Source organism: Streptomyces sp. NPDC050610 (genome assembly GCF_040654875.1).
GTDB lineage: Bacteria > Actinomycetota > Actinomycetes > Streptomycetales > Streptomycetaceae > Streptomyces.
Genome location: NZ_JBFAIV010000012.1, coordinates 1 through 55872 on the forward strand (window position 1 = coordinate 1; position 55872 = coordinate 55872).

Annotated in this window: 50 protein-coding genes and 1 pseudogene (1 of these 51 only partly in view); 21 read left to right on the plus strand and 30 right to left on the minus strand. The window is 73.2% G+C overall.

What is annotated here, in order from left to right; genetic code table 11:
* Positions 1 to 186 precede the first annotated feature (186 nt).
* Both AB0I22_RS16765 and AB0I22_RS16770 read left to right on the plus strand, forming a co-directional pair.
* Positions 187 to 1050 (plus strand): helix-turn-helix transcriptional regulator, encoded by an 864-nt coding sequence (locus AB0I22_RS16765; protein ID WP_363131527.1) that lies wholly within the window; start codon positions 187 to 189, stop codon positions 1048 to 1050.
* A 17-nt stretch (positions 1051 to 1067) separates the two neighbouring features.
* A complete protein-coding gene (locus AB0I22_RS16770) occupies positions 1068 to 1280 on the plus strand; it encodes a DUF397 domain-containing protein (protein ID WP_363131528.1) in 213 nt (70 codons plus the stop codon).
* A gap of 61 nt (positions 1281 to 1341) precedes the next feature.
* Here the strand turns inward: AB0I22_RS16770 and AB0I22_RS16775 are convergent, their stop codons facing one another.
* The 4 genes and pseudogenes from AB0I22_RS16775 to AB0I22_RS16790 form a co-directional block, all read right to left on the minus strand.
* On the minus strand, positions 1342 to 2100 hold the full coding sequence (locus tag AB0I22_RS16775; RefSeq protein ID WP_363131529.1) for a sulfite exporter TauE/SafE family protein: 759 nt from the start codon (positions 2098 to 2100) through the stop codon (positions 1342 to 1344).
* A gap of 73 nt (positions 2101 to 2173) precedes the next feature.
* Positions 2174 to 2416, minus strand: a pseudogene (locus AB0I22_RS16780) (MBL fold metallo-hydrolase); the annotation flags it as partial.
* A 66-nt stretch (positions 2417 to 2482) separates the two neighbouring features.
* The gene (locus AB0I22_RS16785) at positions 2483 to 3109 is read right to left on the minus strand and encodes a rhodanese-like domain-containing protein (protein ID WP_363131530.1); all 627 of its coding nucleotides are present in this window, start codon (positions 3107 to 3109) and stop codon (positions 2483 to 2485) included.
* Between the two features lie 111 nt (positions 3110 to 3220).
* Entirely contained in the window at positions 3221 to 5725 is a 2505-nt protein-coding gene (locus tag AB0I22_RS16790) for a helicase-associated domain-containing protein (RefSeq protein WP_363131531.1), read from the minus strand.
* Between the two features lie 434 nt (positions 5726 to 6159).
* Here AB0I22_RS16790 and AB0I22_RS16795 point away from each other — a divergent pair, with 434 nt between their 5' ends.
* From AB0I22_RS16795 to AB0I22_RS16805, 3 genes are all read left to right on the plus strand, one after another.
* Positions 6160 to 7047: a methyltransferase domain-containing protein gene (locus tag AB0I22_RS16795; RefSeq protein ID WP_363131532.1), complete on the plus strand. Its 888-nt coding sequence runs from the start codon at positions 6160 to 6162 to the stop codon at positions 7045 to 7047.
* Between the two features lie 132 nt (positions 7048 to 7179).
* Positions 7180 to 7617: a hypothetical protein gene (locus AB0I22_RS16800; RefSeq protein ID WP_363131533.1), complete on the plus strand. Its 438-nt coding sequence runs from the start codon at positions 7180 to 7182 to the stop codon at positions 7615 to 7617.
* Positions 7618 to 7842: 225 nt separating this feature from the next.
* A complete protein-coding gene (locus AB0I22_RS16805) occupies positions 7843 to 8946 on the plus strand; it encodes a hypothetical protein (protein ID WP_363131534.1) in 1104 nt (367 codons plus the stop codon).
* Positions 8947 to 9159: 213 nt separating this feature from the next.
* On the opposite strand, the gene AB0I22_RS16810 is transcribed toward AB0I22_RS16805, so the two are convergent.
* Entirely contained in the window at positions 9160 to 9855 is a 696-nt protein-coding gene (locus AB0I22_RS16810; protein ID WP_363131535.1) for a type 1 glutamine amidotransferase domain-containing protein, read from the minus strand.
* 199 nt (positions 9856 to 10054) lie between these two features.
* Between AB0I22_RS16810 and AB0I22_RS16815 the strand changes: the two genes are divergently transcribed.
* Entirely contained in the window at positions 10055 to 10957 is a 903-nt protein-coding gene (locus AB0I22_RS16815; RefSeq protein WP_363131536.1) for a helix-turn-helix transcriptional regulator, read from the plus strand.
* A 92-nt stretch (positions 10958 to 11049) separates the two neighbouring features.
* Here AB0I22_RS16815 and AB0I22_RS16820 read toward each other — a convergent pair whose 3' ends face one another.
* The 4 genes from AB0I22_RS16820 to AB0I22_RS16835 all read right to left on the minus strand — a co-directional run bounded on the left by AB0I22_RS16820 (position 11050) and on the right by AB0I22_RS16835 (position 15703).
* Entirely contained in the window at positions 11050 to 12042 is a 993-nt protein-coding gene (locus AB0I22_RS16820; RefSeq protein ID WP_363131537.1) for an iron-siderophore ABC transporter substrate-binding protein, read from the minus strand.
* Positions 12043 to 12252: 210 nt separating this feature from the next.
* On the minus strand, positions 12253 to 13071 hold the full coding sequence (locus tag AB0I22_RS16825) for an ABC transporter ATP-binding protein (protein WP_363131695.1): 819 nt from the start codon (positions 13069 to 13071) through the stop codon (positions 12253 to 12255).
* A 545-nt stretch (positions 13072 to 13616) separates the two neighbouring features.
* Positions 13617 to 14678 (minus strand): iron chelate uptake ABC transporter family permease subunit, encoded by a 1062-nt coding sequence (locus tag AB0I22_RS16830; RefSeq protein ID WP_363131538.1) that lies wholly within the window; start codon positions 14676 to 14678, stop codon positions 13617 to 13619.
* Positions 14675 to 15703 carry an iron ABC transporter permease gene (locus AB0I22_RS16835; protein WP_363131539.1) on the minus strand — a complete coding sequence of 343 codons (1029 nt, stop codon included), beginning with the start codon at positions 15701 to 15703 and terminating at the stop codon, positions 14675 to 14677. Before AB0I22_RS16835 ends, AB0I22_RS16830 begins: the two co-directional genes overlap by 4 nt.
* A gap of 166 nt (positions 15704 to 15869) precedes the next feature.
* On the opposite strand from AB0I22_RS16835, the gene AB0I22_RS16840 reads away from it, so the two are divergent.
* Entirely contained in the window at positions 15870 to 16559 is a 690-nt protein-coding gene (locus AB0I22_RS16840) for a haloacid dehalogenase-like hydrolase (RefSeq protein ID WP_363131540.1), read from the plus strand.
* Here the strand turns inward: AB0I22_RS16840 and AB0I22_RS16845 are convergent.
* Positions 16538 to 16810 (minus strand): hypothetical protein, encoded by a 273-nt coding sequence (locus AB0I22_RS16845; protein ID WP_363131541.1) that lies wholly within the window; start codon positions 16808 to 16810, stop codon positions 16538 to 16540. The genes AB0I22_RS16840 and AB0I22_RS16845 overlap by 22 nt on opposite strands.
* Before the next feature lie 192 nt (positions 16811 to 17002).
* Here AB0I22_RS16845 and AB0I22_RS16850 point away from each other — a divergent pair, with 192 nt between their 5' ends.
* Positions 17003 to 17386 (plus strand): cold-shock protein, encoded by a 384-nt coding sequence (locus tag AB0I22_RS16850; protein WP_363131542.1) that lies wholly within the window; start codon positions 17003 to 17005, stop codon positions 17384 to 17386.
* Positions 17387 to 17406: 20 nt separating this feature from the next.
* Here the strand turns inward: AB0I22_RS16850 and AB0I22_RS16855 are convergent, their stop codons facing one another.
* Genes AB0I22_RS16855 through AB0I22_RS16870 form a run of 4 tightly spaced genes read right to left on the minus strand, consistent with a single transcriptional unit; the run spans position 17407 to position 21114 of the window.
* A complete protein-coding gene (locus tag AB0I22_RS16855; protein ID WP_363131543.1) occupies positions 17407 to 18291 on the minus strand; it encodes a 1,4-dihydroxy-6-naphthoate synthase in 885 nt (294 codons plus the stop codon).
* Complete coding sequence (locus AB0I22_RS16860; protein WP_363131544.1) at positions 18288 to 19148, minus strand: futalosine hydrolase; 861 nt, start codon at positions 19146 to 19148, stop codon at positions 18288 to 18290. Before AB0I22_RS16860 ends, AB0I22_RS16855 begins: the two co-directional genes overlap by 4 nt.
* Before the next feature lie 29 nt (positions 19149 to 19177).
* Positions 19178 to 19675 carry a hypothetical protein gene (locus AB0I22_RS16865; RefSeq protein ID WP_363131545.1) on the minus strand — a complete coding sequence of 166 codons (498 nt, stop codon included), beginning with the start codon at positions 19673 to 19675 and terminating at the stop codon, positions 19178 to 19180.
* 26 nt (positions 19676 to 19701) lie between these two features.
* A complete protein-coding gene (locus AB0I22_RS16870) occupies positions 19702 to 21114 on the minus strand; it encodes an MFS transporter (protein WP_363131546.1) in 1413 nt (470 codons plus the stop codon).
* Positions 21115 to 21649: 535 nt separating this feature from the next.
* Here AB0I22_RS16870 and AB0I22_RS16875 point away from each other — a divergent pair.
* From AB0I22_RS16875 to AB0I22_RS16885, 3 genes are all read left to right on the plus strand, one after another.
* A complete protein-coding gene (locus tag AB0I22_RS16875; protein ID WP_363131547.1) occupies positions 21650 to 22690 on the plus strand; it encodes a DUF3027 domain-containing protein in 1041 nt (346 codons plus the stop codon).
* Between the two features lie 549 nt (positions 22691 to 23239).
* The gene (locus AB0I22_RS16880) at positions 23240 to 26455 is read left to right on the plus strand and encodes a molecular chaperone Hsp90 (protein WP_363131696.1); all 3216 of its coding nucleotides are present in this window, start codon (positions 23240 to 23242) and stop codon (positions 26453 to 26455) included.
* 639 nt (positions 26456 to 27094) lie between these two features.
* Positions 27095 to 28588 carry a helix-turn-helix domain-containing protein gene (locus AB0I22_RS16885; protein WP_363131697.1) on the plus strand — a complete coding sequence of 498 codons (1494 nt, stop codon included), beginning with the start codon at positions 27095 to 27097 and terminating at the stop codon, positions 28586 to 28588.
* 12 nt (positions 28589 to 28600) lie between these two features.
* Here AB0I22_RS16885 and AB0I22_RS16890 read toward each other — a convergent pair whose 3' ends face one another.
* The 4 genes from AB0I22_RS16890 to AB0I22_RS16905 all read right to left on the minus strand — a co-directional run bounded on the left by AB0I22_RS16890 (position 28601) and on the right by AB0I22_RS16905 (position 33324).
* A complete protein-coding gene (locus tag AB0I22_RS16890) occupies positions 28601 to 29887 on the minus strand; it encodes a hypothetical protein (RefSeq protein WP_363131548.1) in 1287 nt (428 codons plus the stop codon).
* Entirely contained in the window at positions 29884 to 30171 is a 288-nt protein-coding gene (locus AB0I22_RS16895; protein ID WP_363131698.1) for a chaplin family protein, read from the minus strand. The genes AB0I22_RS16890 and AB0I22_RS16895 overlap by 4 nt, the downstream gene beginning before the upstream one ends.
* A 161-nt stretch (positions 30172 to 30332) precedes the next feature.
* Positions 30333 to 32720 (minus strand): cation-translocating P-type ATPase, encoded by a 2388-nt coding sequence (locus AB0I22_RS16900; protein WP_363131549.1) that lies wholly within the window; start codon positions 32718 to 32720, stop codon positions 30333 to 30335.
* Between the two features lie 331 nt (positions 32721 to 33051).
* Positions 33052 to 33324, minus strand: a complete 273-nt coding sequence (locus AB0I22_RS16905; protein WP_363131550.1) for a DUF2530 domain-containing protein — start codon at positions 33322 to 33324, stop codon at positions 33052 to 33054.
* Between the two features lie 287 nt (positions 33325 to 33611).
* Between AB0I22_RS16905 and AB0I22_RS16910 the strand changes: the two genes are divergently transcribed.
* Complete coding sequence (locus AB0I22_RS16910) at positions 33612 to 35078, plus strand: NCS2 family permease (RefSeq protein WP_363131551.1); 1467 nt, start codon at positions 33612 to 33614, stop codon at positions 35076 to 35078.
* A 15-nt stretch (positions 35079 to 35093) separates the two neighbouring features.
* Here the strand turns inward: AB0I22_RS16910 and AB0I22_RS16915 are convergent, their stop codons facing one another.
* Positions 35094 to 35282 carry a ribbon-helix-helix protein, CopG family gene (locus AB0I22_RS16915; RefSeq protein ID WP_078644053.1) on the minus strand — a complete coding sequence of 63 codons (189 nt, stop codon included), beginning with the start codon at positions 35280 to 35282 and terminating at the stop codon, positions 35094 to 35096.
* Between the two features lie 151 nt (positions 35283 to 35433).
* Here AB0I22_RS16915 and AB0I22_RS16920 point away from each other — a divergent pair, with 151 nt between their 5' ends.
* A complete protein-coding gene (locus AB0I22_RS16920) occupies positions 35434 to 35904 on the plus strand; it encodes a MarR family transcriptional regulator (RefSeq protein WP_363131552.1) in 471 nt (156 codons plus the stop codon).
* A gap of 31 nt (positions 35905 to 35935) precedes the next feature.
* Positions 35936 to 37303 (plus strand): MFS transporter, encoded by a 1368-nt coding sequence (locus AB0I22_RS16925; protein WP_363131553.1) that lies wholly within the window; start codon positions 35936 to 35938, stop codon positions 37301 to 37303.
* A gap of 88 nt (positions 37304 to 37391) precedes the next feature.
* Here AB0I22_RS16925 and AB0I22_RS16930 read toward each other — a convergent pair whose 3' ends face one another.
* Positions 37392 to 37892, minus strand: a complete 501-nt coding sequence (locus AB0I22_RS16930; RefSeq protein ID WP_363131554.1) for a GNAT family N-acetyltransferase — start codon at positions 37890 to 37892, stop codon at positions 37392 to 37394.
* Between the two features lie 19 nt (positions 37893 to 37911).
* On the opposite strand from AB0I22_RS16930, the gene thpR reads away from it, so the two are divergent.
* Positions 37912 to 38475 (plus strand): RNA 2',3'-cyclic phosphodiesterase, encoded by a 564-nt coding sequence (thpR, locus tag AB0I22_RS16935; RefSeq protein WP_363131555.1) that lies wholly within the window; start codon positions 37912 to 37914, stop codon positions 38473 to 38475.
* Positions 38476 to 38760: 285 nt separating this feature from the next.
* On the opposite strand, the gene AB0I22_RS16940 is transcribed toward thpR, so the two are convergent.
* The gene (locus AB0I22_RS16940) at positions 38761 to 39759 is read right to left on the minus strand and encodes an aldo/keto reductase (RefSeq protein ID WP_363131556.1); all 999 of its coding nucleotides are present in this window, start codon (positions 39757 to 39759) and stop codon (positions 38761 to 38763) included.
* A gap of 324 nt (positions 39760 to 40083) precedes the next feature.
* Here AB0I22_RS16940 and AB0I22_RS16945 point away from each other — a divergent pair, with 324 nt between their 5' ends.
* Positions 40084 to 40353: a hypothetical protein gene (locus AB0I22_RS16945; RefSeq protein ID WP_363131557.1), complete on the plus strand. Its 270-nt coding sequence runs from the start codon at positions 40084 to 40086 to the stop codon at positions 40351 to 40353.
* A gap of 178 nt (positions 40354 to 40531) precedes the next feature.
* On the opposite strand, the gene AB0I22_RS16950 is transcribed toward AB0I22_RS16945, so the two are convergent.
* Positions 40532 to 41470 (minus strand): hypothetical protein, encoded by a 939-nt coding sequence (locus tag AB0I22_RS16950; RefSeq protein ID WP_363131558.1) that lies wholly within the window; start codon positions 41468 to 41470, stop codon positions 40532 to 40534.
* Between the two features lie 384 nt (positions 41471 to 41854).
* Here AB0I22_RS16950 and AB0I22_RS16955 point away from each other — a divergent pair, with 384 nt between their 5' ends.
* Positions 41855 to 42625, plus strand: coding sequence for a DUF4157 domain-containing protein (locus AB0I22_RS16955; protein WP_363131559.1), 771 nt, complete (start codon positions 41855 to 41857; stop codon positions 42623 to 42625).
* A gap of 120 nt (positions 42626 to 42745) precedes the next feature.
* On the opposite strand, the gene AB0I22_RS16960 is transcribed toward AB0I22_RS16955, so the two are convergent.
* From AB0I22_RS16960 to serC, 6 genes are all read right to left on the minus strand, one after another.
* Positions 42746 to 43342 carry a hypothetical protein gene (locus AB0I22_RS16960; protein ID WP_363131560.1) on the minus strand — a complete coding sequence of 199 codons (597 nt, stop codon included), beginning with the start codon at positions 43340 to 43342 and terminating at the stop codon, positions 42746 to 42748.
* On the minus strand, positions 43339 to 44061 hold the full coding sequence (locus AB0I22_RS16965) for a sigma-70 family RNA polymerase sigma factor (protein WP_363131561.1): 723 nt from the start codon (positions 44059 to 44061) through the stop codon (positions 43339 to 43341). Before AB0I22_RS16965 ends, AB0I22_RS16960 begins: the two co-directional genes overlap by 4 nt.
* A 64-nt stretch (positions 44062 to 44125) precedes the next feature.
* Positions 44126 to 45718, minus strand: a complete 1593-nt coding sequence (locus AB0I22_RS16970) for an alpha/beta hydrolase (protein ID WP_363131562.1) — start codon at positions 45716 to 45718, stop codon at positions 44126 to 44128.
* A gap of 111 nt (positions 45719 to 45829) precedes the next feature.
* A complete protein-coding gene (locus tag AB0I22_RS16975) occupies positions 45830 to 46510 on the minus strand; it encodes a GDSL-type esterase/lipase family protein (RefSeq protein WP_363131563.1) in 681 nt (226 codons plus the stop codon).
* A 185-nt stretch (positions 46511 to 46695) separates the two neighbouring features.
* Positions 46696 to 47097 (minus strand): PPOX class F420-dependent oxidoreductase, encoded by a 402-nt coding sequence (locus AB0I22_RS16980; protein WP_363131564.1) that lies wholly within the window; start codon positions 47095 to 47097, stop codon positions 46696 to 46698.
* Positions 47098 to 47303: 206 nt separating this feature from the next.
* On the minus strand, positions 47304 to 48422 hold the full coding sequence (gene serC / locus AB0I22_RS16985) for a phosphoserine transaminase (RefSeq protein ID WP_363131565.1): 1119 nt from the start codon (positions 48420 to 48422) through the stop codon (positions 47304 to 47306).
* 132 nt (positions 48423 to 48554) lie between these two features.
* Here serC and AB0I22_RS16990 point away from each other — a divergent pair, with 132 nt between their 5' ends.
* Positions 48555 to 51416 carry an FAD-binding and (Fe-S)-binding domain-containing protein gene (locus AB0I22_RS16990; RefSeq protein WP_363131566.1) on the plus strand — a complete coding sequence of 954 codons (2862 nt, stop codon included), beginning with the start codon at positions 48555 to 48557 and terminating at the stop codon, positions 51414 to 51416.
* 11 nt (positions 51417 to 51427) lie between these two features.
* Entirely contained in the window at positions 51428 to 52066 is a 639-nt protein-coding gene (locus tag AB0I22_RS16995) for an HAD family hydrolase (protein WP_363131567.1), read from the plus strand.
* Positions 52067 to 52334: 268 nt separating this feature from the next.
* Here the strand turns inward: AB0I22_RS16995 and AB0I22_RS17000 are convergent, their stop codons facing one another.
* Positions 52335 to 52811: a hypothetical protein gene (locus AB0I22_RS17000; protein ID WP_363131568.1), complete on the minus strand. Its 477-nt coding sequence runs from the start codon at positions 52809 to 52811 to the stop codon at positions 52335 to 52337.
* A 214-nt stretch (positions 52812 to 53025) separates the two neighbouring features.
* On the opposite strand from AB0I22_RS17000, the gene AB0I22_RS17005 reads away from it, so the two are divergent.
* A complete protein-coding gene (locus AB0I22_RS17005) occupies positions 53026 to 54144 on the plus strand; it encodes a helix-turn-helix transcriptional regulator (RefSeq protein ID WP_363131569.1) in 1119 nt (372 codons plus the stop codon).
* A gap of 487 nt (positions 54145 to 54631) precedes the next feature.
* Here AB0I22_RS17005 and AB0I22_RS17010 read toward each other — a convergent pair whose 3' ends face one another.
* Positions 54632 to 55492 (minus strand): LysR family transcriptional regulator, encoded by an 861-nt coding sequence (locus tag AB0I22_RS17010; RefSeq protein ID WP_363131570.1) that lies wholly within the window; start codon positions 55490 to 55492, stop codon positions 54632 to 54634.
* A gap of 69 nt (positions 55493 to 55561) precedes the next feature.
* On the opposite strand from AB0I22_RS17010, the gene AB0I22_RS17015 reads away from it, so the two are divergent.
* Positions 55562 to 55872, plus strand: the 5' end (the start) of a protein-coding gene (locus AB0I22_RS17015; RefSeq protein ID WP_363131571.1) for an EamA family transporter. It continues 733 nt past the right edge of the window; the window shows 311 of its 1044 coding nt (coding positions 1–311); it begins with the start codon at positions 55562 to 55564; the stop codon falls past the right edge of the window.

Below are 55872 nucleotides of genomic sequence, written 5' to 3' on the forward strand. Positions count from 1 at the left end.
CTGGGAGACACGGGACGACATCCACGACGCCTTCCTCCAACTCGCCCACTGCATGATCCTCACCCGCAGACTCCCAGCATTCTGAAAGGACTCCTTAGGGGTGATTCGCCATCGGCGATCCGGGAGGATGCTGGGTGGTGCCGTACTGTGCGGCGGGCATTCACTGACCAGCAAGGGGGGATCACCGTGGGTCAGCAGACGCTCCGGACGGCACGACGCCGCAGGTTGGGAGCGGAACTGAGGACACTCAGGGAGGCCGCTCAGGTGTCCGTGGAGGCCGCGGCGCGGAGGCTTCACGGCGATGGTTCCAAGATCAGCAGAATCGAGACGGGCAGCTACCGCGGCTCGCGGCTTGAGCTGGAGACCCTGCTGGACCTCTACGGCGTCCCGGAGAAGGACAAGCTGCGGGATCGGCTGATCGCCCTGTCGACTCAGGGTCGGCAGCGCAGCTGGTGGCGACAGCACGGTGATGTTCTGGGGCCAGGGTTCAAGGAACTGCTGATGCTGGAATCCGACACCGTGAGGATCGCGGCTTTCCAGCCGCTGGTCATCCCCGGACTACTTCAGACCAGGGAGTACGCTGCCGCGGTCATTACGGGATCAGGTGAACCACTGTCGCCGGAGCAGATCGATTTCTACGTCTCCTTGCGCTTCGAACGGCAGCAGGTCTTCCAGCGGAAAGAACCGCCCCAATACGTGTGCTACGTGACCGAAAGCGTAGTGCGCCAGGTTGTCGACACCCCCAGGGTGATGGCCGACCAGCTCCGCCATCTTCTGCACATGCACGATATCTTCGGGATCACCATTCAGGTCATCCCCTTCCGAGGCCCGTACGTCAGCGTTGGGGGAGCCTTCACGCTCTTCTCATATCCCGACCCCATGGACCTCGACATCGTCTATGTCGAGCACCTGGATGGCACGTTCTACTTGCAAGAGGACGCCACGATCTCGAAGTACCGCAGGGCAACCGAGGTGCTGAGGTCGGCGGCACTGCCGTCGGCACAGTCAATGAAGTTGATTTCCTCGATCGCACAAGAACTTGACCCGTAGACAGAGAGGGTTCCTTCGTGTTGCGGCACAATCTCCCCGAGCAGAACTGGACGAAGTCGGCCTACTGCGGCGCGCAGCAGGCCGATTGTGTCGAGACGCAGTGCACCGCCGATGGGCTGATAGCCGTGGGAGACAGCAAGGAACGCGCCCTCGGCGCGTTCGTTTTCCCTCGGGCGGTCTGGACGGAGTTCATCGGTGCCGTGAAGCGTGGCGAGTTCGGCGACGTATAGCGGGCTCTCCAACGCGGCGCCGCAGCCAGGTGCGTTGGGTTGGGCTCGCTCCTGGCTGCCGTCACCTCACGGCGTCGACCAGCATGAAAGCCGCCACGGCCAGCAGTACCACCGCGAAAACGCGTTGGAGGCGGGGGCCGGAGATCTTGGTGGACAGGTGTTTGCCGTCCCAGGCGCCCAGGATCGCGGCGCCGATGAAGGGGCCGATCACGGCCCAGTCGAGCGTGGCGGCGGCGCCGGCGCGGGTGGTGAGGGAGGCCAGGGAGTTGGCCGAGATGACCAGCAGGCTGGTGCCTACGGCGGCTTCCATCTCGAAGCCGAGGACGGTGACCAGGGCGGGGACGGCGAGGAAGCCGCCGCCGACGCCGAGGAGTCCGGTCAGCGTGCCTAGCCCGGCGCCGGCGCCGGCTGCCTTGGCCGGGTGTACGTCGCCGCTTCCGGAGCGGGCGGCATCGGCGTCGGCGGCGGGCCGGAGCATTTTGACGGCGGCCAGGGCGGCGATGGCGGCGAAGGCCACGGTGAGGACGGCTTGCGGCAGGTGGGCGGCGGCGGCTCCGACGGCGGCCGCCGGAACGATTCCGGCGGCCGCGAACGCCGCTCCCGCCTTCCACCGCACGTGCCCGGCGCGGGCGTGCGCGTACAGGGCGGTCAGGGATGTGGCGGTGACGATGATCAGGCTGCCGGTGGTGGCCGCGGCGGGGGTGAAGCCGAGCAGGTAGATCAGCGCGGGTACCGCCAGGACGCTGCCGCCGCCGCCCAGTGCGCCGAGCGCCAGGCCGACGACGGCTCCCGCTACCAGGGCCAGGGCCAGGGCCGTCACGTTATTCGCCCCCTGTCACTGTTCCCGCTGGTCCCGACGGCGCGCGGGTGCCCTTGCCGATCGTGGTCGCGTCGGCGCCGGCCGGGACCAGGTAGCGGGCTCCGGTGATGCGGGCCGGCTCCCGGCCGCCGGAGACGAAGTCGTTGTGCACGTGCGTCTCCGCCACGTAGGCGATGCGCACCCCGCGCCGTGCGGCGCTGGCGATCACCTGGGCGATGTCCCGCGGCGGATCGATCACGACCGCCGTCCTCGAACCTCCGGCCAGGTAACTGCGGTTGCCCAGACCCTCGAATTCCAGGGTGTCGACGAAATACACGGTGCGGCTCCTTTCAAAGTTGGTGTACCCGGAAATTGCCGGGCTAGGGGGAGGGGAGGGCGACCGCTATGCGAGGGCGACCGGCAGTCCGGCCGCTTCCCATGCCTCAAGGCCGCCCGCGACGCTGTAGACGGCGGACCGGCCCCCGCGGATCGCCTGCGCGCCGCCCCGCACGCTGCGGGCGCCCGTACGGCAGATGAAGGCAAGCGGGCCGTCGGGCAGTTCCGGCAGCGAGTCCGGCAAGGTGCCGAGCGCGGCGTGGACGGCGCCGGCCGGGCGGCCCGCCGCCCATTCGTCGTCCTCCCGGACGTCGACCAGCGTGAGTTCCCCGTCCAAGGCGCGGCGGTGCGCCTCGGCGGGGGATAGATCGCCGGAGGTCAGGTGGGCGGGCAGGACGGTCCGGATCGCCTCGTAGTTCGAGGCGTGGGCGACGGCTATCCGCTGCCCCATCATCGGGCAGACGTTCATCGCCTCTTCCCAGTGCGAAGCGGACTCCCATTCCGCCACGTTGACGAGACGGAACGCGCTCCCCGGAATGACCGTGCGGAACATGTACGTCCGAATGAAACCGGGTTGAGCGGCCATGATTTCAGCGGCGGGCTGCCAGATGTCGAGATACGAGTTCTCCTGCTCCTCGTCGATCTCGATCGGAATGATCACGACATGGCGGTTTTCCCTATGGCGGTTTGCCATTTGCTGCCTCCTCCGAAGCGCGGCTCTGTGAGAGCCGGGGCTTTTCGGAGGCAGACTGCGCGCACGTGACTATGGGCCGCAAAGAGCGTTGCGAAAACGGCAATTCACGGTTCAGGCCGGGTCGTCCGCCAGTTCCGCCACGCCCGTGATGCGGTGCAGCGGGTACGTACGGACCTCGTCGGCCGTGTGGTCGTACGCCGTCACGAAGCCGCCCTCCACCCGCACCGGCGCGATGACGCGCTGGCTGGCGGCGCCGTCCGCGTTGACGTAGCCGATCCAGACGGCGGAGCCGGTGAGGGCTGCCGCCTGCATGGTGGCGAGGGTCTCGGCGGACGTCGTGCGGGGGAGCCGGCCGTTCGACGGGGGCGGGGAGGCCGCGGGGGTCTCGGCCGGCTTGCGTTCGGCGGTGGCGGCCAGGTCGCCGGCCCTGATGGCTCGTACCGCCGCGCCCAGCAGCGTCTCGTCCGGGACCGGCGGGCCGTCCGGTACGGGCGCGGGGGCGGTACGGGCCGGGGTGCGGTGGGCGTCGGCGCGGGCCACCACGACATCGCCCTCCGCGGACTCGGCGGCCGGTGCGTACCCCATCGCGCGCAGCCCCTCCAGGAGCGCGTCGGGGGCGGTCTGCGCGGCCAGGACCGTGGGGGCCAGGCGGCGCAGCCGCAGGTTGGCCGAGCGTCGGTCGGCGAGGATCTCGGCCAGCAGCGCGTCGTCGTCGCAGCGCAGGTAGGCCGAGGCCGCGCCCACCCGCAGCCGGCCGTGTTTACGGGCCACGTCGTCGATCAGATACGCCAGGGGCTGCGGCACGGGCGTCCGCGAGTGCTCCGTCAGGAACGCCTGGAGGTCCGACGCCGACCGGCCCGCGTCCAGCGCCCGCCGCACCGAACCGGGCGTGAAGCGGTAGACCGTCGCGCCGCCCTTCGACTCCACGTCGGCCAGCACGCCGAGCATGGCCGCCAACGGGCGCTCCAGCGGGCCCGGCGCCACCGCCGTCAGGTCCGCCTGGAGGAGGACGTGGTCGAGGGGGGTGGGGAGGAGCGGGGCCAGCAGCCCGGCGGCTTCCTCGGGGTCCGGCCCCAGCAGCGCCCGGCCGTGCGCCGTCGCCGCGCCCCGGCCCGTGACGCCCAGCAGCTCCGCCTCCGCCAGCGTCCAGCGCGCGATGCGCGAGCGGAGGTCCGTCGTCTCGGAGGCGGCCCCGGCGCGCGGCGGGCGCTCCCAGCGGAGCCGCGCCAGGAGCGAGTCCGGGGTCACCGCCGTGCCCTCCGGCGCCTCCGCCAGCAGCCGCAGCGCGCGGGCCCGTACCTCCGGCGCGGGCGAGCGGTCCAGGTCCGGGCCGAGCGCCGCGAGCGTACGGGCCTTCGCGTCGCGCGTCCCCACCAGCCCCGCGGTACGGGTCCCCGCCAGCCACGCCGTCGCCAGCCGGAGCCAGCGGTCCGCGGCGGGCAGCGCCAGCCAGTCGTCGTACGCGGGCGTCGGCGCGTACCGCTCGTCGGCCTCGCCGTCCGAGGCCAGCAGCCCGGCCCCGTACGCCAGCTCGGCCCAGAACGCCGCCACCGGCTCCGTCACGTCCAGCGCCGCCGCCGTCCGCTTCAGGTCGCGCACGCTCAGCCCGCCGGCCCGCAGCACGAGCGGGCCCGCGCCCGTCTCCCACTCCTTGAGCAGCTCCTCGACCGTGGCCAGCGCCGTGAACGCCTGGCCCGCCGCCGACGCGTCCACCGCCCGCGCCCCGTACTCGGCCGCCGGTACGAGTTCGGGCGGCGTCGGCTCCGGCGTACGGTGCGCCAGCCCGGCGCGCAGGTGCAGCGCCGCCTCCCGCGGCAGCACCACGTTGCCCGGCGCGGCGGGCAGCAGGAGGCCGCGGTCGAGCAGCCACTGGAGGTGCGGGGCCGGGTGCGCGGTCACGGAACCGTACGGCGGGCCCCACACCAGCCGCTCCAGCACCTCCGCGGCCCGCGGCGGCGCCTGCCCGAGCAGCGCCGCCATGCGCGTACGGTCGGTGAACAGCTCCGCCAGCGCCGTCACGGCCGAGACCGGATCGTGCGTCGGGGGCAGCCCCGCCGCGGCGATGATCTCCTGGAGCCGGCCCGGCGACATCCCGGACGTCGCCTCGGCCACGGTGGGGCCCAGCCCCGTCGGCGACGGGTTCGAGGGGGACGGCGACAGCAGTTCGCGGGCCGTACGGACGAGGCGGAGGCGGTCGTCCGGGCCCCAGACGAGGGCCTGCGCGCGGAGGGCCGCCACGGCGTGCGGCAGCCGCTGGGCGGTGGCCTTCGCGTCCGCCTTCGTGCCCGCCTTCGCGTCCGCCTGCGCGGGCTCGCCCGTCATGAGCGCGCCGAGGCGTTCGTACGAGCAGGGGTCCGGGGCCACCGCGAGCGCCTCGGCCGTCTGGAGGGCGAACCGGTCCAGGCGCTCAAGCGCCCGTACGACGGAGGCGCGGGTACCGGCGCGGGTGGCCAGTTGTGTGAGGTCGCCGGGCACGGGACTGAGCAGGTCCGGGCGGGCGCGCAGCAGGTCGGCGAGGCCGTCGTCGGGGCGGGTGCGCAGCTCTTCGGCGAGCGTGCGGGGCGCTCCTGGAGATGTGTCGCTGTGGGCGGGGTCCCGATGCCGCGCGGTGGTCATTCTGCCTACGGTACCGGAGCGCCCCGCTGGGCTTGTGGGGGTTTGGGCGCGGTCCGGTGGGGGAGTCCCGCACACGGACCGGGCGTACCGGGCGGGTCGGGCGGACTGAACGGAGCTGGCTGGACGGGGCGGCCGGGGGGATCGGGCGGGGCCGGTGGCGGATCGGTCGGGGCCGGGCGGTTCGGGCGGGGCCGGTGGCGGATTGGGCGGGGCCGGGCGGTTCGGGCGACGGGCGCGGGTGCGGCCTGGCGGCGGGCCCTCCGTTTCCGCCCCGCCTCGGTTTCCGCCGCGCCTCGGTGGCGGCGAGCCTCCTCGTACGGCCCGCGCGGGGTGTTCGCGGGGATGGGGCTCGGCTAGCGTCGCCAGTGGTACGCGCGCACCTTCGCACTCCCTGGTTCAGACCGCGTCTCGACGTCGAGTTGAGGAGAACCGCCATGGCAGCGACAGCATCCGGCGCATCCGGGGCAGGCACCGGTTCCGGCCCCACCCCCGACCAGGTCGGGGAGATGTACGACGAGTTCGGCGACATGCTCGGCATGCTGCTCGGCGGCACCGCCGTCCACATCGGCATGTACGTACCGCACGACGAACAGCCCCCCGTCACCTCCCTGGTCGGCCTCGCCGACGCCGGGCAGGACAAGCAGACCGAGTTCCTCATCGACACCATCGGCCTGAAGCCGGACGCCCATCTGCTCGACATCGGATGCGGCACCGGAGGACCCGCCATCCGGCTGGCGGAGCGCAGCGGGGGACGGGTCACCGGGATCACCGTCAGCCGGGGGCAGCTCGCCCACTGCGAGGAGCGGCTGCGGGCGTCGCCGGCGGCCGGGCGGGTGGAGTTCGCCCGGGAGAACGCCATGAACCTCGGCTACGCGGACGCCTCCTTCGACGCCGCCTGGTCCATCGACTGCATCCCGCACCTCTCCGACCGCCTCGCCGGACTGCGCGAGGCGCACCGTGTGCTGCGGCCCGGCGGGCGGCTCCTGATGACGGAGTTCACGCTGCGCGGCGTCCCGGACGCGACGGGGCTCGCCGCCTACACCCAGCTGTGGACCTGTCCGCCGCCCCGGCCGCTCCCCGAACTGCTCACCGAGGTGGCGGCGGCCGGGTTCCGCGTCGCGAAGATCCAGAGCATGACGTCCAACGTGGTGCTGTCCGCCGAGTTGATGAACGCGCTCTACCAGCAGCGGCGGGACGAGATCGAGGAGCGGTACGGCAAGGAGACGACGGCCCACACCGACCCGCTGATCGGGCCCTTCCGCGACTTCTGCCGCGACAACGTCGACTACTACCTGCTGTTGCTGTGCAAGGAGGGGGAGTGAAGGACGGCGGCTCCCGCCCCGGCGGCTTCGCCGGGGGCGCCGAGATCTTTCCTTGATCCGCTCCTGTGAGGGTGGCGGTGACGGCCGGGCGAAAACCCGAAGCCCGGCCCTGTCACTGAGGAGTTGACGATCATGCGGAGAATCACGTCGTCAGTCGCCGCCCCGGCTGCCGCCCTCGCGCTGGCGGGCGCCGCCGTGCTGAGCGCTTCCCCCGCCTTCGCGGCATACCCCGCCGCCGCCCACGCCCACGCTGCCGCCTCGACGGCGAAGGCGGTGAAGGCTGCGAAGGCGGCGACCGTGTGCGAAGCCGTCGCGGAGGGCAACGAGGTCAAGACCGCCGACGGCTGGCGCGCGGTCACCGCGTGGAACGTGAGCTGTACCGAGGACCGCACGGTGCGGGTCGAGATCGAGTACATGGACGGCAGGACGGTGAGCAAGGAGCAGGCGGTGGCCGCCGGGGCCGCCTGGAACGACGCCGATGTGCTGCCGACCGCGCGCGGCGTGAACTGCGTCGTCAGCTTCTTCGAGAACGGTGAGCCGCTCACCCACTACTCCATCGTCTGGGACTGACACCCTGACGACCCGTCAAGGCGTCAGGGTCAGAGGGGCGGGCTGAGGGCTTGACGTGCTGATGGCCTGCCGGTCTGACGGCCGACCGTGCCCCGGTGCCGCCACGCGCCGCTCACCGGGGCCCGGTTCGGCCGGTGCGTTCCAGTGGGCGTGGTGGGGACTGCGCGGGCGAGGCGGGCGCGATACCGTCGTGGGCGGCAACCGGACGGGCCCATAGGGGTTTTGGTGGGGATCGAGAGCGATCAGCTCGTTTATGACTATTTGAGCCGGGTCGGCGACCTGGCCCAGCAGCGCGGGCTGCCGTCCGGCGACCGGATGCGCCTGGTCGCGAAGGTGCGTACCGACATCGACCAGCAGCGCGCCGCGCTCGGCATGGCCGAGAACCCCAGCGCCGTGAAGCGCATCCTGACCAAGATGGGCACGCCCGAGAAGATCGTGGAGGGCGCCGGCCCGGCCACCGGCGGTACGGACGGGGCCGCTGCCGCGCCCGTCCACTCGCCCGTCACGGGACGGCCGCGCACCTCCGCGCGCGAGAAGCTCTCGGGGCTCACCGGCCTCGCGGGGCGCGGCGGCCGGGGCGGGCCCGCCGCCAAGGTGCCCGCGCCGCGCGTCGAGGGCGAGCCCGAGCGTTCTCCCACGGCCGCGCTGCCGCCCCACCTCGCGGGCGAGGACGAACTGGGGCCGGGCATCGACGCCCCGGACTGGTGGCGGATCGAGCCGGGGCCGTTCACCGAGGGCGAGACCGTGCACGGCTTCGTCGGCGGCATCGAGATACCCGAGATACTCAAACCCCCGCCGAAGCCGAAACCGGAGTCCGAGCCGGAATCGGAATCCGAGCCGAAGCCCAAGTCGGCCGGCCGCGGGCCCGTCGAGCAGGCGGCGGCCGGGGACGACGAGGACGAAGAGGCGGAGGAGGACGGGGCCGTCGAGGGCGCGGCCGCCCGGCGGCGGCTGCGCATCCTGCCGCGCCGCGGTCCGCGCGAGGGCTCCGGCGTCCGGATGAGCCCGCTGATCCTCCTCGCCGCCGTCCTCCTCGTGGTGGGCGCCGTGCTCGGCAACTGGATCGTCCTCGGCCTGGGCTGGGCGCTCGCCTACACCACGCGCCGGCTCTCCCGTACGGAGTCGCAGTGGGCCGTGATGGTCGTGCCGGGGCTCACGGCGGCGGGCGGGATCGTATGGCTGTGGGGCCGTTCCGCCGAGCACTGGGGCGACCCGATACCCCAGGGGCAGATGGGGCCGGCGCTCTCCGAGACCTGGCCCGTGGTCGTCCGCGTCGCCGCCGTCGCCTCGGCGGCCTTCCTCATCTGGCGGGCCCGGCGGCAGGTCTGACACCCGTGCCGGCCGGTGCGGCCGTTGGCGGGGCTGCCAGGGTCGCCCCTGGGCACGCGCCTTGGGCGCCTTGGGCGCCGCTTCGACGGTCAGGGTGCGGCCGGCCCGATCCGGCGGGCCGGATGGCGAGCGGCGCGCCCCACGCGTGATCAACAGTCCGGGCCGGCCGCCCGGCCGCCCGGTGACCAGCGCGCGGGCAGCCGCCCACCGAGGTCACCCGCGCAAGGCCGCGGTGATGGCGGCGGCCATCGGGGCGCTCGACGCCGGGTTCTGGCCGGTGAACAGGTTCCGGTCGCGAACGGTGAACGGCTGGTAGGCGGGGCCGCCGGTGTGCTTCGCGCCCAGCTCACGGAGGCGGCCGGCGAGCAGCCACGGGGCTCCCTCGGCCGTGCCGAACAGTTCCTCCTCCTCATCGGTGAACGCCGTCATCTCACGCCCGGCGAACAGCCACTCGCCGTCCTCGCCCACCGCGGACAGCAGGGCCGCCGGGCCGTGGCAGACCGCGCCGATGACCTTCCCGGCGGCGTCCGCCTCGGTGAGCAGGCGGCCGAGGTCGGCGTCCTGGTAGAGGTCGACCACCGGGCCGTGCCCGCCGGGCAGCACCACCGCGACGTAGTCGGCCATGTCCACCTCGCCGAGCTTCAGCAACGGACCGAACTCCCGCAGTGCCCGCTCGGCGTGCGCCACGTAACGGGCACAGTCCGGGCCGGCGAGCGCCGGGTCGGCGCTGTGCCGGTCGAGCGGCTGGAGCACCCCGCCGGGGGACGCGAAGTCGACCGCGTACCCGGCCTCGACGAACTTCTCGTGCGGCGCCGCGAGCTCCTCGGCCCAGTAGCCGGTCGGGTAGGAGGAGCCGTCGGCGCGCTCCCACGTGTCGGCGGCGGACATGACGATCAGGATCTTGCTCATGGAGGGCCTCCTGCGGTGACGAGCCACGGGCCGCGCCTTTCGGCCGCGCCCGTTTCGGACATGACTCAAGCGTGCCGGGGCGGAACCCGCCGCAGGCCCTCATCCCGAGCCCTGCCGGACCTCGGACCCGGCTGCCTAGGACGCACAGGTCCAGGCGGGCACGAGCCGCGTCGGGGACACGTCGGGGACAATGGGACGCGTGGCCGATACGCATCGCGAACTCGCCGATTTCCTGCGGCGCGCCCGCGCCCAGGTCGACCCGTCACGGGCGGGCCTGCCGCCGGACGGGCGCGTGCGCCGCGTGCCCGGACTGCGTCGCGAGGAGGTCGCGCGGCTGGCCGGGGTGTCGACCGACTACTACGCCCGCCTCGAACAGGGGCGTCGCATCGTGCCCTCGGCGGCCGTCGTGGCGGCGATCGGCCGCGCGCTCGAACTCGACGCCGCCGGCCGCGCCCACCTCGAAGACCTCATCGGGCTGACCGCGGGGCCGGCTCGCCGGCCGGCCCGCGACGCGCAGCGCGTACGTCCCGGCCTCCACCAGCTGCTCGACGCCCTCGACGGCGAGCCCGCGCTCGTACTCGGCCGCCGCACCGACATCCTGGCCGCCAACCGGATGGCCAAGGCGCTGTTCGCCGACTTCGACCGGATGCCGGCGGCCCGGCGCAACTACGCCCGCTGGATGTTCCTCGACGAGGACGCCCGGTCGCTGTTCGCGGACTGGCAGGACCAGGCCAGGGCCGCCGTCGAGAGCCTGCGGTTCGAGGTCGGGCGCGACCCCGACGACCGGGCCACCGCCGACCTGGTCGCCGAGCTCTGCGAGCGCAGCCGCGAATTCGCCCACTGGTGGGAGCAGCACCGGGTCCACCAGCGCACGCACGGCTCGAAACGGCTGCGCCACCCCCTCGTCGGGGAGCTGACCGTCGAATACGAGACCCTCGCCCTGCCGGGCGATCCGGACACCACGCTGTTCGTCTACACCACGCAGGCCGGGTCGCCGTCCCGGAGCGCCATGGACCTGCTCGCCAGTTGGGCGGCCTCGGCCCCGGGCACCGCGGCACATCGCCCGGGCCATGGACCCGGCCGCGGCGCCATCGACCCATGACTGACGGCCCGGCAGCACTGTCCCGCCGGGCCGTCCCTTCCTCAGGGCCGTCCCTTCCGCCGGGCCGTCCCGTCCTCAGGACCGTCCCGTCCTCAGGGCCGGCCCTTCGACAGGTCCGCCCGTAGCTCGTCGAGGATCTTGTGCGCCGCCGTATAGCCGATGCCCTGGATCCACAGCTGGTCGTCGACCTTGAACACCCGGCCGTTCTTGGCGGCCTTCATGTTCTTCCAGAGCGCGCTCCCCGTGGCCTGCGTCTCCTTCGACTTCCGCGGGTCGCCGTAGGTGGACGTGAAGACGGCGTCGGCGTCGGCCCGGCCGATCTGCTCGGGGCTGACGTCGTACGAGAACCCGTCCTTCGCCTTGTCCACGACGGCGGGCCGGCCGAGGCCGACGTCGGCGAGGAGGGTGCCGATGTAGTTCTGCCTGCCGTAGATGCGGATGTCCGCGCCCTCCACGAACCGCACGACGTTGACGTCCGTGGCCCCCGCCTTCTCCGGGCCGCCCAGCGCGGCGGTGACCCGCTTCGCGTGCGCGAGGTAGTCGGAGACGACCTTCTTCGCCTCGTCCGTCCTGCCGAGCGCCGCCGCGTGCGTGGTGAAGTTGGCCTTCCATGGGAAGCCCGTGGTGCCGGTCATCACGGTCGGGGCGATCTTCGACAACTCCTTGTAGCGCGCCGCGTCCCGGTCCTTGTTGGTGAGGATCAGATCCGGCTTGAGCCCGGCGATGGCCTCCAGGCTGGGCGCGGCGATCCCGCCCACGTCCTTGATGCCGGAGACCTTGTCCTTGGGCAGGTAGTCGAGGAACCCGGTCGCGACGTCGGCGTGCGTCGCGCCGACCGGCCGTACGCCGAGGGTGACGGCGGAGTCGAGTTCGGCGGTGTCGAGGACGACGACGCGCTGGGGGTGGTCCTTGACCGTGACGTTCCCCATGGCCGTCCGCACGGTGTGGGTGCCGGAGCCCGAGGCGGATCCGTTGTCCGATCCCGACCCTGCCCCCGAGCCCGAACCGCAGGCCGACAGGGTGAGGGCGGCGGCCAGGGCCGGCAGGCCCGCGACCGCGCCGCGGCGGCGGAGAGTGCGATGCATGTCAGGACCTCTCGTCGGTGGGGGCGGGCCCGTCGGCGGCTGTGTCTCGGGTTTCCCGTCCTTCCCGTCGGTCCCGGCGGGCTGTGCGCCGCGAGCTGAGGATGCCCCGGTCGGCGCCGGGCCATTCGGCTCCGCCGCGGCGCACTGCGCGCCCCGCGCGCCGTCCCGTACGTCCCTCCGTACGTCCCGCCGTACGTCCCCCCGTACGTTCTACGCGCCGTCCTGACCGCTCGACGCGTCTCGTACGGCCGTACCGGCGCCCGCCCCCGCCTGCCACGGCGCGCCCGGCACCACCAGCGGGCTGCCCGTCACCGGGTCGGGGACCACGACCGACTCCAGGCCGAAGACCTCGCGCACCAGCCGGGCCGTGACGACCTCCGAGGGGCGGCCCCGCGCCACGATCCGGCCGTTCTTCATGGCGACGAGATGGTCGGCGTAGCGGGCCGCCTGGTTGAGGTCGTGCAGGACCGCGACGACCGTACGGCCGCGCTCGTGGTTGAGCTGGCGCACCAGGTCCAGGACCTCCACCTGGTGCGAGATGTCGAGGTAGGTCGTCGGCTCGTCGAGGAGCAGCAGGTCCGTCTCCTGGGCCAGGGCCATCGCGATCCACACGCGCTGCCGCTGGCCGCCCGACAGTTCGTCCACGGACCGGGCGGCGAGCGCCGTGGTGTCCGTACGCTCCATGGCGTCCGTCACCGCGCGCTCGTCCTCGTCCGACCACTGCCGCCACCAGTGCTGGTGCGGCTGGCGGCCACGGGCCACCAGGTCGGCGACGGTGATCGCGTCGGGCGCCACCGGCGTCTGCGGCAGCAGGCCGACGGCCTGCGCGATCTTGCGGGTGGGGATGCGGCTCAGCTCGGCGCCGTCCAGCAGCACCGCGCCGCGGCGCGGCTTGAGCAGCCGGCCGAGCGCCCGCAGCAGCGTCGACTTGCCGCAGGCGTTGGGGCCGACGATGACGGTGACCTCGCCGTGCGGCACATCCAGGTCGAGGCCGTCGACGACCGTACGGTCCTCGTAGGCGAGGGTCAGGTCCCGGGCGGTGAGCCTGCTGGCGGGCCCGGCGCCGCTGTACGGGGGCTCGTCCGGGGTCTTGCCGACGGCGGCGGTGGCGGTGGCGGCGGTGTCCACGGCTCCGGCCTCGCTGCTCCCGGTCCCGGCGCCGTCGTACGGGGGCTTGTCCGTCGGCCCGTTCAGGCTCGGGTTTGCGCCTGTGGTCTCGTCCTCTGGCCCGTTCAGGCTCGGGTTTGCGCCCGCGGCCTTGTCTTCTGGCCCGTTCAGGCTCGGGCTTGCGCCCGCGGCCTTGTCTTCCGGCCCGTTCAGGCTCGGGTTTGCGCCCGCGGCCTCGTCTTCCGGCCCGTCCACGCGCGCGCCTCCGTCCGCGCTCCGGTCCGTCGGCCCGTTCACACGCGCCGCCCCGCCCGCGTCGGCCGCCCCGCCCGGGGTCTCCGCCGTCCCGCCTGGAGCCTCCGCCGCCTTGCCCGTAGCCTCCGCAGCCGCGCCCGGAGCCGCCGCAGCCCCGCCCGGGGCCTCCGCCGCCCCATCCGGAGTCTCCGCCGCCCCGTTCGCCCTCTCGGTCACGCTTTTCCTCCGGTACGGCTGCGGATGATGAGCCAGATCAGATACGGGGCCCCGATGACGGCCGTCAGCACGCCCACCGGCAGTTCCGTCGGCGCGAACAGCTTGCGGGCCAGCAGATCGGCGACGACCACGATGAAGGCGCCCAGCAGGGCCGAGCACAGCAGCGGGATCTGCGCCGTACGCGTCACCCGGCGCGCGATCTGCGGGGCGAGCAGCGCCACGAAGTCCACCGGGCCCGCCGCGCCCGTGGCCATCGACGCGAGCACGACGCCGAGCGCCACCAGCCCGAGCCGCACCCGGCCCAGCCGGACGCCCAGCGCCGTGGCGGTGTCGTCGTCCATCGAGACCGTGCGCTGCGCCCTGGCCGCCCACAGCACGAACGGGCTGAGCAGCAGCAGCGCCCAGGCGAGCGGCGCCGCCTCGTCCCAGCCGCGCCCGTTGAGCGAGCCGGTCATCCACACCTGGGCCTGCTGGGCGACGAGGTAGTCGCCTTTGGTCAGGAACAGCTGGGTGACGGAGCGCAGCGCGACCGCGAAGCCGATGCCGATGAGGACGAACCGCGCGGCGTGCAGCCCGCCGCGCCACGCGAAGACGTAGACGAGCGCGGCGGCCACCAGCCCGCCCGCCACGGAGAGGTAGGGGAGCGCCGCGTACGAGGTGACGCCGAGCGTCATCGCGCCCACCGTCAGCGCGCTCGCGCCCTGGGTGACGCCGATGATGTCGGGGCTGGCGAGCGGGTTGCGCGCCACGGTCTGGATGAGCGCCCCGGCGATCCCGAAGGCGGCGCCGACGAGCAGGCCGACCGTCATGCGCGGCAGCCGCAGCGTTCCGACGACCAGTTCGTCGGGCGAGGGCCGGTCGAAGAGGACCTTGACGACTTCGCCGGGGGCCACGAAGGACTCGCCGACGCACAGGTACGCCACGCACGCCGCGGCCAGCAGCGCGGCCAGCGCCACGGCGACGAGCGCGGCCCGCCGGTGCAGGAGGAAGGAGCCGCGCCCGGCCCGTACGAGCGTGTACCCGGCGGGGCGGACAGGGGCAGGGGACAGGGCGGTCACGAGGCCACCGCCTTCCTGCGGACCAGGGTCACCAGGAACGGCACCCCGATCAGCGCGGTCATCACCCCGGCCGGCACCTCGCTCGGCGGGAAGAGGACGCGGCCGATGACGTCGGAGACGAGCAGCATGACCGGGCCGACGAGGGCCGCCATCGGCAGCACCCACCGGTGGTCGGTGCCGACGATCGCGCGGGCGATGTGCGGCACCGCCAGGCCGACGAAGGCGATCGGGCCGGCCGCCGCGACGCCCACGCCGGTGAGGACCGTGGCGCCGAGGCCGCCCACGATCCGTACGACGGCGACGTTCTGGCCGAGCCCCTTGGCGACGTCCTCGCCCAGCGCCAGCGCGTCCAGGCCGCGTGCCACGGAGAACACCAGCACCAGGCCCACCAGCAGGAACGGCCAGACCTGCCCGACCAGCCCGGCGTCGCGCCCGGCCAGCGAGCCGACCTGCCAGAAGCGGAACTCGTCCAGGGCCGCCGCCCGTGTGGTGAGGACGGCGTGCGACACCGAGGCCAGCAGCGCGTTGATCGCGGCGCCCGCGAGCGCCAGCTTCACCGGCGTCGCCCCGCCGCGCCCGCTGGTGGCCACCGCGTAGACCGCTACGGACGCGAGGCCCGCGCCCGCGAAGGCGAACCAGACGTAGCCGGTGAGCGTGTGCACCCCGGCGAAGGCGATGGCCAGCACCACGCCCACCGAGGCGCCCTGGCTGATGCCGAGGACGCCGGGGTCGGCGATGGGGTTGCGGGTGATGCCCTGGAGGACCGTGCCGGCCATGGCGAGGGCCGCGCCGACCATCAGGCCGACGACGGTGCGGGGCAGCCGCATGGACCGTACGATCTCGGCGCTGTTGCTCGTACCGCCGTGCAGCAGCGCGTCGACGACCTTGGACGGCGCGATCTGGCTGCTGCCGATGGAGAGGCTGAGCAGGACCGCGACCAGCAGGGCGGCGACAGCGGCCGCCGTCCAGCCGACGCGGCGCCGCACCAGATGCGATCTGGGGGTGCTGATCGGGACGGCTGGCATCGCTTCCACTTCGCGGGTTCGGTACTGCTGCCTGGCGTCGGCCGGCGCTTTACGGGCCGGCCCGGGCCATTCCGCGCCGGTCGGCTGATTCGCGCCGGTCGGCACGGTGCGGAGTTGTGGTTAGGCGACGCTAAGTGTACGGGCAGGGGCGCGGCACAATATCGGCATGTCCCCGCATACCCCGAACCACGAGACCACCGCCCGCCCCACGGCTCCCTACAGCGAGCTTGTAGCCGGTGAGCCCGCCTTCACCGTCGGCTTCGACCTCGACATGACCCTGATCGACTCCCGGCCCGGCATCCGGGCCGCGTTCTCGGCGCTGTCCGCCGAGACCGGCGTGTACATCGACGTCGACCTCACCACCACCCGGCTCGGCCCGCCGCTGGAACTGGAGCTCGCGCACTGGTTCCCCGCCGACCGGATCGAGCCGATCGCCGACCGCTACCGCGCGATGTACCCCGAGCACGCCATCGAGCCGACGCTCGCCATGCCGGGGGCCCGCGAGGCGGTGGCCGCCGTGCGTGAACTGGGCGGGCGCACCATCGTCGTCACCGCCAAGCACGAGCCCAACGCCAAGCTGCACCTGGAGTGGCTCGGCATCGACGCCGACGCCGTGGTCGGCTCGCTGTGGGCGGAGGCCAAGGCCGAGGCGCTGCGCGAGTACGGGGCGGCCGTCTACGTCGGCGACCACACCGGGGACGTACGCGGGGCGCGTACGGCCGATGCGCTGTCCGTGGCGGTGGCGACCGGGCCGTGCGGCGCGGACGAACTGCGCTCGGCCGGCGCGGACGTGGTGCTCGCCGACCTGACGGGGTTCCCCGAGTGGGTGCGCGGCTACGTCAGGGAACGGGCCTGACGCCGCTCCTGTGCGATCGACCGCAGCACGCCCGCCGCGGCGATCACGAAGCCGACGCCCATGAGCATGCAGACGACATAGGCGCCCGACGGCAGCGGGTGCAGGCCGAGGAAGAGCGGGGCGACGGTGGCCAGCGTGGCCACCGCGCCGACGAGGAAGACGATGGCACCGATCCGTACCAGCAGGTCACCGGCGCGCGTGGGGCTGGAGGGGGCGGGGGCCCGGCCCCCGGCGGAAGGAGTATCACTCACCCCAACAGGGTAGGTCCCCTAGCCCCGGGGCGTTTGTCCTCATGGGCCAAAGCACAGCGGAACCACCCGAGGACGTCTTGTCACCGGGCCCGGGACCATTAGCCTTGGCACTGGCGGGTCCTGCGGCCCGCTGTAGTGCTATCCAGAGCCGTTTTCAGCTGCTTCCCGACGAGTACGAGGACGAGGACAGACGTGCCTACCGGCAAGGTCAAGTGGTTCAACAGCGAGAAGGGCTTCGGCTTTCTCTCCCGCGACGACGGCGGCGACGTCTTCGTGCACTCCTCAGTACTCCCCGACGGAGTCGAGGCGCTCAAGCCCGGCCAGCGCGTCGAATTCGGTGTCGTGGCGGGCCAGCGCGGCGACCAGGCGCTCACGGTGACGCTCCTCGACCCCGCGCCGTCGGTCGCGGCGGCGCAGCGCCGCAAGCCCGACGAACTCGCCTCGATCGTGCAGGACCTCACCACGCTCCTGGAGAACGTCACCCAGCAGCTGGAGCGCGGCCGCTACCCCGACAAGACGCACGGCGCGAAGATCGCGGGCATGCTGCGGGCGGTCGCGGACCAGCTGGACGTCTAGAATCCCCGGCTCCCCCTCGCCTATGCGAAGGCGAGCGCGTCCGGGCCGAGGGGCGGTACGAGCCCCTCGGCCGCGGCGCGCGTGAGCAGCCCGCGCACCGCCGCGTAGCCGTCCTCGCCGAGGTCGGCGGTGAACTCGTTGACGTACAGCCCGATGTGCCGGTCCGCGACGGCCGGGTCCATCTCCTGCGCGTGCTCCAGCACGTACGGGCGGGAGACCTCCGGGTCGTCCCACGCCATCCGTACGGACGTCCGGGCGGCCTCGGCCAGCTCGCGCAGCCGCTCCGCGCCGAGCGAGCGCTTCGCGATGATCGCGCCGAGCGGGATGGGCAGGCCGGTGGTGGCCTCCCAGTGCTCGCCCATGTCGGCGAGGCGGTGCAGCCCGTAATCCTGATAGGTGAACCGCGCCTCGTGGATGACCAGGCCCGCGTCGACCTTGCCGTCCCGGACGGCGGGCATGATCTCGTGGAACGGCAGCACGACCACGTCGCCGACCCCGCCCGGCACCTGGTCCGCCGCCCAGAGCCGGAAGAGCAGATACGCCGTCGAGCGTTCGCTGGGCACCGCGACGGTCTTCCCGCGCAGGCTCGCCGGGTCCCCGGCGTCGGCGGACTCCCGGGTCAGGACGAGCGGGCCGCAGCCGCGCCCCAGCGCGCCGCCGCAGGGCAGCAGGGCGTAGTCGTCGAGCACCCAGGGCAGCACCGCGTACGACACCTTGAGCACGTCGAACTCGCCGCGCTCCGCCATGCCGTTGGTGATGTCGATGTCGGCGAAGGTGACGTCGAGGGCGGGCGCGCCGGGGACGCGGCCGTGCGCCCACGCGTCGAAGACGAAGGTGTCGTTGGGGCACGGCGAGTACGCGATCTTCAGCGGCTCGTCCCGCGAAGGCTTCAGAGGCTCGTTCATGGGGTTCTCTCCTCTTCGGTTCCGAGTCGGTCCGCCGGGATCTGTACATCGGCCGGGTCCCGCACGTCTGCCAGGTTCCGCACGTCTGCCGGGTTCCGCACGTCTGCCAAGTCCCGCGAGTCCGCCAGGTCCCCCACGTCCGCCGGGTCCTGTACGTGCGCCAGGTCCGCCCACCGGTCGAAGGCGTGTCCCAGCGCGGCCAGGGCCTCGCCGATCCGCCAGGCCGCCCGGTCGCGGGGGCCCACCGGGTTGGAGACGGCGCGGATCTCCAGCGCGGGCACGCCGTGCGCGGCGGCGGCCTCGGCGACGCCGAACCCCTCCATCGCCTCGGCGAGCGCCCCCGGATGACGGTCCGCCAGTTCGGCGGCGCGCTCGGCGGAACCGGTCGCGGTGGACACGGTGAGCACGGTGCCGGCCGCGGCGCCCGTCGCCTCGGCCACGGCCCGTACAAGATGTTCCGGCGCCCGGTGCGCCACGGTCCCGAAGCCCAGTTCGGCCGTGGAGCGGAATCCTTCGGGCGTCTCGGCGCCCAGGTCGGCGGCGACGATCGCGTCCGAGACCACCAGCGAGCCGACGGGCGCGGCGGGCTGGAAGCCGCCGCCGATCCCGGCGGACAGCACGAGCCCGTACGGCTGGGAGCGGAGCGCGGCGGCGGCGAGCGCGGCGGACGCGCCGGCTCCGGCGGCGCCCGGGCCCACGCCTGCCGCGAGCACGTCGAGAACGGGCCCGGCGGGGTGGCGCACCCGGTGCAGTACCCCGCCCGGCACAGCGGTCTCCTCAGGCTCCCCGGCGGGCGACGCGCCGCGCACGACCGCGTCGCGCTCGGCGGGAACGGCGGTGACGACGAGTACGCGCATCAGTCGGGAAACCCTCGGCTCGGCTCGGATCAGGAGCCCTTGCGCTCCAGGTTGAAGTGCCACATGCCCTTGGCCTCGCCCTTGCCCAGCTCGATGACCGTGACGGTGACCTTGTCCATCAGGGTGGCCTGGCCCATCTGGTTCTTCTGCGTGAAGAGGGTGTCCGCGTCGAAGGTGCGGTACGTGTTCTTCGTCGGCTCCGGCATGACCGGCCCGCCCGCGACGACGACCCAGCCGGTGTCGGCGATCTTCGGCTCGACGCCGATGCGCACCTTCGCGCCCGCGTCGACCTTGACGGTCTTGCCGTCCTTCTTCGACAGGCACTTCTCCATCACGGACTTGGCGAGCGCCTTGCCGTCGCCGAAGCAGCCGGCGGTGGCCTCGGAGGTGACGGTGTTCGAGCCGACGGTCACCGTGGCCAGCGGAGTCGGCTTGTCGCAGGCGGTAAGGGCGACAAGCCCCAAGGTCACGGCACCGACGGCGGCAGCGGCGCGGCGGCCCTTACCCCGGGAAAACAGAGCGGTCATGCGGGCAGGTTATCGGTCGCCCCCGCTCACGCCACGCGGGGGTGCGGCGTGCCGCGCCGGGCGGCGGTCAGCAGGCCCCGTACGGAAGCGCCCACGCCCAGCGCCACGACCGCCGCGGCGACCGACATGCCGAGCACCCCGTTGAGCGGCAGCAGGATGCCGATTCCCCCGCCCACCACCCACGACATCTGCAACAGCGTCTCCGAACGCGCGAACGCGGACGTACGGACCTCCTCCGGCACATCGCGCTGGATCATCGAGTCCAGCGACTGCTTCGCGAGCGCCTGCGAGATGCCCGCCGTCGCCGCGACGACGGCGAGCGCCACCGGGCTGAAGAGGACGGCCGCGACGACGGTCGCGGTCAGCGCCGCCGTCAGCACCAGCGCGATCATCGACTCCGGCGCGCGCGAGCGCAGCAGCGCGCCGATGGCCGTGCCGAGCGCGTTCCCGCCGCCCGCCGCGACGGCGACGACGCCCAGCGAGACCGCCGGGCTCAGTCCGCTCATCGGATGCTCGCGCAGCATGAACGCCAGAAAGAAGGTCAGAAAGCCGGAGAGCATCCGCAGCGCGCTGTTGGCCTGCAAGCCGTGCAGTACGGACGAGCCGACCGTACGCAGCCCGAGCGGCCGCGGCCGCCGCTGCTGCCGCGCCTGCCCCCGCCGCCCCCGCTTGGTCAGCGAGGGGGCGCGTACGGGCCGGTGCTCGCGGGTGGTGAGGCGGGCCCGCGCCTCGCCCTTCGCCGAGTCGACCTTGTGGGGCAGCGAGAACGACAGGACCATGCCGACGACGAAGAGCACACAGGCCCCGTACAGCGGCCAGGCCGCCCCGATCTGATGCAGCCCCGCGCCGATCGGCGCGGCGGCCCCCGTGGCCAGCAGCCCGCCGAGCGTCACCCGCGAGTTCGCCTTGACCAGCGAGATCCCCGGCGGCATGAGGCGCGGCACGACGGCGGACCGGACGACGCCGTACGCCTTGGAGGCCACCAGCACGCCCAGCGCCGCCGGATACAGCTCCAGGCTGCCGCTCACCACCGCGCCCGTCATGGTCAGCGCGAGCAGCGCGCGGGTCAGCATCGCGCTCGCCATCGCGGCCCGGCGGCCGTGCGGGAGACGGTCCAGGAGCGGCCCGATCACGGGGGCCAGCAGGACGAAGGGCGCCATCGTGACGGCCAGGTACAGGGCCACCCGGCCGCGGGCCTGGTCGGTGGGGACGGAGAAGAAGACGGTGGAGGCCAGCGCGACGGTGATCAGCATGTCGCCGGCCGAGTGCACCGCGTGCAGCTCGATCAGCTTGCCGAGACCGGACTCGCCCGCGCCGTGCGCGTGCGTCGCCCGCCTGATGAGACGGGCAGCGCCGGTGAACGGGGCGCGCAGGGCGTGACCGGCTGCCCGTCCCGCCCGGCGGAGCGGGCTGCCATGAGCGGACCGGATGGCTCCCACCACGCCATACTGCCCCAAGTCGTGCGGAAGATGGCGCGTTCCCGCTATCTGTCGGTCGGAGCGCGATCATTCGCCGCGCCGACACCGGGCGGCCGCCGGGGATCTGCCGGAGATCTGCCGACGGTCGCCCGGCGGTCTCCCGGAGACGCGCGCGGACTCCGCCGGGCGTCCCCTTCGCGGGTGTCCTTTCCATATCGGGTCGGGCACAGGGAGATCTCCACCCGGCCCGCCGCCCGCGCCGCGCGGACCCGGCGCGGCCCGGCGGTACGGGCACGGGCCCGGCCGCATACGGATGTGAGGCTCGCCGCGGCCCGGGTATCCCCGGCATGGTCGAGCGGGGTAGCGTGCGTAGCGCGCCACCGGCGGTCGTTCTTGGCCGCGCGCCGAGTCTCGATCCCGCAGAATGGGTCATACAAGGTGCGCCCCTGACCGTTCGGGCGCGGACGTCGACGCGGTCCCCAGGTCCGCTCCGTCCGCCGACCCGGCCGTACGGCCGGCGCACTCGTGAGACGGCGTGGAAGAGAGAATCGATCCTGTGAGTGCTGCGATGCGAAGCCGGACCCCTGACCGCCTGTGCGCCGAGGCGGTCGAATTGGCCCGTGCGGCGGCCGAGGAGACGGCGCTCCCCGGAATGGTCGGCGAGCACGTCGAGGTCGCCGCCGAGGGCGACCGCGTCGTCACCCACTTCTTCGCCTGCCAGGAACCCGGCTACCGGGGCTGGCGCTGGGCGGTGACCGTCGCCCGCGCGTCGCGCGCCAAGCTCGTCACCCTGGACGAAGCCGTCCTGCTGCCCGGCCCCGACGCGCTGCTCGCCCCCGAATGGGTGCCGTGGAGCGAGCGGCTGCGCCCCGGCGACATGGGCCCGGGCGACCTGCTGCCGACCGAGGCGGACGACCTGCGGCTGGAGCCGGGGTTCTCCGGCGAGGACGCGCCGCCGCCGAGCTCCGTCCTGGCGGACGAGGCCACGGCGGGGCGGAGCCTGACGGACCTGGCGGACGTCGAGGACGCCGAGCTCACGTCGGAGCGCGATTCGGAGCGCGATTCGGAGCGTGCTTCGGCGCGTGCTGTGGAGCGCACGCCAGAGCCTGCGGCGGGCTCGTCCGCCGAGCCGCCGGCAGGCGGCGGGCCGGTGGCCGGCATGTCGGCGGGCACGACGGACCGCGGCAGCATCGCCGCCGTCGCCGAGGAACTCGGCATGCGCCGGGCGCGCGTCCTGTCCCGGTACGGGCTGCACGCCGCGGCCGACCGCTGGGACGAGCAGTTCGGAGCCAAGACGCCGATGGCGCAGGCCGCCCCGGCATCCTGCGAGAGCTGCGGGTTCCTGGTGCCGCTGGCGGGATCGCTGCGGCAGGCCTTCGGCGTGTGCGCCAACGAATTCGGGCCGGCGGATGGGCACGTCGTCTCGCTCGGCTTCGGATGCGGGGGGCACTCGGAGGCGGCCGTCATGCCGAAGCCTTCGCGGCCGGCGGCTCCGGTCATCGACGAGACGCTGGTCGACCCGCTGCCGCTGCGGCCGGACCGCACGGGCGGGTCGGTCGAGCCGGACGCTCCGGCGGAGGAGCTGGGCCACTCCTGACGGCGTTTCGGGCGTTGGCTTTCCTGTAGGGGCGGATTTCGGCTGCGGGCTGGTTGTGGCTGGTCGCGCGGTTCCTCGCGCCCCTTGGGGTTGCTGGTGTGGTTTTTGGCTGCGGGTGCGCTGTGGTTGATCGCGCGGTTCCTCGCGCCCCTTGGGGTTGCTGGTGTGGTTTTTGGCTGCGGGCTCGCTGTGGCTGGTCGCGCCGTTCCTCGCGCCCCTTGGGGGTGCTGGTGTGGGTTTTTGGCTGCGGGTGCGCTGTGGCTGGTCGCGCAGTTCCCCGCGCCCCTGGGGGCCGCTGGTGTGGGTCGTCGGCCGCAGGCTCGCTGAGGCTCGTCGCGCCGTTCCTCGCGCCCCTTCCGGAGCGGGGCGGTTCTGGGCCCTTATGACGGCTTCGTCGGGTCGTACGGGCGCCGTGCGGACCTCCGTCGTTTGCGGAGCGGGGAGGTGGAGAGCAGCTAGGGGCGGAAGCGCTGTACGTTTCGCGGCAGGCAGTGCGGCGGGAAATTGGTGCGGGGCTAGCAGGGGAGACGACACGTGAGCGGCGCGGCGATGGTGCGAGGAGTTGGCGAGGACGCGGATCCGTTCGGGACCGGGCGGCTGCGGCGCGGGGTGCTGGACGCGTGGGCCGCGTCGCCCGCGCGGTTCCGGGAGGACGCCAACGCCGAGGAGGACCTGTCGCTCGGCGGGTACCGCGACCGGCTCGTCGTCGAACTGGCGCAGAACGCCGCCGACGCCGCCGCCCGGGCCGGCGTGCCCGGCCGGCTGCGGCTGACGCTGCACCCCGGCCGGGACGGCGAGCCCGCCGTGCTGGCCGCCGCCAACACCGGCGCTCCGCTCGACGCAGCCGGCGTGGAGTCGCTGTCCACCCTTCGGGCCTCCGCCAAGCGGGACGCCGAAGAGGGGGAGAGCAGCGCCGTCGGGCGCTTCGGCGTCGGGTTCTCCGCCGTCCTCGCCGTCAGCGACGAGCCCGCCGTGGTGGGCCGCTCCGGCGGTGTCCGGTTCTCGCTCGCGGAGGCGCGGCTGATCGCGGCGGACGCCGCCGCGGCGGCCCCCGGGCTCGGTGCGGAGATCCGCCGCCGCGACGGCCATGTGCCGCTGCTGCGGCTGCCCCTGCCGGCCGAGGGCAGTGCGCCCGAGGGGTACGACACCGTCGTCGTCCTGCCGCTGCGCGACGGCGCGGCCGAGGATCTGACGGGGCGTCTCCTGGCGGGCCTCGACGACGCGCTGCTGCTGACCCTGCCGGGGCTGTCCGAGGTCGTCGTGGAGACGGCGGACGGCGTACGGACGGTGACGCGCCGCACCGACGGCCCGTACACGGTCATCGACGACAGCGCCCGTACCGCCCCCGCCCGCTGGCGCGTCGCGCGCACCGGCGGCCCGCTGGACGCGTCGGTGCTCGCCGACCGGCCGGTGGAGGAGCGGCTGCGCCCGGTCTGGTCGGTGACGTGGGCGGTGCCGGTGGACGCCGACGGCGCGCCCGTACGGCCGAAGACCGCGCCGGTGCTGCACGCGCCGACCCCGACGGACGAGCCGCTGGGCCTGCCCGCCCTGCTCATCGCCTCGTTCCCGCTGGAGCCCACCCGCCGCCACACCGCGCCCGGCGCGCTGACGGACTTCCTGGTGGCGCGGGCGGCCGAGGGGTACGCGGCGCTGCTGGGCGACTGGCGGCCGGTCGGCTCCGGCATCGTCGACCTGGTGCCGGGCCCGCTGGGCAAGGGCGAACTCGACGGCGAACTGCGCCGCCTGCTGCTGGAGCGCCTGCCGAGGGTGCCGTTCCTGCCGAGCGCCGCCGCGGCGCGGGAGGACGATCCGGACGCGGACGGCCAGGACGCCGCCTGGGACGATCCCACCGCGCTCACCGGACCGGCCGCCGAGAGCACGTACGCCCTGCGCCCCGCCGACGCGGAGATCGTGGAGGGCGCCGGGGCCGCGACCGTCTCCGTGCTGGCCGAGCTGTTCCCCAGCCTGCTGCCCGCCGGGCTGGAGCGCCGGGTGGAGCTGCGGGTCCTCGAAGTGGAGCGGGTGCCGCTGGGGGAGATGGTCGACCGGCTGGCCGGGGTCGAGCGGGACCCGGCGTGGTGGCGGCGGCTGTACGACTCGCTGGCCGGGGTCGACCCGGACCGGCTGTCGGGGCTGCCGGTGCCGCTCGCGGACGGCCGTACGGCCATCGGCCCCCGCCAGGTGCTGCTGCCGGGCCCCGACGACGGGGCGCGGCACGACGCGCTCGCCCGGCTCGGGCTGAAGGTCGCGCACCCCGACGCCGCGCATCCGCTGCTGGAGAAGCTGGGCGCGGTCCCCGCGTCCCCGCGCGCCGTGCTGACGACGCCTCAGGTGCGGGCGGCGGTCGCGAACTCGTTGGACGCGGACGACGACGCGTACGGCCTCCTCGAAGGCGACGCGCCGGGCAGCGATGAGCTGGCGGAGACCGTGCTGGCGCTCGTACGCGACGCGCACCTGGCCCCCGGCGACGAGCCGTGGCTGGCGGCGCTGGCGCTGCCCGACGAGGACGGGGAGCTGGCCCCGGCGGGCGAACTCGTGCTGCCGGGCAGCCCGTTCGAGCAGGTCGTACGGGCCGGGGAGCTCGCCGCCTGCGACGCGGAGCTGGCCGAGCGGTGGGGCGAGCAGCCGCTCACCGCAGTGGGGGTGCTCGCCACCTTCGCCCTCGTACGGGCCGCCGACGTCGTCCTGGACCCCGACGAACTGGAGCCCCGCGACGGCGATTTCGCGGAGCCGGACGACGCCGGGCTGCTGGACGCCGTCGACGTGTGGTGCGAGGACGTGCTCGACGGGCTGCCGCAGACGGCGGTGCCCCCGGTGGCCACCGAGATCGTGGCCGTACGCGACCTGGACCTGGTCGACGACGACGCGTGGCCGCTGGCGCTGCGGATGCTCGCCCGGCCGCCGCTGCGGGACGCGCTGACCGCGCCCGTACGGGTCCTGCTGCCCGACGGCACGACGGAGTCGGTGCGGCCGTACGCGGCGTGGTGGCTGCGCGGCCACCCCGTGCTGGGCGGGCGCCGTCCGGCCGGCCTGCGGGCCGCGGGCGGCGACCCGCTGCTGGCGGGGCTGTACGAGGCCGCCGACGCGGCCGACCTCCTCGGCGAGAGCGGCGACGAGCAGGTGCTGCGGGCCCTGGGCGTACGGACCTCCGTGGCCTCCCTCCTGGACGAGCCCGGCGGCGCGGCCGAGCTGCTGGCCCGGCTGGCGGACGACCGGCTGCCGGTCGGCGCGGCCCAGCTGCACGGCCTCTACGGCGCGCTGTCCGCCCTCGACCCCGAGCAGGTCACGCTCCCCGACGAGCTGCGGGCCGTCGTCGACGGCGAGGTGCGGGTCGTGGACGCGGCCGACGCGCTGGTCGCCGACGCCCCGGATCTGCTGCCCCTGACGGAGGGCCGGGCACTGCTGCCCGTACGCCCCGCGCTGGCGGCGGACCTCGCGGAGCTGCTGCAAGTGCGCAGGCTGAGCGAGGAGTTCACGGCGCCCGTGCCGGGCGGCGGCGAGCGGCGCGAGGTGCCGGAAGGCGTGCGGGTGCTGCTGCCGGGCGCGCCGGACTCGTACGTCGAGCACGAGGAGCTGATGGTCGAGGGCGTCGAACTGGATTGGCGCTACGGCCCGGACGAGGTGCTGCACGCCTCGACGCTGGAGGGCGTCGCGGCGGGCCTGGCGTGGGCGGCCGGTCAGTGGCAGCGGCGCTTCGAGGCGGCGGCGCTGCTGGAGGACCCGTCCCGGACGGAGGAGCTGGCCGAGGCCCGCTGGTTCGACTAGGCCCGCTGGTCCGCCGGTTATACGAGCCGGCTGGTCCGCCGGCTATACGAGCCCGCTGGTCTGCTGGTTATACGGGCCTGCTGGTCCGACCGGCCCGCTGGTTCGACCGGCCCGCTGGTACTGCCGGCCCGCTGATTCGGCCAGGGCTCTGTCCCAGGGGCGGCGGCTCCGGCCTCCGCCCCTCCGCCCTTCCACTCTTCCGCCCTTCCACCCCTTCGCGCCGCGCGCCCGGCGTCCCGGCGCGCGGCCGTTGCGTGTCCCGGCGCACCCGTGTACGTCTGTACGGAAAACGAACATGCCTGTGAGCGTGTGGTGTTCCCTGTTCACCACACGCCCCAGGTGCCCGGTCCCCCCAGCACCCCCCTGCCCAAGGTGATCCAGCGCCGTGGGCCTCGGGCCGCAGTGGCCACCCCCGTAAGCCACTGTGGGCCGGCTCCGGCGGCCGGATCACCTGGTCCACGACCCTAGGGCGGCGCGGGCGCGGCGACGAGGTTCACCTTGCACTGCGGGGCGGGTCACGGGTTTCAGAAACCACATTCACCAACATCGGGAGGTCGGGTGCAGACGCGGGAGAGTTCGGAGACCGGCGGCGCCATCGGAGCGCGGTGGAGCATCGAGCGGGCCGAGGACGTGCTGCGGATGCAGAGTCTCGCCCGCTCCGGCGGGACCCGGGCGCTGCTGCGCTGGCTCGCCGCGCGGGCCGGCGGCTGGGCGGGGCTGCTCGACGCCTCCGGCACCGTGCTGTGCGCCGCCATGCACCACCGCCCCGCGATACGGGCGCACGACGGGCACGGCGCGTCCGGGGGGCAGGCGACCGCGCTGGCCGCCGGGGCGGCGCGCAAGCTCACCGACCGCGGGCTGCGCTCGGTGACCCTGGACGGGGACGCCGAGACGGCCGTCCTCTTAGCACTCGGCGGGCCCCGGCACCGGCAGGGCCTCGCCCTCGGCGTCGTGGTGGCCGGCCCGCTGCCCGACCGGCTGTCCGCGCTGCTCGCCGACGTCACGCTGCCGCTGGCCCTGTGCTGGGAGGCGGAGAGCGCCGAGCGCAAGCGGCGGCGGGCGGACCTCGCGGAGTCCCGCAGCCGCGAGGCGGTGCTGCACCTGCTGATGATCGGGCAGCTCGCCACCGCCCACCAGATCGCGGGCGCGCTGCGGCCCAGACTGCCCGAACTGATGCGGGTGTACGTGGCCGAGTGCCCGCCGGGACGCCGCGACGACGTGGTGCGGATGTGCGCCGAGGCCTCCGAGGGGCGCGCCTGGGTGGTGCGGTGCCCCGTCTACTCCGGCCACGTGATCGCCCTGACGCCCCCGCCGCCCGGCGCCGCCGGACCGCTCGACCGGGCACTGACCTCCATGGCGGGCGACTGCGCCGTCGGCGTCAGCGACGACGTGCCGCTGCGGGAGACGGCCGTCGGCTACGCGCAGGCGTTCCACGCCCTCGCCATCGCCCGCGCCCACACCGACCGGTACGCGAGTTTCGGGGCCGCCCCCGAACTGGCCCTCGTGGCGGGCGGCGTGGCCACGCCCTGGGCCCGGGAACTGCTGGAGCCGCTCACTTCCCACGCCCCCAAGCGGCCCCAGGACCCCAGCGGCCAGGAGCTGATCGCGACGGCCTCGTCCTGGCTCGCGTTCTTCTCCCGCGCCACCGCCCATCTGAAGATCCACCGCAACACCCTCGCCGCCCGGCTGCGGCTGATCGGCCAACTGCTCGGCATGGACCTCGACCGGCTCGCCGACCAGTCCGCGCTCGCCCTCGCCCTGCGCGTCCACGCCGCGCCCGTACCGCCGCCCGACCACCGCCCCGGCGACCCGGACACCGCGCCCGCCCACACCCTCGACGACCTGCTGGCGCGCCCCGCCGTCCAGCGGTGGGCCCACATCCAACTGCGCCCGCTCGCCTCCGAGGGCTGCCCGGCCGACCCGTCGTCGACGCTGCGCACCTGGCTGGAGCACGACGCCCAGCTGAGCCGGACCGCCGCCGAACTGGGCATCTCGATCCCCGGCGCGCGCAAGCGGCTGACCCGCCTGGAAGCGCTGCTGGAGCGCTCCCTGCTGCACGCTCCGAGCGCGCGCCACGACCTGTGGCTGGCCTACCGGGCCGTGGGCCTGACGCCCGCCCGAGCCCGGACCTGAGACCGTCCGCTTCTACGGGGCCGGGGCCGGGGCGGGTACGGGTACGGGCACGGCCGGCGCTTCGGCGAGGAGCCGCTCGTACGTGTGGTGGCGGCGGGTCGCCGTGCGGTGGTGCAGCAGCTCCGCCGCCCGTGCGTGCTCGCCGGTGTCGGCCAGGGCGCGCGCCAGGGTGTCCTGGACGATCTCCCGCTCCACTCGCACCCCGCCGATCCGCTCCACCCCGTCACCGAGGCCGGAGAGCAGGCCGACCGCCGCGCCGGGGCGGCCCGCCGTCAGGTGGGCGAGGGCCTCGGCGACCGGGGCGAGGGCCTCGCGGTACTCGGCGCGCGGGTCGCCGGCCGCCCGCCGGGCCAGCGCGTGCAGGTCGTCCGTGGCGGCCTCCACGGCCAGGGCGAGGGCCAGGTTGAAGGTGTGGAAGACCTCCGCCATGCCGCCGGGCGCGGCCAGCAGCCCCCGTACGCGCGCGAGGTCGGTGCGGCCGGCGGGGGACTGCCCGACGAGCAGCAGCCGCCAGTTGGTCGCGGCCCGCATCCCGACGTCCGAGTCGGCCAGCACCGCGTCCGCGCGCCGACGGGCGTCGGGGAAGTCGCCGCAGGCGATCGACTGGAGGGCCGCGTGCCAGTTGAGGTGGCGGAACTGCAGGGCCTCCGGGTCGTCCGCCAGCCAGCGGTCGAGGGCGTCGGTGGCGGCGGGACCGGCGCCCAGCTCGTGCTCGGCGTGCGCGCGGGCGTGCACCGCGACACCGGCCCGGGGGTTCAGGACCAGGGCCCGCCCGGCGAGCTCGTGGGCCTCCTCCACCCGGCCCGCCTCCACCCGCGCCCAGGCCAGCCGGCCCGCCCAGACCCAGCTGTCCGGCCCGGCCCGTACGTACTGCTCCTCGACCAGGGCGTCGCCGCGCTCGCGGTAGGCGGGGTCTCCGCAGGCGTGGAACGCGTCCAGCATCAGCCCGGCCACCTCGTCCGCCGGCCACCGGGCGAAGTGCGCCACCAGGTGGTCGGCCGCGAGGCGGTACTGGCGCAGGGCGCTCAGGAACACGCCGTAGACCAGGCTCGCCTCCCGCGCCCCGGCCGACTGCGCGTCCTCGTACGCGATGACCAGCTCATCCTTCAGCGCCGCCTCGCCGAGGGAATCCCCGGTGGCCAGCATCAGCAGCGCCCGCGCCAGACCGCAGCGCGGCTGCCCGGCCGTCCACTCCCGCAGCAGGGGCAGGCCCTGCCCGCTGAGGGCCAGCATTTCCTGTACGGCCTCGTCGCCCACCGGCTCACCTGTCCGTACGGGCGCGGGCGAGGGGCCCGTCACTCCGAGGAGAGGAGCAGCACGGTGCAGACGAAGCCGCTGTTCCCGCAGTGGTTGCGGGACAGGTGCAGGGGCAGGACGAGGCGGTTGCCGCTCGCCGCGCCGCTGTCGGCGGCCGTGCCGCCCTCGGCCGCTGCGCGGCCCACGTTGAGGCAGCTGTTGCCGAACGCCGGGTTCCCGATCCCGATGATGTTGGCCTCGGCGGTACCGGCCGGGAGCAGCGCCGTCCCCGCCGCCGCGCCGACCACCGCGCCCACTGCCCCGGCCCGTCTGCCCGCAGCCCGCATGTCCACGATTGGTGTCCCTCCGTCGCGGGGGCACCGGCCCCGGTGCTCCCTGTCCAGACCGCGCCACGGAATCCCGGGCCGCACGACGCCCAACGACGAGGACCTCCGCTGGTCACCCTCCGGAGTCATTGACGACAATCAGTAATGAATCAATGAATTCATCAGACCGGGAACCGCTTGCCCACCCAGCGCCAGACGACCTCCAGGACCGCCGAGGCGACGGCCGCGATGCCGACGGCGGCCCACGGCATCGTCGTGCCGACGAGCTTGAGCGCGAAGAACGTCTGGAGCCACGGCGTCACGAGCACGATCAGGAACCCGGCCGCCATCGCCAGGACCAGCCCGACGCGCCACCAGGTGTACGGGCGGGCGATGATCGCGAGGACCCACATGGAGACGATGAACAGCGTCAGCGTCGCGACGCTCGTCTCGGCGTCGAGGGCGCCGGGCCCGCTGTAGCAGTGCCGGGCCAGCAGGTACGCGACGAACGTGGCGGCGCCCGCGATGACGCCGGCGGGCACGGAGTAGCGCATCACCCGGCGCACGAAGTGCGGCTTGGCGCGTTCCTTGTTGGGGGCCAGCGCCAGGAAGAAGGCGGGCACGCCGATGGTCAGCGTCGACAGCAGCGTCAGATGGCGGGGGAGGAAGGGGTACGGGACCTGGGAGCAGACGACGAGGATCGCCAGCAGCACGGAGTAGACGGTCTTCGTCAGGAAGAGGGTGGCGACGCGGGTGATGTTGCCGATGACGCGGCGGCCCTCCGCCACCACGGACGGCAGCGTCGAGAAGCTGTTGTTCAGCAGCACGATCTGCGCGACGGCCCGCGTCGCCTCGGAGCCGGAGCCCATCGACACGCCGATGTCGGCGTCCTTGAGCGCCAGCACGTCGTTGACGCCGTCACCCGTCATCGCCACGTTGTGGCCGCGCGACTGGAGGGCGGCCACCATGTCCCGCTTCTGCTGCGGGCTGACGCGCCCGAACACCGCGCCGTCCTCCAGCACCGCCGCCATCTCGTCCCGGTCGGCGGGCAGCCGCCGGGCGTCGACGGGGTTCTCCGCGCCGGACATGCCGAGCTTGCCGGCGACGGCGCCCACCGAGACCGCGTTGTCGCCGGAGATGACCTTCGCCGCGACGTCCTGCTCCGCGAAGTAGCTCAAGGTGTCGGCGGCGTCCGGCCGCAGCCGCTGCTCCAGGATGACGAGCGCGGTCGGCCGTACGCCCTCCGCCACCCGCGGATCGTCCAGCCCCCGTTCCGTACGGGCCAGGAGCAGCACCCGCAGCCCCTGCGCGTTGAGGCCGTCGATCTCGGCGAGGGACGCGTCGCCGTCCGGCAGCAGCACGTCCGGGGCGCCGAGCAGCCAGACGCTGTCCTCGCCGCCCGGGCCGCCGAGGGCCGCGCCGCTGTACTTGCGGGCGGAGGAAAACGGCAGGGCCTCCGTGGAGCGCCAGCCGTCGGCGGCCGGATACGCGTCGATGATCGCCTGGAGGGAGGCGTTGGGCCGGGGGTCGGACTGGCCGATGGCGCCGAGCACCTGACGTACGTACGACTCGTCGGCGCCGTCGAGCGGACGCAGCTCCGTGACGTCCATCCCGCCCTCGGTCAGCGTGCCCGTCTTGTCGAGGCACACGACGTCGACGCGGGCCAGCCCCTCGATGGCGGGCAGCTCCTGCACCAGGCACTGCTTGCGCCCGAGCCGGATGACGCCGATCGCGAAGGCCACCGACGTCAGCAGCACCAGGCCCTCGGGGACCATCGGCACGATGCCGCCGATCACCCGGCGGACCGCCTCGCGCCAGTCGTGGTTCTGCACGACGAGCTGGCTGACGATCAATCCGATCGCGGTCGGCACCATCATCCAGGTCACGTACTTGAGGATCTGGCTGATGCCGGTGCGCAGCTCGGAGTGGACGAGCGTGAAGCGCGACGCCTCCTCGGCGAGCTGCGCCGCGTACGCCTCGCGGCCGACCTTCGTGGCGGTGAACGCCCCGCCGCCCGCGACCACGAACGACCCGGACATCACCTTGTCACCGGGCTTCTTCAGCACCGGATCGGCCTCGCCCGTCAGCAGCGACTCGTCGATCTCCAGCCCGTCGGCCTCCAGGATCTCGCCGTCGACGACGCACTTGTCGCCCGGACCGAGCTCAATGGTGTCCCCGAGGACGATCTCCCCGGTGGGAATCGCGGCAGCCCTCCCGTCCCGGCGGACGGTCGGCTTGGACTCCCCTATGACGGCCAGGCTGTCGAGCGTCTTCTTGGCGCGCAGCTCCTGGATGATGCCGATCGCCGTGTTGGCGACGATCACGAACCCGAAGAGGCCGTCCTGGATCGGACCGACGACCAGGATGATCAGGAAGAGCACGCCGATGATCGCGTTGAAGCGCGTGAAGACGTTGGCGCGAACGATCTCCCCGGTCGACCGCGAAGACCGGACCGGCACATCGTTGACCTCGCCACGAGCCACCCGCTCGGCCACCTGCGCGCTGCTCAGCCCGGGGTTCCCCGACGGCGGTACGGGCTCTTCGACTGCGGTCTGCGCCGGATCGGTCATGCCAACGACGGTACGGGCCGCACGCCAGGTTCACCCCTCGGATATACGCGTTCGGCCGCGTGGCAGACATTTCATCAACCGTCCACCGACGGAACGCGTCCACCGACAATTCCAGCCGGTCCAGCGTTCGAGGACACGCCGGGCCCAGGCAATCCAGCCGGTCCGGCGCTTGAGGACACCGGGGCTCAGCCAATTCAGCCCGTCCGGCGTTTGAGGACATCTGTGACCCGCGCACTCACGCGGCCCCGAGCCCAGGCAATCCAGCCCGTCCGGCGCTTGAGGACAAAGGCTCAGGGGCGCAGCCCCGAGCCCCAGGGCGCAGCCCGGAAAGCTAGGACTCCGACCGCGGCTCCGCCGCCCCGGCCCCGTGCCGACGAATGGCGGCGTCGCGCTTGCGCACGTACCAAATGCCCAGCAGCCCCAGCGCCGCCGCCGCCAGACAAGTCCAGACCCACCACAGGTGACCGTTGTCGTGGAACCACCCGTAGAAGGGGAGCTGGGCGAGGAAGAGGATGAACCACGCGATGGTGCCGCCGGTGATGGTGGCGACGACATTGCCCTCGTAGGGCTCCGGCGCCTCGTGCCGTGGGGTCCACTTCGTCATGGGTTCCAGCCTAGACGGTGGTGTCGGGGCGGCCCCCCGGGGTGGGGACACGGCCGGAACCGATGGTTCATAGGGGTCTACGCGCGGAGATAGCAATTGATGGCTTGTTTATTCATACTGAAACCGCTCGTATCTGACCGGTTTCTTTCGTTTGATCATCCAAAGATCGACTCACGAGGGTCTGTTCGGCTCCGGAGTGCCCAGTGTTATCGGCGCTGCGGCTGGTCCCCAGCAGTCCCGCTCGCCTTTCCGCGCCTCCCCGGAGGCCCGTACGACTGAGGTCCCGCATGTCCCCCTCGGCCACTGCTCCGGTCGACGCCAAGCCGCCGCTCCCGACGCCGCCCAAGAACCCGATCGACGCGTTCTTCAAGATCTCCCAGCGCGGTTCGACCGTCGCCCGCGAGCTCCGCGGCGGGCTTGCCACCTTCTTCGCGATGGCCTACATCATCGTCCTCAACCCGATCATCCTGGGCGCGGGCGAGGACAAGTTCCATCACCAGCTCGACAACGCGCAGCTGGTCACCGCCACCGCCCTGATGGCCGGGCTGACCACGATCCTGATGGGCGCGATCGGCAATGTGCCGATCGCCTGCGCCGCGGGGCTGGGCATCAACGCCGTCGTCTCGCTCCAGCTCGCGCCCAAGATGAGCTGGCCGGACGCGATGGGCATGGTGGTGCTGGCCGGCCTGGTGCTGATGGTGCTGGTCGTCTCGGGGCTGCGGCAGCGCGTGATGGACGCGATCCCGGGCGGGCTGCGCCGGGCCATCGCGATCGGCATCGGGCTGTTCATCTCGCTGGTCGGACTGGTCGACTCCGGGTTCGTCTCGCGCAACCCGGACGACGCGCACACCACCGTCCCGCTCGGCCTGGGCTCGGGGGGCCAGCTCCAGGGCTGGCCGGTGCTGGTGTTCGTGATCGGCCTGGCGCTGATGTTCGTGCTGACCGTGCGCAAGGTGCGCGGCGCGATCCTGATCGGCATCGTCGCGATGGCCGTCGTCGCGATCGTCATCAACTCGATCGCCACCATCCCGGACGCGGGCTGGGGCCTGTCGGTGCCGACCGTCCCGGACCACGTCGTGGGGGCGCCGGACTTCTCGCTCGTCGGCGACATCAGCCTGTTCGGCGGCTTCCACGAGGTCGGCATCCTCACCGGCTGCCTCTTCGTCTTCACCGTGCTGCTGTCCGGCTTCTTCGACGCGATGGGCACGATCATCGGCGTCGGCGAGGAGGCCGGGCTGACGGACGAGCGGGGGCAGCTGCCGGGCATGGGCCGGATTCTGATGGTGGACGGCGTCGCGGTCGCGGCCGGCGGGTTCGGCTCGGCGTCCGCCAACACCTGTTTCGTGGAGTCCACGGCAGGTGTCGGCGAGGGCGCCCGTACCGGCCTGGCGAACTTCGTGACCGGCGGGCTCTTCCTGCTGGCGCTGATCTTCACGCCGCTGGCGACCGTGGTGCCCTCGCAGGCCGCGACGCCCGCGCTGCTGGTCGTCGGCTTCCTGATCATGTCGGCCAACGTCCGGGAGATCGACTGGAGCGACTTCACCATCGCGATCCCGGCGTTCCTGACGATCATCTCGATGCCGTTCACCTACAGCATCACCAACGGCATCGGGCTCGGCGTGCTGGCCTTCATCCTGCTGCGGATCGCCGACCGGCGGGCGCGCGAGATCCCGTGGCTGCTGAGCGTGGTCGGGGCGTGCTTCCTCGTCTACTTCCTGCTCAACCCGATCGAGCAGCTGCTGGGCGTGAAGTAGCGCGGCGGTGAGGGGTCAGGGCGGCGGGGCGGAGTAGAACGCCTCCGTCGCGTCGACGGAGCGCTGGAACCGCTCGTCGAAGTCGTCCCGAATGAGCGTCCGGACCACGTAGTCCTGGACGCTCATTCCTCTTTTCTCCGCGTGCTGCCGGACTCGGTCCAGCAGGTCGCCGTCCATCCGTAGGCTGAGCACCCTTGATCCCATGCGTGCCAGGGTCCAGGGGGCGGCCGGTCCGGCGGCTGTTTTCCCGCGTGCGCTCACCCGTACGGGTGATGCGGCCGTGACAAGCGCGGGCTGTGACCGCTCGGCCCTTTCCGGTTTTCCTTAGACGGAGTAATGAGTTATGCTAACGACCATGCCGGAACTGTCCAGCCCCGCGCCCCTCGCGGAGGGGATCTCAGCCGCCCCGGACGACGCCGAAGCCGTGAGCGCCCTGCGCTCCGCCGTCATGCGTCTGTCCCGCCGACTCAAGCATCAGAGAGTCGACGAGTCGCTGAGCCCCACCGAGATGTCGGTGCTCGGCACGCTCGCCCGCTGCGGCTCCGCCACCCCCGGCGAGCTGGCCCGTAAGGAGCACGTACAGCCGCCGTCGATGACGCGCATCGTGGCGCTCCTGGAGGCCAAGGGACTGGTCAGGCTCGAACCGCACCCGGAGGACCGCCGGCAGAAGGTGGTCACCCAGACCGAGCAGGCCGAGGCCATGCTCATGGAGAGCCGGCGCAAGCGCAACGCCTGGCTCGCCGAGCTGGTCGGGGAGCTGGACGAGGACGAGTGGGCGACGCTGCGCGCCGCCGCGCCCGTTCTGGAGAAGCTCGCGCACCTGTAAGACGACCCTGCCCCTAGGAGGCGACCCCATTTTGAGTACGGGACCCGGAGCAGACTCCGCACCCGCACCGAACAACGACGACGACATACCCGCCGAACCCAAGCGGCGGGGCGGCACCTTCAGCTCCCTGAGAGTCCGCAACTACCGGCTCTTCGCCACCGGACAGGTGGTGTCCAACACCGGCACCTGGATGCAGCGCGTCGCCCAGGACTGGCTCGTCCTCAGCCTGACCGGCTCCTCCACGGCCGTCGGCATCACCACGGCGCTGCAGTTCCTGCCCATGCTGCTCTTCGGGCTGTACGGCGGCGTCCTCGCCGACCGCTACCCCAAGCGCAAGCTCCTCTTCATCACCCAGTCCGCGATGGGCCTCACCGGCCTCGCGCTGGCCGCCCTGACGCTCAGCGGCCAGGTCCAGGTCTGGCACGTGTACGTGACCGCGTTCGTCCTCGGTCTCGTCACCGTCATCGACAACCCCGCGCGCCAGGCGTTCGTGGTCGAGATGGTCGGCCAGGACGATCTGCGCAACGCGGTCAGCCTCAACTCCGCCAACTTCCAGTCCGCCCGGCTGATCGGCCCCGCCGTCGCGGGCGCGCTGATCACCGCCGTCGGCAGCGGCTGGGCGTTCCTGCTCAACGGCGTCTCGTTCGTGGCGCCGCTGGCCGGCCTGCTGATGATGCGCACCAGCGAGCTGCACAAGGTCGAGCAGGTGCCGCGCGGCAAGGGCCAGTTGAAGGAGGGCCTGCGGTACGTCGCCGGGCGGCCGGAGCTGATCTGGCCGATCGTGCTCGTCGGCTTCGTGGGGACCTTCGGCTTCAACTTCCCGGTCTGGCTCAGCGCGTTCGCCAACGACGTCTACCACTCCGACGCCGGCACGTACGCCCTGTTCAACATCCTCATGGCGGCCGGCTCGCTGGCCGGCGCGCTGCTCGCGGCCCGGCGCGGCACCTCGCGGCTGCGGCTGCTGGTCGGTGCGGCGGTGGTCTTCAGCCTGCTGGAGATGACGGCGGCGCTGTCGCCCTCCTTCGGGGTCTTCGCCGTACTGCTGGTGATCATCGGGATGGTCGGCCTCACGGTCAACGTGACCGCCAACTCCAGCGTGCAGTTGGCCACCGACCCCGCGATGCGGGGGCGCGTCATGAGCCTGTTCATGATGGTCTTCATGGGCGGCACACCGGTGGGCGCACCGCTGGTCGGCTGGATCACCGACCAGTACGGGGCCCGGATCGGCTTCTTCACCGGCGGCCTGATCTCCCTGCTCGCAGCGGTCGGCGTCGGTCTCGCGCTGGCCCGGGTGGGCGGCCTGCGGCTGCGGATAGACCTGCGGCGCGGACACCGGCACGTGGCGTTCGTACCGCGCGAGCGGTCGGCGCGGCAGGAGGAGCTGGCGGCGGTCGCCTGACGTCCTCACTTCACCTGCCGATGGCCGGGGTCCCTCTCCACGAGGGGCCCCGGCCATCGGCGTCACGGGCTCCGGCGCGCCCGCCGCGTCACACGCGCCGCGCGAGCACCTGCCCCGGCCAGCCCTCGACGGTGAAGGTCTCCGTCGGCGTGAAGCCGTTGCGCCGGTAGTAGTCGACGAGCCGGCCCTCGCCGCCCGCGTAGCAGTCGACGCGCAGCAGGTCGATCGACTGCCGGCGGGTCTCCTCCACCGCGTGCGCCAGCAGCGCGCTGCCCACGCCGCGGCCCCGGAAGCGGCTGTCGATGACGAGGAGATGGACGTAGACCTCGGGCTCGTCGGCCGGGGCCACGTACGGGGCCGGGTGCGGGGTGAGCGTCACCGTGCCGGCCGCTTCGCCGTCGATCTCGGCGATCCACGGGGTGCCGGACCGCACGATGTCCGCGACCTTCTCCACTGACGTCGGCCGGGACGACCACGGCTCGGTGCCCCACTGGCCCGTACGCCCCTCGGCGACCAGCCATTCCACGGCGCTGTCCATCATCCCGAGTATCGCGGGGATGTCGCCCGCCCCGCCCTTCCTGATCTCCATCTGCGTCACACTAAGCCGCATGAGGCTGTTTGTCGCCGTGATTCCTCCCGACGAGATCGTCGCGGAACTGGCCGGTGAGGTCCGCAGGCTGAAGGCCCTGCCGGGGGCCGGCCGGCTGCACTGGACCGAGGCCGCGGGCTGGCACTTCACGCTCGCCTTCCTCGGCGAGACGGACGAGACGGTCCTGCCGGAGCTGCGGGAGCGGCTCGGCCGGGCGGCGGCGCGGCACCGGCCGCCGGAGCTGCGGCTCTCGCGCGGCGGCCGGTTCGGGGACCGGGCCCTATGGGCGGGGGCCGCGGGCGAGACGGCGGCGCTGGGGCGGCTGGCCGAGTCGGTGGCGGCCGGCTGCCGCCGCGCCGCCGCCCTCCCGGCCGACGCCCGCGCCTTCCGCGCCCACCTCACCCTCGCCCGCAACCGCGCGGACGCCGATCTGCGCCCGTACGTCAGCGAGCTGGCCGGCTTCGAGGGCGCGCCGTGGACGGCGCGCGAACTCACGCTCGTCCGCAGCCACCTCCCCGCCTCCGGCATCACGGGCGAGCGGCCGCGCTACGAGCCGCTGGCGGTGTGGCGGCTGGGGCGCTGACGGGCGGGGTCCTGAGGGGCCGGTCCGGGACGCTGACGGGGCCGGTTCGGACCGCAGCCGATCGGGCCCGGACCACAGCGTGATCGGGGCCGGGCCGGCGGGCCCTCTGCGTCCGGTCGCCCGGGGCTCCGGATAACCTCGGAGTGTGGACCCCAAGACCCGGAACCGGATCATGACCGGTGTGCTCGCCGTGCTGCTCGTCGTCGTTGTCGTGATGGCGGCGGTCAAGTGACGCGCTGACCAGGCGGTACGGGCGGGCCCGGGGCACGGGCCCGCCCCGCCAGGTCACCAGGCGAACGCCTCCGGGGACGGGCCGGGGCCCGGGAAGATCTCGTCGAGCGCGGTCAGCAGCTCCGGCGACAGCTTCAGCTCGACGGCGCGCAGCGCGGACGCGAGCTGGTCCGTGGTGCGCGGGCCGACGATCGGGCCGGTCACGCCGGGCCGGGTCAGCAGCCAGGCCAGCGCCGCCTCGCCGGGCTCCAGGCCGTGCTTGGCCAGCAGGTCCTCGTACGCCTGGATCTGATCGCGCACGGCCTTGTCCTGGAGGGCGTCGGACGCCCGCCCGGAGGACGTACGGCCGGTGCCGCCCTCGCGCTCCTTGCGGAGCGCGCCGCCGAGCAGCCCGCCGTGCAGGGGGGACCAGGGGATGACGCCGAGCCCGTACGCCTGCGAGGCCGGGATGACCTCCATCTCGGCGCGGCGCTCGGCGAGGTTGTACAGGCACTGCTCGCTGACCAGCCCGTACGAGCCCCGGCGGCGGGCCGCCTCGTTGGCCTGCGCGATGTGCCAGCCCGCGTGGTTGCTCGATCCCGCGTAGAGGATCTTGCCCTGCTGCACGAGGACGTCGATGGCCTGCCAGATCTCGTCCCACGGGGTGTCCCGGTCGACGTGGTGGAACTGGTAGAGGTCGATGTAGTCCGTGTTGAGCCGCTTGAGGCTGGCCTCGACCGAGCGGCGGATGTTGACGGCGGAGAGCTTGTCGTGGTTGGGGTAGGCGGGGCCGTCGTCGAGCGACATGTTCGCGTAGACCTTGGTGGCGAGGACGGTCTTGTCCCGCCGGTCGCCGCCCTTCGCGAACCAGCTGCCGACGATCTCCTCCGTACGGCCCTTGTTGGCGCCCCAGCCGTAGGCGTTGGCCGTGTCGAAGAAGTTGACGCCCGCGCCGAGCGCGGCGTCCATGATGGTGTGACTGTCGGCTTCGTCCGTCTGGGGGCCGAAGTTCATCGTCCCGAGGACGAGGCGGCTGACTTTGAGTCCGGTGCGTCCGAGCTGCGTGTACTCCATGGGGCCATAGCCAACGCCTTCGAGCCCACTCGAATCAAGACAGCGACGCCGGGACGGGCGCGGCGTCCCGGCCGTTTCCGGCGCCGTGCGGTCAAGGCACGGCCGGGCAGTCCTGGCTGCCCGGCCGCGCACCGCGGACCTCTTCGCCGTGCACAGTGGAACGCGAGCGTCCGAAACACCTGCCACTCGGTGAACTCGCGTCCCGGCGCGCGCATCCAACTCCGTGAACGACGCACGGAACAGGCGGCTTTCGGCCGCGGCGCCTCTCCGGTCCCGGGGAGAGCCGCGCGCGGGGAGCCCCGAAGACACCCGATGGAGGAATTCATGAAGTCATGGCGCACTCGTGTCGCTCTCGGTCTCGCCGTCGGCGCCGCGGTGATCACCGTTCCGCTGACCGCCTCGTCCGCTTTCGCGGCCGGCCCCCCGGCCGGCGACGGCTGGCAGCCGGTCGGCGGCGAGTCGTACGACTCCTGGCAGGCCTGCTACGACCAGATGCAGCAGGACCTGCCGCTGAGCCCCCAGTACCACGAGGCCACCTGCGTCAGCGACCCCCAGCCGGGCCTCCCCAACTTCTACTCGGAGTGGATGCGCTGAGCTCGGCCCGCGGGGGCGGATGACCGACAAGGCTCCCGTGCCGACCGGTTGAGGCGTCGAGCCGGACGCTTCCACCACGGCACGGGAGCCTTGCCGTATCCGTCAGTTCAGTTCTGCCAGTTCTGCCAGGCCCGTCAGCTCCGTCAGTTCCGTCGGGCCCGTCAGTTCCGTTGGGCCGTCAGTTGCCCCGCCTCGGGGGAGGGTAGGCGACGAATCCGCCGGGCGTCTCGTTGCCCTGCGCGTCCCAGGACTGCCCCGACCCGTAGCCGGACGCGTCCGGCCTGCCGGTGAGGGGATCGAATCGGACGCCCATTCCGCTCGGCGCGTACCACGTCCGTTTCGAGCCGGCGCTGTGCATGTCGTGCGCCATGTCCGCGGCGGCGGTGGCCATCGGGTGGCCGGCCGTACAGGACATGAGCAGCCCGTCCCGGCCCGGGGTGTTGCGGGCGGCCTCCCGGTACCCGGGGTGATTGCGCAGAATGCGGCTGAACGTCGCCCCGTCCACCTTGACCGCCTTGACGGTGCCCGGGGCCACTTCCACCGGGATCTTGAAGAATTCATTGGACGCGTGAGCATGGACGTACAGCGGGCGGTTGCTCCATGGCGCCTGCGTGGGAGGTCCCGGATTGAAGATCGGCGCTTGGATCGTGCCTTGGATATTTATGCTGTAGACCTCTACGTCCGAGGTCCGCTGGGGCTTCTTCGCCCATGACGTGACCTGCTCGACGTCTCCGGGCTGGGTCGGGAAGGAAATTCCGACCAATACGTTCGCGACGTCCCGCAGCGCCTTCGCTTTCACATGCTGAAAATCGAATCTGTAGTAATTGCCGGCATGGTCCAGGCCGTCCAATGGGCCGCCCTGCCCGAACGTCTGGGCGCGATCGCCCTGCGGCGCCCGCTGGACCGGCCGGGCGGCGGAGTCGGCAGCCGATTCCCGGCCGCTGCCGCGGCGGTCGGCGTTCGGGCGGGTGCGCGCGGACGGCCCCGTGGCCCCGCCGCGCCGCTCCTCGCCGCTGCGCAGCATCTGGACCATCGCGGCGTTCCCCGCGGCCCCCTGCACCCCGCGGGTCGCCTCCGCCATCGTCGAGGGCGTCCGGCCGCCCCCCTGCCGGTTCATGGCGCGCTGCGCGGCGGTCGTGCTCGGGTGCGTCGACGATCCGGCGTCCCCGACTCGCGAACGCGCCGGCGCCGGCCTCGGCGCCGGCGTCTCCGGTTTGTCTCTCGCACGCAATCTGCTGCTCCTTCGCACGCCATGTCGTCGAGTGTGTTACGACAGAACTCTAAGGGGGTCTGGGAGCTGGCAGTTCGCCCAGTCGCAGCCCTTGCCGAGGCGGCTTCTCCGCGCCGCGGGACCGGCGTGCGACGGGCTGTGCCGAGGGGCTCGGCGCGGCGTACGGGCCGTGCCTCCCGCAAGGGGCCCATGGGGCACCGCTCTCTGCCCGAGCCGCTGCCCGGCCGGACCTGGTGTCGCCGGGGCGTGAGTGAATGGATGGGACGAGGTATGACCTCACCCATACACATGGAGGCGAACCATATGCGGTCGCAGTCGGAACAGACCGACGCGGGTACCCGGAGCGCGGCACAGCGTCCCCGCGACCAGAGCGCGTCCGCCCTCCCTCCGCTGACCGCGGCCGAGGTCACGTCGATCCAGCGGCTGGCGAATCCGCGGACCGTCGCCCGCGCCGCCGACCAGGAACAGCACGTCCACGGCGCCGGCTGCGGCCACGGCGGGGACGGGCCCGACGCCGCCGCCGCGCAGAGCGAGCTTCTGAAGTCGGCCATGTCCTCGCCGAGTCAGCCCCTGGGTGGGTCCCTGCGCGCCGAGGCGGATTCCTTCTACCAGAATGACTTCTCTCCTGCACGTATCCACGACAACCCGGTCGCGCAGCGCGCGACCGAGGCCCTGGGCGCGCAGGCCATGACGGTGGGGTCCCATGTATTCCTGGGCCGCGGGGCGGCCGGCAACATGGAAGTGATGGGCCACGAACTCGGGCACGTCGACAAGAACTTGCGGGGCATTCAGGAAACGGGGAACGACAACGGCGCCGGTGTGAGCGTCACCGACCCCCGGCAGGGCTCCGAGCGGACGGCGGAGATCGACGGAGCCGCGTTCGCCTCCGGTGCCGAAACGGCCCCGTCCGTCGGCGCCCATGCCACCGAAGCGGCGCCGGAGGGGGCTGTGCAGCGTTCGGTCGACGAGGCCGCGATGACTCGGATGCGTTCCCTTCAGGGCGTGGCCGGCAACAGGGCCGTCACGCGGCTCCTCGGGTAGCGGCAAGTCCTCCCGGCGGGATCGGGCGGGTCGCGTACGGCGACGGCTCAGGCTGACGCCGCCTCTCTCGGGGGATGAGGGCCCGTCCCCGAGGAGCAGCGGGCGCCTCGCGGTCGCTTCTTACGGAGGCAGCGGGAATCGTCCGCGCCGGTCCGTGCCCGAGTCCGTGCCCGAGTCCGTACCCGCGTCCGTACCCGCGTCCGTACCCGCGTCCGTACGCGCGTCCGTGTCAGCGTCCGTGCCGCTGCCGCTGCCGCTGCCGCTGCCGCTGCCGCTGCCGCTGTCGAGGCCGCGGCGGAGGCGGTCGGAGCCGGAGCCGGAGCCGGAGCCGGAGCTGGGGTCCGGGGTCGGGCCGGTGGTCGAACGCGGGGAGCCGCGGGGCGCGGGCTCCGTGGGGATCGGCGGGTCGACGCTCGGCGGCGGGGGAGTGGGGGAGGCGGCCGGGCCGTAGGCGGGCGGCACTTGATGGGGCCGCAGTGGGCTGCCGGGCAGCAGCAGGTACAGGGACACGGACGCCGCGACCGCGCCGACGGCGGCGAGTACGGTCCGCCGCACCCGGCGCGTGCCCCAGGCGCGGCCGGCCGGCGGGGGCGCGGGCGCCAGGTCGTGCGGGGTGATCAGGGCGGCGCGGGCGTCGAGGGCCGCGCGCAGCCGCGCTTCGGTCTCGGCGTGCTCGGCGTGGCGGTCGGCCGCCGCGCCGGGGTGGCGTGGGCTCAACGGTCCGCCTCCAGCAGTCTCTTCTCCAGGGCGTCCAGCGCGCGGCTCGCGGTGGACTTCACGGTGCCGCGGGACAGCCCGAGGGTCTCCGCGATCTGCGCCTCGGTCAGCTCCGACCAGTAGCGCAGCACCAGCACCTCGCGCTGACGCTCCGTCAACTTGGCCAGTGCGTCGAGCACTTCGCCGTGCTCCTCGGCGAGCAGCAGCCGCTCGTCGACCGGCGGCCCGTACCCCTCGTGCGGCGGCGTGTACGCGCGCGCCGTACGGCGACGTCGCAGCACCGAGCGCGCGGCGTTGACGACCGCCGTGTGCAGATACGCCGCCGCGTCCTGGAGGTCGTCCAGCGACGCCCCGTGCCTGCGGCACACCGCGGTGAACGCGTCCTGCACGACGTCCTCCGCGGTATGCCGGTCATCGACCAGGAACACCGCCAGCCGCACCATCTCCAGCCGCCGCGCGTGGTACAGGTCGGCCAGGGTGGGACGGTGCGCCGACCCCGGCGGATCCTCGCCGGGACGTACCGCGCGCAGATGACGACGCCCGTAGAGCGGCGTGTCGGCGGCGGGCTGCGGGGCGTCGGGCCGCGCCCCGGCCGCGCGCGTACGGCGCAGCAGCAGCCGCGCCCGCCGCAGGAGCCCGCCGCCGCGCGGGGCATGACCCGCCGACGCCGCCGCCCCCGGCGGGAGCAGCGGCGCCGGCGATAGGGATATGGGGTGCATAGACCTCGTTCACCTCGGTGTTCACCTCGGTCGAAGGCGCCTTCACCCCATCCAGACGTATGACTCAGGTCCGGGTTGCGGCCGACCGGTGAGAGATTTCCGACGGGCCGGGGAGCGGGGGCGCCGGGCACGTCGTGTCATGGGCCGGGAGATCGCCGTCGAACAGGTACTTCTCGACGAGGGAGTCCACGCACGGGTTGCCGTTCAGGTACTGGCCGTGGTCGCCGCCCTCCACCGTCACCAGGCGCGAGCCGCGCAGCCCCCGGTGCGCGGCGACGGCGCCCTCGTAGTACGTGGCGGGGTCGCGCAGCGAGTTGAGCATGAGGGTCGGCGGCAGCCCCTCGCCGGTGACGTTCACCTGCGGGGCGGCGGTGTCGGGCCAGTACGCGCAGGTGGCGGCGTAGGCCAGTTCGCGAGGGCCGACGAGCGGGTACTTACGGGCGTCCCTGGCCGAGCGCTCCACCCAGTGGCCGATGTCGTGGCTCCACGCGTTGTCGTTGCAGGTCACCGAGAAGAACTCGGCGGCGAACTCCTTGCTCTGGTACGAGTCGAAGACGTGCGGCACGAGCGCGCGTTCGTCCGCGGTCGCGGTGTCCCAGTGGTCGAGGGCGGCCAGCGCCCGTGCCAGGACAGGGAAGCCGGCCGCCTTGTAGATCGCCTGGATCGTGCCGTTGTCCAGCTGGTTCGGCCCGATGACCGACGTCCCCACCGTCAGCGGCCGGTCGTGCAGCGCCCGGCGGCGCGCCTCCCACTTCGCCCGCACCTCGGCGGCCGTACGCCCGTAGTGGTACACCGAGTCGTATTTCGCGAGCCACGGCAGGAAGTCCTGCTCGAACCGGCGCTGGAAGCTGCGCGGCTGGCCGGACTCCCACTGGTCCATCCCGGCGGTGAAGTCGATGTTGCTGTCCAGCACGGCGCGGCGCACGCGCCGCGGGAACACCGTCGCGTAGTACGCGCCGACCTTCGTGGCGTAGGAGCCCCCGTAGTACGAGATCTTCTCCGCCCCGAGCAGCGAGCGGTACAGGTCCATGTCCCGTGCCGTCTGCTCGGTGGTCAGATACGGCAGCAGGCCGCCCGTGCGCCGCTGACAGTTCTCGGCCATCGCGCGCGACCGGTCCAGGACCCCCTGGATCGCGGCGGGCGAGCGGTCGCGGAGGTCGTGCGCGTAGAAGTCCTTGAACTCCGCCGGGGTCTGGCAGTGCGCCGGGGTGCTCCGACCGACGCCGCGCTGGTCGAAGCTCACCACGTCGTACGCGGCGGCCACCCTCGGCGCGTACTTCACGATGCCGGTCGGTCTGCCCAGCCCCGTGCCGCCGGGTCCGCCGGCGGCCGTCATCAGGACGCCGCGCCGCTCCGCCGCCGGGCCGGTCGCCAGGTGCCGGGACACTTCCACGCTGATGTCCGGGCCGGTGCCGGGGTGGTGCCAGTCGCGCGGGGCCGTCATGGTCGCGCACTCCAGCGTCGGCCATTCGTCGCAGGGGTGCCAGGTCAGCCGCTGGTGCGCGTAGCGGGCCGGTACGGGGGCAGGGCCGGTGCCGCTCGATTGGGCTTGGGCTCGGGCCCAGGCTGCCGGTGCCGGAAGGACGGCGGCTATGGCGGCCAGGGCCACGACCGGGGCGGCGGGCAGGGCCCACCGCCGCTTCCCGAGCATGAACATCGGTCCTCCCGAGGGGGGTTGCGGGTACGGCATCGATCTTCCAGCCGGCGCCGCGCGCAGTCGATCATGCTGGTGCCACCGCTTCCGGTGGTACCAGTGCCACCAGCGGCCTCAAGGGCGGTACGGCCCGCCCACGCCCCACGCCTGGTGCAGCGCGTCGGCGAAGGCCCCGGCGATGAGGTGCTCGCCGTGCGCGTTCGGGTGGGTGCCGTCGTAGGTGTCGCGGGCGAGGTCGTACCCCGGCGGCGGGGAGGCCAGGAGCAGCGGGGAGGAGGGGGAGGAGAGGTCGGCGACGGTCTTGGCCAGCAGTTCGTTGAAGCGCTCGCATTCGGCGGCGAACGGCGGGTCCGTCAGGGCGCGCGTGTTGGGGATGACGGGCAGCAGTACGGCCCGCAGCCGCGGATTGGCCTCGCGGGCCGCCGCGAGGAAGCGGCGGACGCTGACCGCCGTCTGGTCGGCGTCCGTGTAGAAGCCGAGGTCGATCAGGCCGAGCGCCACCAGCAGCGTGTCGGCGCGAGCGGCCCGTACCGCGTCGCCGACGACCGGTGCCATGTGCAGCCAGCCTTCGCCCCACCCCGCGAGGTGCGCCCGCGCGGAGCAGGGGAAGGCGGGGTCCGCGTACTCCTGGGAGACGGGGGCGTCGGCCGTCGCGTCGTACAGCCCGTGGCGCGGCCCGACGATCTCGTACGGCCCGTCGTACGCGGCCTCCAGGTGCTGCCACATCCGGTACCGCCAGGTGGTGTCACCGGCGACGCCGATGGTCTGGGAGTCGCCGACGAACATGATGCGCACGGTGGTGTTTTTCCTGGTCGGGGCGGGAGCCGGGGCCGGGGCTCGGGGCACGGGAGACGCGCCGCAGACCCCCGGGCCGGGCAGCCGCCCTCGCCCCGAAGTATCCCGGACCCGGCCGCCGGGCCGGTACGTGACCTTGCCCACCACGGGTCGGCGCGCGCACCGGGCGCGCACCGGCCGGCGGCTCACTCGGCGGGCAGCCGCAGCTCGTAGTGGATCGTCCGCTCCCGCTTGACCTTGTGCAGCAGCGGAACGCACACGCCGTGCAGGAACCGGTACTTGCGGGCGATGGCCTTCGTGGCGTGCTCGTTCTCCTCGCCGCCCTCGTCGAGGAGGCGCGCCCGCGCGGTGACGGCCGGGCCGGTCGGCCTGCCGCGGGCCGTGGACGGGGCGATGGTGACCTCGGGGTTGTTGCGCATCCGCTTGGCCTTCCACGCCGTACCGAACGTACGGACGTAGGCGCGCTCGCCGTCCACGGCGATGTTGACGGGGGTGCCGACGGGCGTCCCGTCGCGCTTGTAGGTGGTGAGCAGGACCGTGCGCTGCTTGACGAAGGGCGCCAAGCCGGGACTCACGGGAGTTGTCATGGCGTATGTCTGCGCACTCGCGGGCGGTCCAACCATCCGCCGGTACGGAACTGGTGGTCGTACGGGACCGGTTGCCGTACGGGACCCCGGCGACCGTACGGGACCAGCGGCCCAGCCTGTCCTTTTCGGAACCGGGGGCCCGTGACGCGCGTACGGGCCCCCGGCGCGATGCCGGAGGCCCGTACGCGTATGCGTTACCGCTGTGCCTACAGCTTGCCGATCACGTAGTCGACGCACGCCGTGAGCGCCTCGACGTCCGCCGGGTCGATCGCCGGGAACATCGCGACGCGCAGCTGGTTGCGGCCCAGCTTGCGGTACGGCTCGGTGTCCACGATGCCGTTGGCGCGCAGCGCCTTGGCGACGGCCGCCGCGTCGACGGACTCGGCGAAGTCGATGGTGCCGATGACCTGCGAGCGCTGGGCCGGGTCGGTGACGAACGGCGTCGCGTGCTCCGACTGCTCCGCCCAGCCGTACAGCCGCGACGAGGAGTCGGCCGTCCGCTTCACGGCCCAGTCGAGGCCGCCCTGGCCGTTCAGCCAGTCCAGCTGGTCGGCGAGGAGGAAGAGGGTGGCGAGCGCCGGGGTGTTGTACGTCTGGTTCTTGAGGGAGTTGTCGATCGCCGTCGGCAGCGAGAAGAACTCCGGTACGTGCCGCCCGGACGCGTGCACGCGCGCCGCGCGCTCCAGGGCGGCGGGCGAGAACGCCGCCAGCCACAGGCCGCCGTCGGCGGCGAAGGACTTCTGCGGCGCGAAGTAGTAGACGTCCGTCTCGGCGATGTCCACGGGCAGGCCGCCCGCGCCGGACGTCGCGTCCACCAGGACGAGGGAGCCCGCGTCGGCGCCCGAGACCCGCTTGATGGGGGCGGCGACGCCGGTGGACGTCTCGTTGTGGGTGAGGGCGTAGACGTCCACGCCCGCCTCGGCGGCCGGCTCCGGGTGGGTGCCGGGCTCCGAGCTGATCACGGTCGGCTCGGCCAGCCAGGGGGCGAGCTTCGCGGCCTTCGCGAACTTCGACGAGAACTCGCCGAACGTGAGGTGCTGCGACTTGTTCTCGATCAGCCCGTGGGTCGCGATGTCCCAGAAGGCGGTGGAACCGCCGTTGCCCAGGACGACCTCGTACCCCTCGGGCAGGGAGAAGAGGTCGCGCACGCCGTCACGCACCTTGCCGACCAGGTTCTTGACCGGGGCCTGGCGGTGCGACGTGCCCATCAGTGAGGTTCCGGTGGCAGCAAGGGCGCTGAGCGCCTCCGTACGTACCTTGGACGGGCCAGCGCCGAAACGACCGTCGGCGGGCTTGATGTCAGCGGGAATCTGGATCTCGGCCACGGGCGAAGCGTAATCCGTCCGGGGGCGGGGGCGGGTGGGCGGTCCATCTCCCGAGACGGATTCGTCCGGTGTGGGGCGTGCTCGTCGTGGTGGACGTGGTGAGGGAACCGATCGCTGGGCAGGCTGGGGCCTATGAGTGCCAAGGGTTCGCAACGTGAGCAGCGTGACCGGGACGTCGGCGCCGCCGGCCCCCTGGAACGGGAGCTGCGCGCCGCCGTGCGCGGCGAGGTCTCCTTCGACGCGGCGAGCCGCGCCCTGGCGACCATGGACGCCTCGAACTACCGGCGGGTGCCGGTCGGCGTCGTCGCGCCGCGCGACGCCGACGACGTGGCCGCGGCGCTGGCCGTGTGCCGGGCCCGCGGGGTGCCCGTCGTGCCGCGCGGCGGCGGCACGTCCATCGCCGGGCAGGCGACCGGCGTCGGCGTCGTCCTCGACTTCACCCGGCACATGCGCGAGATCGTTTCGCTCGATCCGGGGACGCGTACTGCCGTCGTTCAGCCCGGCGTGGTCCTGGACGACCTGCGGGCGGCGGCGGGCGCGCACGGGCTGACGTTCGGCCCCGATCCCTCCACGCACAGCCGTTGCACCCTCGGCGGAATGATCGGCAACAACTCCTGCGGCTCCCACTCGGTGGCCTGGGGCACCACCGCCGACAACGTCCACGAGCTGGACGTCCGTACCTACGGCGGCGAACGGCTGCGGCTCGGCCAGGGCCTCGACACGCTCCCGCCGCGCCTCCGCGACGGGCTGCGGGACCTGGTCGACGGCGACCTCGCCCGGCTGCGCACCGGCTTCCCCGAACTGCCGCGCCGCATCTCCGGCTACGCGCTCGACGAGCTGCTGCCGGAGAAGCACGCCGACGTCGCGCGCGCCTTCACCGGCTCCGAAGGCACCCTCGGCGTACTGACGGAGGCGACCGTACGGCTGGTCGAGGCCCCGCGGGCGCGGGCCCTCGCGGTCCTCGGCTACCCCGACGAGAGCGCGGCCGCGGAGGCGGCGGCAGGGCTGCTGCCGTACGGGCCGCTGACCGTCGAGGGGATGGCCGCCGACCTCGTACGGGACACGGCGGGGCTGCCGGGCGGCGGGGCGTGGCTGTTCGTGGAGGTAGGCGGGGAGTCGCCGGCCGCGGCACGGGCGCACGCCGACACGCTCGTACGGGCCGCCGACGGCACCGTCGACCGCCTCGTCGTCACCGACCCCGCCGCGCAGCGCGCCCTGTGGCACGTACGCGAGGACGCGAGCGGCACGGCGACGCGCATGCCCGACGGGAGCGAGGCGTGGCCCGGCTGGGAGGACTGCGCGGTGCCGCCCGCGCGGCTCGGCGCGTACCTCCGCGACTTCCGCGCGCTGCTAGGCGAGCACGGGCTGCGCGGCACCCCGTACGGGCACTTCGGCGACGGCTGCATCCACGTCCGCATCGACTTCGATCTGCTGAGCGCGGACGGCGTGCGGCGGTTCCGGGGCTTCTCGGAGGCGCTGGCCGGGCTGGTCGTCGCGCACGGCGGCTCGCTCTCCGGCGAGCACGGCGACGGAATGGCGCGGGCCGAACTGCTGCCCAGGATGTACGGGCCCGAGATGGTCCGCCTCTTCGAGCGGTTCAAGGACCTGTGGGACCCGGACGGCGGCATGAACCCGCAGGTCCTGGCCCGCCCGGCGCGGCTGGACGAGAACCTGCGGTTCGAGGTGCTGCCGAGGCGGCCGGTGGACGTGGAGTTCGGCTATCCGCAGGACGGCGGGGACTTCGGGGCGGCGGTGCGCAGGTGCGTGGGTGTAGCCAAGTGCCGTGATACGTCCAGTGGTTCGGGCGTGATGTGCCCGTCGTTCCGCGCGACGGGGGAGGAGCGGCACTCGACGCGGGGCCGGGCGAGGCTGCTGCACGAGATGCTCGCGGGGGAGGTCGTCACCGACGGGTGGCGCTCGGAGGAGGTACGGGACGCCCTGGATCTGTGCCTGTCCTGCAAGGGGTGCCGCAGCGACTGCCCGGTGGGCGTCGACATGGCCACGTACAAGGCGGAGTTCCTGCACCACCACTACGCGGGGCGCCCGCGCCCGGCCGCGCACTACGCGATGGGCCGGCTGCCGCTGTGGCTGCGGGGGACGGCCGCGCTGCGACTGCCGGCGGCCGCCAATGCGGCGGCGGGGGTACGTCCATTGGCCGCCCTTGCCAAGCGGGCGGGCGGCATCGCCCCGGAACGTACGATTCCGCCGTTGGCGGCGGAGCCGTTCACCCGCTGGTGGCGGAGGCGAAGGAATCGGACCTCCGGTGACGGCCGGACGGTGCTCCTATGGCCCGACACCTTCACCAACTACCTGACGCCGTCGGTGGGCCGCTCGGCCGTCGCGGTCCTGGAGGCGGCGGGCCTGCGCGTCATCGTCCCGCCGCGCCCCGTCTGCTGCGGCCTCACCTGGGTGACCACCGGCCAACTCGACGGCGCGCGAAGCGTCATGCGCCGCACCCTGCGCACCCTCGCCCCCGCGCTGGACGCGGGCACCCCGGTCATCGGCCTCGAACCGAGCTGCACGGCATCCCTCCGCACCGACCTCCCCGAACTCCTGGGCTCGGACGACGCCCGGGCCGCCCGCTTGGCGGCATCGGTACGCACCTTCGCCGAGGCCCTGGAGGAGTACGCCCCCGACTGGACCCCGCCACGCATCGACCGCCCCGTCGTCGGCCAGACCCACTGCCACCAGCACGCGGTACTGGGCGACGCGGCTGATCGTCGTCTGCGTGAACGAGCCGGCCTCACCGGCGAACTGAGCGGCGGCTGCTGCGGCCTGGCCGGCAACTTCGGTTTCGAGCGCGGACACTTCGCTGTTTCTGCCGCTTGCGCTGAGGAGCAACTGCTGCCGACGGTACGGCGGGCGCCGGAGGGGGCGGAAGTATTGGCGGACGGGTTCTCGTGCCGGACGCAGTTGGGGCAACTGGGGGACGTGCGGGGGCGGCACTTGGCTGAGGTTTTGGCGGAGGGACTGGGGGGTGGTGGGGCCCCGTAGTGTGCCGTCGTGTGATCGAGAGCATCGTCTTCGACGTCGGGGAAACGCTGACCAACGACGAACGTTACTGGGGTTCGTGGGCGGACTGGCTGGGCGTCCCCCGGCATACCCTGTCGGCTCTCGTCGGAGCCGTCACCGCCCAAGGACGCGACAACGCCGACGCCCTCCGCCTCGTCCGCCCGGACATCGACATCCGCGCCGAGTACCGGGCACGCGAGGCGGCCGGGCAGGGCGAGGCGCTCGACGACACGGACCTGTACCCCGACGTACGCCCCGCCCTCAGCGGCCTCCGCAAGCTCGGCGTACGGGTCGTCATCGCAGGCAACCAGACAGCCCGCGCGGGCGAACTCCTACGCGCACTCGAACTGCCCGCCGACGCCATCGCCACCTCCGGGGAGTGGGGCGTCGCCAAACCCTCACCGCACTTCTTCGAGCACGTCATCGACCTCGCCCAGGCCGAGCCGCACGAAACCGTCTACGTCGGCGACAACCCCGCCAACGACATCACCCCGGCGAAGGCCGCAGGGCTGAGAGCGGCACACATCCGGCGCGGCCCGTGGGGACACCTGTGGGCCGACACCCCCGAGGCCGCCGCGGCGGACTGGCGCATCTCCTCGCTCACCGCCCTCACCGCGCTCATCAACGAATAGAACGAGTAGACGGTGCAGTTCGGCCCGCCGACAACCGTGGTGGACCGGCCACTGCCCGCGTCCGCGGTGCTTCTCCGGCGGCGCGTGGCACCACCCGAGCGGGAGAGGCCCGTGCTGTCCGAACTCGCGGTGGAAGCGGGCCGGCGCATCGCCTACCGGCGACGCATGGCCCGCATGACGCAAGCTCAGTTGGCGCCGGCCGCCAACGTCGGCCTCGGTACGCTTCCGTATTGGTTCGTGCCCTCATGGCGGCCTGCAACTCGGGCTGTTACACGGGCACGATCAGCCGTGGCTTCCCCGCCTCGGCCGTGTACGTGAGGGTCTGCCACGTCCCCGACGACTCGTCGCTGTGGTGCGGGAAGCCGATCGTCATCTGTGCGCGGTCGACCATCCACCGGTTCCGCGCGTGGTAGGCGGGTGAACCGAGTTCCTGCGCGCCCAGTTCGATGACCTCTTTGACGCGCTCGCGGGTGCGGGCGATGGCCTGCCGTGCCTCGGCGGGTTGCTGGACCGCGGTGCCGGGCACGACGACGGTGATGGCCGCGGTGGTGTTCCCGGCCAGCCACAGCAGGGCCAAGGAGTCGATGCCTTTCGCGCCGCCGATGAAGAAGCGGGCACCGTCGGCGAAGGGGCCGATGTAGTTCGCGAACAGGGCCTCGTATTCGTCGAGCGACCGGTGCCCGGTGGACCGCGTCCCCGTGATCGCGACTGCCCGCATGAGCAACTCCGTGTCGTAGGTTGTCATTACTGGCGGATCTCCTCACGCACCGACTTCACCGAGTTCACCGACTTCGCCGCGCTCGTCAGAGCGAACGGCGCGAAGAGGCGGTGCAACTCTGGTGGACCGATAAATGAGCCGCGCCACGGTGAACGTCCGAAGGACGGGTTCAACTCCTTTCGCCCGCAAACAGGTTCAGGGCGTACCGTTTCAGGTGTCGAAGCCTGGAACGGAGTCCGGTATGCCTCAGTGGTCCGACTACAGCAACGGCGAACGAATCAAGATCCTTCGCGGCGCGGAGATCAAGCAAGCCGACCTCGCCGAAATGACGGGTCTCTCGGTCCCCACTATTCAGGCCGCCGAGCAGGACAAACGGCTGTCGCTCCCTACTCTGCTCAAAATCGCCGGCGCGCTCAGTGTCGACACGTCCGTGCTCCTCGGACAGCAGGCACCGCGCCGTGCTCTGGGGCATGAAGACCGGACGATGATGCGGGCCCTTTCGCACGCGGTGCACGACACGGCGGTAGGGGCTCCGCCGACCGTCGACGCGCCGACCTTCGATGAACTCACCAAAATCACCCGACAGGGCTGGGAGCTGTACTGGAAAGGGCGCTACACGGAGGTCGGCTCGCTCGCCGCGCCCCTGTTGCGGTCGGCGGCGGCGAGGCTGCGTGAGCAGCCGGTCGGCGAGCAGGCTCCGGCCTGGGGCATCGTCGCCGACGCTTATCGCATCTGCGCGTACGTCGCGAATCTCCTCGGCGTGCGGGATCTCGCATACGCCTCGATCGGTCATGCGCAGCGCGCCGCCGAGACGGCGGGCGACGACCTTCGGCAGGCGCTCGTGGCCTCGGGCCGTGCGTGGGTCTACCTCCGCGACGCGCGACTGTCCGAGGCACTCGACCTCGCCGAGCGCGCTGCCGTCGACATCGAGCCACGCTTCTCTCAGGCGACCCAGGAACAGCTCACCGTGTATGGCTCACACGTGAACTTCGCCGCTGTCGTGGCCAGCAGGTTGGGTGACAAGGACCGGGCCGCCGACTATCTGTCGCAGTCGCATGCGACGGGTGCCCGCATGGGGCGGGAAGTCCGGTCCCACGGGACGCTGTTCGGACCTGTCTCGGCGACAACGCAGGCGGTCGGCGTGAACGTGAGCCTCGGGCAGACCGGGAAGGCACTCACGCTGATCGACGCGATCGGCGCGACACGACGCAGCTCAGTGAGGCGGCACAGCACAGGTACGCACTCGACAGGGCCTTGGCCCAGGCGGACGCGAAGATGTGGGACACCTCGCTCGACACGCTGGAGGCGGCGCTCAGGGCGGCGCCGCAGTGGGCCCGGCATCAGGCGCTTCCGCAGGTGATCGTCTCCAAGGTGGGGCGCGCGTCGACCTCGCGTCTGCGTCGCGTGTCCAAGCTGATCGGCACGGGCCAGGGGATGACCGGATTCCCGACGGCGACAGCCAAGACCGCGCTCTAGCGGGACGCTGACTCGTACGCCACGTACGACTCTTCGCCGGCCGGCGGCGTCGGCCCGCACCTGTTGTGCGGCTCGGAGAACGCGGCCTGGAGGCTCGTAGAGGCCGGTTGCGGGCAGGCGCTTGCCGAGGTCGAGCGGGTGAAGGTGCTGCCCGCCGGCTGTCCCGTCACCGCGTCGGCACCCGGAACGTACGGCGATCGGTTGTGGGTTCTCCCCGAGGAGACCGACGCGGACCCGCGCCCGTGGCTGAGGCTCACCCCGGCGGAGGCCCTGCGCGCGGCTGTCGTCGAAACCGTGCGGTCCCGGCCCTTCCAGCCCGTCAGGGGCGCTATCCAGCGGTAGCGACCGGCTCGCGCGGGAGCGCGGAGTCCTTACGTGGCCCGCAGTGAGACTTGGCGCGCGAGGGCCACCAGTTCTGGGATCGCCGGATGTCCCGGACCGCTGTGCCACGCCAGTGACAGCGGTAGCTCTGGTGCGTCTACCAGCGGGATGTAGGCCACGTCCGGGTGCTGATGCATCACGGCGGTGGCCGAGGTGGTCACGCCCACCGCCCGCCGGGCGGAGATGGCGGCGAGCCAGTCGTCGTTGTTGGCGACTGTCACCGTGGCGGTGGGGCGGCGCGCCGGGGGCCAGAGGTCGAGGGTGGTGCTGCCCGCGACGGTGTTGAGGGCTACTGGGTGATCGGCGAGGTCCGCGAGGGTGAGTTCGGGGCGGGTGGCCAGGGGATCGGCGGTGGGGACGGCGGCGAGCCGGGGTTCGGTGAGGATGACCTCTGTGACCAGGCCGGGAGCCCGTACCTCGCCGCGCAGCAGGGCGACGTCGACGGCGCCGCGCGCCAGGCCGGCCGTGCGGTCGTCGATGCGCAGGAATTCGAGCGGCGTCTCGGGGTGGGCGCGGCCCCACGCGAGGAGCAGCGGCGTCGTGTACGCGCCGAACGCCGACCAGGCGTGGCCGAGCCGCAGCGGCCACGGGTGCAGCCGGCCGACGTCGACGGCGTCGTCGAAGGCGGCGACGGCCGCCGCGGCCTTGGCGCGGAAGGCGTGGCCGGCCTCGGTGAGTTCGAGGTGGTGGGTGGAGCGGTCCACGAGCCGGGTGCCCAGTTCGGTCTCCAGCCGGCGCAGGGTGCGTGAGACGGCGGGCTGGGTGAGGTGCAGGCCGGCGGCGGCGCGGGTGACGCTGCCGGCCTCGGCGATGGCGAGGAAGCACCGGAGGTGACGCAGCTCGATGGTCATGTTCACGGAGCATAAGGGCAGGGAAATAGGCATTTCACTCGGCGCCGGGTGGTACTTAGCGTGGGGTGCATGAATCGTGCACGTGTTGACGCCCGTACCACTGACGCCCCGGCGGCGCCCCTGCCCGACCCGTCCGGGGCGGCGGCGCCCGCCGCTCCCGGCGGCGGGCGGCTCACGTCGGTGGCGCTGGTGGTCGGCGGGGTCGTGTCGCTGCAGTTCGGCGCGGCCGTGGCGGTGCTGCTCTTCCCGCGCGCGGGCGCGCTCGGCGTGGTGACGCTGCGGCTGGTGCTGGCCGCGGTGGTGCTGCTGGTGGCTTGCCGGCCGCGGGTGCGCGGCCACGCGCGGGCCGACTGGCTGCTGGTGTGCGTCTTCGGGGCGGC

What these genes read in the sequence shown, in the direction of transcription:
- AB0I22_RS16785 (WP_363131530.1), bottom strand. Translation starts at nt 3,109, where the DNA reads ATGGCAAACCGCCATAGGGAAAACCGCCATGTCGTGATCATTCCGATC.
- AB0I22_RS16790 (WP_363131531.1), bottom strand. Translation starts at nt 5,725, where the DNA reads ATGACCACCGCGCGGCATCGGGACCCCGCCCACAGCGACACATCTCCA.
- AB0I22_RS16795 (WP_363131532.1), top strand. Translation starts at nt 6,160, where the DNA reads ATGGCAGCGACAGCATCCGGCGCATCCGGGGCAGGCACCGGTTCCGGC.
- AB0I22_RS16800 (WP_363131533.1), top strand. Translation starts at nt 7,180, where the DNA reads ATGCGGAGAATCACGTCGTCAGTCGCCGCCCCGGCTGCCGCCCTCGCG.
- AB0I22_RS16810 (WP_363131535.1), bottom strand. Translation starts at nt 9,855, where the DNA reads ATGAGCAAGATCCTGATCGTCATGTCCGCCGCCGACACGTGGGAGCGC.
- AB0I22_RS16820 (WP_363131537.1), bottom strand. Translation starts at nt 12,042, where the DNA reads ATGCATCGCACTCTCCGCCGCCGCGGCGCGGTCGCGGGCCTGCCGGCC.
- AB0I22_RS16835 (WP_363131539.1), bottom strand. Translation starts at nt 15,703, where the DNA reads ATGCCAGCCGTCCCGATCAGCACCCCCAGATCGCATCTGGTGCGGCGC.
- AB0I22_RS16840 (WP_363131540.1), top strand. Translation starts at nt 15,870, where the DNA reads ATGTCCCCGCATACCCCGAACCACGAGACCACCGCCCGCCCCACGGCT.
- AB0I22_RS16855 (WP_363131543.1), bottom strand. Translation starts at nt 18,291, where the DNA reads ATGAACGAGCCTCTGAAGCCTTCGCGGGACGAGCCGCTGAAGATCGCG.
- AB0I22_RS16860 (WP_363131544.1), bottom strand. Translation starts at nt 19,148, where the DNA reads ATGCGCGTACTCGTCGTCACCGCCGTTCCCGCCGAGCGCGACGCGGTC.
- AB0I22_RS16865 (WP_363131545.1), bottom strand. Translation starts at nt 19,675, where the DNA reads ATGACCGCTCTGTTTTCCCGGGGTAAGGGCCGCCGCGCCGCTGCCGCC.
- AB0I22_RS16880 (WP_363131696.1), top strand. Translation starts at nt 23,240, where the DNA reads ATGGTGCGAGGAGTTGGCGAGGACGCGGATCCGTTCGGGACCGGGCGG.
- AB0I22_RS16885 (WP_363131697.1), top strand. Translation starts at nt 27,095, where the DNA reads ATGCAGAGTCTCGCCCGCTCCGGCGGGACCCGGGCGCTGCTGCGCTGG.
- AB0I22_RS16895 (WP_363131698.1), bottom strand. Translation starts at nt 30,171, where the DNA reads ATGCGGGCTGCGGGCAGACGGGCCGGGGCAGTGGGCGCGGTGGTCGGC.
- AB0I22_RS16900 (WP_363131549.1), bottom strand. Translation starts at nt 32,720, where the DNA reads ATGACCGATCCGGCGCAGACCGCAGTCGAAGAGCCCGTACCGCCGTCG.
- AB0I22_RS16905 (WP_363131550.1), bottom strand. Translation starts at nt 33,324, where the DNA reads ATGACGAAGTGGACCCCACGGCACGAGGCGCCGGAGCCCTACGAGGGC.
- AB0I22_RS16910 (WP_363131551.1), top strand. Translation starts at nt 33,612, where the DNA reads ATGTCCCCCTCGGCCACTGCTCCGGTCGACGCCAAGCCGCCGCTCCCG.
- AB0I22_RS16915 (WP_078644053.1), bottom strand. Translation starts at nt 35,282, where the DNA reads ATGGGATCAAGGGTGCTCAGCCTACGGATGGACGGCGACCTGCTGGAC.
- AB0I22_RS16920 (WP_363131552.1), top strand. Translation starts at nt 35,434, where the DNA reads ATGCCGGAACTGTCCAGCCCCGCGCCCCTCGCGGAGGGGATCTCAGCC.
- AB0I22_RS16930 (WP_363131554.1), bottom strand. Translation starts at nt 37,892, where the DNA reads ATGGAGATCAGGAAGGGCGGGGCGGGCGACATCCCCGCGATACTCGGG.
- thpR (WP_363131555.1), top strand. Translation starts at nt 37,912, where the DNA reads ATGAGGCTGTTTGTCGCCGTGATTCCTCCCGACGAGATCGTCGCGGAA.
- AB0I22_RS16940 (WP_363131556.1), bottom strand. Translation starts at nt 39,759, where the DNA reads ATGGAGTACACGCAGCTCGGACGCACCGGACTCAAAGTCAGCCGCCTC.
- AB0I22_RS16945 (WP_363131557.1), top strand. Translation starts at nt 40,084, where the DNA reads ATGAAGTCATGGCGCACTCGTGTCGCTCTCGGTCTCGCCGTCGGCGCC.
- AB0I22_RS16950 (WP_363131558.1), bottom strand. Translation starts at nt 41,470, where the DNA reads ATGAACCGGCAGGGGGGCGGCCGGACGCCCTCGACGATGGCGGAGGCG.
- AB0I22_RS16955 (WP_363131559.1), top strand. Translation starts at nt 41,855, where the DNA reads ATGACCTCACCCATACACATGGAGGCGAACCATATGCGGTCGCAGTCG.
- AB0I22_RS16965 (WP_363131561.1), bottom strand. Translation starts at nt 44,061, where the DNA reads ATGCACCCCATATCCCTATCGCCGGCGCCGCTGCTCCCGCCGGGGGCG.
- AB0I22_RS16970 (WP_363131562.1), bottom strand. Translation starts at nt 45,718, where the DNA reads ATGTTCATGCTCGGGAAGCGGCGGTGGGCCCTGCCCGCCGCCCCGGTC.
- AB0I22_RS16980 (WP_363131564.1), bottom strand. Translation starts at nt 47,097, where the DNA reads ATGACAACTCCCGTGAGTCCCGGCTTGGCGCCCTTCGTCAAGCAGCGC.
- AB0I22_RS16990 (WP_363131566.1), top strand. Translation starts at nt 48,555, where the DNA reads ATGAGTGCCAAGGGTTCGCAACGTGAGCAGCGTGACCGGGACGTCGGC.
- AB0I22_RS17000 (WP_363131568.1), bottom strand. Translation starts at nt 52,811, where the DNA reads ATGACAACCTACGACACGGAGTTGCTCATGCGGGCAGTCGCGATCACG.
- AB0I22_RS17005 (WP_363131569.1), top strand. Translation starts at nt 53,026, where the DNA reads ATGCCTCAGTGGTCCGACTACAGCAACGGCGAACGAATCAAGATCCTT.
- AB0I22_RS17010 (WP_363131570.1), bottom strand. Translation starts at nt 55,492, where the DNA reads ATGACCATCGAGCTGCGTCACCTCCGGTGCTTCCTCGCCATCGCCGAG.